The 52,578-nt window shown below is 62.3% G+C and carries 63 protein-coding genes and 6 tRNA genes (2 of these 69 running past the window's edge); 39 read left to right on the top strand and 30 right to left on the bottom strand.

Annotated features, from left to right (window positions below):
• Positions 1-971, top strand: the 3' portion of a protein-coding gene (locus WDLP6_RS31070; RefSeq protein ID WP_068673886.1) for a hypothetical protein. It extends 178 nt beyond the left edge of the window; 971 of the gene's 1,149 nt are visible here — the last part of the coding sequence; the start codon falls outside the window, past its left edge; it ends in the stop codon at positions 969-971.
• A 61-nt stretch (positions 972-1,032) separates the two neighbouring features.
• Here the strand turns inward: WDLP6_RS31070 and WDLP6_RS31065 are convergent, their stop codons facing one another.
• Positions 1,033-1,908, bottom strand: a complete 876-nt coding sequence (locus WDLP6_RS31065) for a hypothetical protein (protein WP_068673887.1) — start codon at positions 1,906-1,908, stop codon at positions 1,033-1,035.
• Positions 1,909-2,173: 265 nt separating this feature from the next.
• Here WDLP6_RS31065 and WDLP6_RS31060 point away from each other — a divergent pair, with 265 nt between their 5' ends.
• Complete coding sequence (locus WDLP6_RS31060) at positions 2,174-2,728, top strand: hypothetical protein (RefSeq protein WP_068673889.1); 555 nt, start codon at positions 2,174-2,176, stop codon at positions 2,726-2,728.
• Between the two features lie 193 nt (positions 2,729-2,921).
• Positions 2,922-3,266, top strand: a complete 345-nt coding sequence (locus WDLP6_RS31055; RefSeq protein WP_162571065.1) for a hypothetical protein — start codon at positions 2,922-2,924, stop codon at positions 3,264-3,266.
• A gap of 924 nt (positions 3,267-4,190) precedes the next feature.
• On the opposite strand, the gene WDLP6_RS31050 is transcribed toward WDLP6_RS31055, so the two are convergent.
• The 3 genes from WDLP6_RS31050 to WDLP6_RS31040 form a co-directional block, all read right to left on the bottom strand.
• Entirely contained in the window at positions 4,191-5,285 is a 1,095-nt protein-coding gene (locus tag WDLP6_RS31050; RefSeq protein WP_162571064.1) for a hypothetical protein, read from the bottom strand.
• Between the two features lie 707 nt (positions 5,286-5,992).
• A complete protein-coding gene (locus WDLP6_RS31045; protein WP_162571063.1) occupies positions 5,993-6,442 on the bottom strand; it encodes a helix-turn-helix domain-containing protein in 450 nt (149 codons plus the stop codon).
• Positions 6,426-7,451: a tyrosine-type recombinase/integrase gene (locus tag WDLP6_RS31040; RefSeq protein ID WP_162571062.1), complete on the bottom strand. Its 1,026-nt coding sequence runs from the start codon at positions 7,449-7,451 to the stop codon at positions 6,426-6,428. Before WDLP6_RS31040 ends, WDLP6_RS31045 begins: the two co-directional genes overlap by 17 nt.
• Positions 7,452-7,870: 419 nt before the next feature.
• Here WDLP6_RS31040 and WDLP6_RS31035 point away from each other — a divergent pair, with 419 nt between their 5' ends.
• Entirely contained in the window at positions 7,871-8,308 is a 438-nt protein-coding gene (locus WDLP6_RS31035; RefSeq protein ID WP_068673893.1) for a hypothetical protein, read from the top strand.
• A gap of 88 nt (positions 8,309-8,396) precedes the next feature.
• Complete coding sequence (locus tag WDLP6_RS31030; RefSeq protein WP_162571061.1) at positions 8,397-9,119, top strand: DUF262 domain-containing protein; 723 nt, start codon at positions 8,397-8,399, stop codon at positions 9,117-9,119.
• A 118-nt stretch (positions 9,120-9,237) separates the two neighbouring features.
• On the opposite strand, the gene WDLP6_RS31025 is transcribed toward WDLP6_RS31030, so the two are convergent.
• Positions 9,238-9,483, bottom strand: a complete 246-nt coding sequence (locus tag WDLP6_RS31025; RefSeq protein ID WP_068673897.1) for a hypothetical protein — start codon at positions 9,481-9,483, stop codon at positions 9,238-9,240.
• A gap of 112 nt (positions 9,484-9,595) precedes the next feature.
• Between WDLP6_RS31025 and WDLP6_RS31020 the strand changes: the two genes are divergently transcribed.
• Positions 9,596-9,985, top strand: a complete 390-nt coding sequence (locus WDLP6_RS31020; protein ID WP_162571060.1) for a hypothetical protein — start codon at positions 9,596-9,598, stop codon at positions 9,983-9,985.
• A gap of 57 nt (positions 9,986-10,042) precedes the next feature.
• Here the strand turns inward: WDLP6_RS31020 and WDLP6_RS31015 are convergent, their stop codons facing one another.
• Positions 10,043-10,933 (bottom strand): hypothetical protein, encoded by an 891-nt coding sequence (locus tag WDLP6_RS31015; RefSeq protein WP_162571059.1) that lies wholly within the window; start codon positions 10,931-10,933, stop codon positions 10,043-10,045.
• Between the two features lie 235 nt (positions 10,934-11,168).
• Between WDLP6_RS31015 and WDLP6_RS31010 the strand changes: the two genes are divergently transcribed.
• Together WDLP6_RS31010 and WDLP6_RS31005 are read left to right on the top strand one after the other, a co-directional pair.
• Entirely contained in the window at positions 11,169-11,558 is a 390-nt protein-coding gene (locus WDLP6_RS31010; protein ID WP_068673903.1) for a hypothetical protein, read from the top strand.
• Between the two features lie 143 nt (positions 11,559-11,701).
• The gene (locus tag WDLP6_RS31005; protein WP_162571058.1) at positions 11,702-12,058 is read left to right on the top strand and encodes a hypothetical protein; all 357 of its coding nucleotides are present in this window, start codon (positions 11,702-11,704) and stop codon (positions 12,056-12,058) included.
• A gap of 111 nt (positions 12,059-12,169) precedes the next feature.
• Here the strand turns inward: WDLP6_RS31005 and WDLP6_RS31000 are convergent, their stop codons facing one another.
• The 3 genes from WDLP6_RS31000 to WDLP6_RS30990 form a co-directional block, all read right to left on the bottom strand.
• Entirely contained in the window at positions 12,170-13,129 is a 960-nt protein-coding gene (locus tag WDLP6_RS31000; RefSeq protein ID WP_068673907.1) for a S49 family peptidase, read from the bottom strand.
• Positions 13,130-13,180: 51 nt separating this feature from the next.
• The gene (locus WDLP6_RS30995; RefSeq protein WP_068673909.1) at positions 13,181-13,573 is read right to left on the bottom strand and encodes a hypothetical protein; all 393 of its coding nucleotides are present in this window, start codon (positions 13,571-13,573) and stop codon (positions 13,181-13,183) included.
• 142 nt (positions 13,574-13,715) lie between these two features.
• Positions 13,716-14,123 carry a hypothetical protein gene (locus tag WDLP6_RS30990; protein WP_068673911.1) on the bottom strand — a complete coding sequence of 136 codons (408 nt, stop codon included), beginning with the start codon at positions 14,121-14,123 and terminating at the stop codon, positions 13,716-13,718.
• A 137-nt stretch (positions 14,124-14,260) separates the two neighbouring features.
• Here WDLP6_RS30990 and WDLP6_RS30985 point away from each other — a divergent pair, with 137 nt between their 5' ends.
• Positions 14,261-14,848: a ribonuclease HII gene (locus tag WDLP6_RS30985; RefSeq protein WP_068673913.1), complete on the top strand. Its 588-nt coding sequence runs from the start codon at positions 14,261-14,263 to the stop codon at positions 14,846-14,848.
• 294 nt (positions 14,849-15,142) lie between these two features.
• Here the strand turns inward: WDLP6_RS30985 and WDLP6_RS30980 are convergent, their stop codons facing one another.
• The 6 genes from WDLP6_RS30980 to WDLP6_RS30955 form a co-directional block, all read right to left on the bottom strand.
• Positions 15,143-15,688, bottom strand: coding sequence for an alpha-ketoglutarate-dependent dioxygenase AlkB (locus tag WDLP6_RS30980; RefSeq protein ID WP_068673915.1), 546 nt, complete (start codon positions 15,686-15,688; stop codon positions 15,143-15,145).
• Between the two features lie 70 nt (positions 15,689-15,758).
• Positions 15,759-16,319: a hypothetical protein gene (locus tag WDLP6_RS30975; protein WP_162571057.1), complete on the bottom strand. Its 561-nt coding sequence runs from the start codon at positions 16,317-16,319 to the stop codon at positions 15,759-15,761.
• Between the two features lie 213 nt (positions 16,320-16,532).
• A complete protein-coding gene (locus WDLP6_RS30970; protein ID WP_068673919.1) occupies positions 16,533-17,066 on the bottom strand; it encodes a macro domain-containing protein in 534 nt (177 codons plus the stop codon).
• Between the two features lie 58 nt (positions 17,067-17,124).
• Entirely contained in the window at positions 17,125-17,622 is a 498-nt protein-coding gene (locus tag WDLP6_RS30965; protein ID WP_068673922.1) for a regulatory protein RecX, read from the bottom strand.
• Between the two features lie 22 nt (positions 17,623-17,644).
• Positions 17,645-18,091: an NUDIX domain-containing protein gene (locus tag WDLP6_RS30960; protein ID WP_068673924.1), complete on the bottom strand. Its 447-nt coding sequence runs from the start codon at positions 18,089-18,091 to the stop codon at positions 17,645-17,647.
• A 12-nt stretch (positions 18,092-18,103) separates the two neighbouring features.
• Positions 18,104-18,778, bottom strand: coding sequence for an NUDIX hydrolase (locus tag WDLP6_RS30955; protein ID WP_162571056.1), 675 nt, complete (start codon positions 18,776-18,778; stop codon positions 18,104-18,106).
• A gap of 224 nt (positions 18,779-19,002) precedes the next feature.
• On the opposite strand from WDLP6_RS30955, the gene WDLP6_RS30950 reads away from it, so the two are divergent.
• The 5 genes from WDLP6_RS30950 (at position 19,003) to WDLP6_RS30930 (ending at position 22,779) form a co-directional block, all read left to right on the top strand.
• On the top strand, positions 19,003-19,875 hold the full coding sequence (locus WDLP6_RS30950) for a cysteine hydrolase (protein WP_162571055.1): 873 nt from the start codon (positions 19,003-19,005) through the stop codon (positions 19,873-19,875).
• Positions 19,876-19,937: 62 nt separating this feature from the next.
• Complete coding sequence (locus WDLP6_RS30945; protein ID WP_162571054.1) at positions 19,938-20,663, top strand: hypothetical protein; 726 nt, start codon at positions 19,938-19,940, stop codon at positions 20,661-20,663.
• Between the two features lie 40 nt (positions 20,664-20,703).
• The gene (locus WDLP6_RS30940; RefSeq protein ID WP_068673933.1) at positions 20,704-21,327 is read left to right on the top strand and encodes a hypothetical protein; all 624 of its coding nucleotides are present in this window, start codon (positions 20,704-20,706) and stop codon (positions 21,325-21,327) included.
• A gap of 57 nt (positions 21,328-21,384) precedes the next feature.
• Positions 21,385-21,873, top strand: coding sequence for a nucleoside 2-deoxyribosyltransferase domain-containing protein (locus WDLP6_RS30935; RefSeq protein ID WP_068673935.1), 489 nt, complete (start codon positions 21,385-21,387; stop codon positions 21,871-21,873).
• A gap of 48 nt (positions 21,874-21,921) precedes the next feature.
• On the top strand, positions 21,922-22,779 hold the full coding sequence (locus tag WDLP6_RS30930) for an NAD(+)/NADH kinase (RefSeq protein WP_068673936.1): 858 nt from the start codon (positions 21,922-21,924) through the stop codon (positions 22,777-22,779).
• Positions 22,780-22,845: 66 nt separating this feature from the next.
• On the opposite strand, the gene WDLP6_RS30925 is transcribed toward WDLP6_RS30930, so the two are convergent.
• Together WDLP6_RS30925 and WDLP6_RS30920 are read right to left on the bottom strand one after the other, a co-directional pair.
• Positions 22,846-23,295, bottom strand: a complete 450-nt coding sequence (locus WDLP6_RS30925; RefSeq protein ID WP_068673938.1) for a peptidyl-tRNA hydrolase — start codon at positions 23,293-23,295, stop codon at positions 22,846-22,848.
• Positions 23,295-23,594 carry a hypothetical protein gene (locus WDLP6_RS30920; RefSeq protein ID WP_068673940.1) on the bottom strand — a complete coding sequence of 100 codons (300 nt, stop codon included), beginning with the start codon at positions 23,592-23,594 and terminating at the stop codon, positions 23,295-23,297. The genes WDLP6_RS30925 and WDLP6_RS30920 overlap by 1 nt, the downstream gene beginning before the upstream one ends.
• A 148-nt stretch (positions 23,595-23,742) precedes the next feature.
• Here WDLP6_RS30920 and istA point away from each other — a divergent pair, with 148 nt between their 5' ends.
• Together istA and istB are read left to right on the top strand one after the other, a co-directional pair.
• On the top strand, positions 23,743-25,266 hold the full coding sequence (gene istA, locus WDLP6_RS30915; RefSeq protein ID WP_162571147.1) for an IS21 family transposase: 1,524 nt from the start codon (positions 23,743-23,745) through the stop codon (positions 25,264-25,266).
• Complete coding sequence (gene istB / locus WDLP6_RS30910) at positions 25,259-26,098, top strand: IS21-like element helper ATPase IstB (protein WP_162570835.1); 840 nt, start codon at positions 25,259-25,261, stop codon at positions 26,096-26,098. The genes istA and istB overlap by 8 nt, the downstream gene beginning before the upstream one ends.
• Here the strand turns inward: istB and WDLP6_RS30905 are convergent, their stop codons facing one another.
• Together WDLP6_RS30905 and WDLP6_RS30900 are read right to left on the bottom strand one after the other, a co-directional pair.
• Positions 26,099-26,890 (bottom strand): glutamate--tRNA ligase, encoded by a 792-nt coding sequence (locus tag WDLP6_RS30905; protein WP_162571053.1) that lies wholly within the window; start codon positions 26,888-26,890, stop codon positions 26,099-26,101.
• A 1,227-nt stretch (positions 26,891-28,117) separates the two neighbouring features.
• Positions 28,118-28,201 (bottom strand) — tRNA-OTHER (locus WDLP6_RS30900).
• Positions 28,202-28,351: 150 nt separating this feature from the next.
• Between WDLP6_RS30900 and WDLP6_RS30895 the strand changes: the two genes are divergently transcribed.
• Positions 28,352-29,595, top strand: a protein-coding gene (locus WDLP6_RS30895) for an IS3 family transposase (RefSeq protein ID WP_162571052.1) whose coding sequence is annotated in 2 segments (ribosomal slippage) — positions 28,352-28,649 and positions 28,649-29,595 — 1,245 coding nt in all. Because the reading frame shifts where the segments join, the coding sequence is not laid out codon by codon here.
• Positions 29,596-29,696: 101 nt separating this feature from the next.
• Here WDLP6_RS30895 and WDLP6_RS30890 read toward each other — a convergent pair.
• From WDLP6_RS30890 to WDLP6_RS30870, 5 genes are all read right to left on the bottom strand, one after another.
• Positions 29,697-29,770, bottom strand: a tRNA-Asp gene (locus WDLP6_RS30890).
• A 51-nt stretch (positions 29,771-29,821) separates the two neighbouring features.
• Positions 29,822-29,897: transfer RNA gene (locus WDLP6_RS30885), tRNA-Arg, on the bottom strand.
• 10 nt (positions 29,898-29,907) lie between these two features.
• Positions 29,908-29,984, bottom strand: a tRNA-Asp gene (locus tag WDLP6_RS30880).
• A gap of 9 nt (positions 29,985-29,993) precedes the next feature.
• Positions 29,994-30,069, bottom strand: a tRNA-Arg gene (locus WDLP6_RS30875).
• A 43-nt stretch (positions 30,070-30,112) separates the two neighbouring features.
• A tRNA-Glu gene (locus WDLP6_RS30870) sits at positions 30,113-30,189 on the bottom strand.
• 523 nt (positions 30,190-30,712) lie between these two features.
• Here WDLP6_RS30870 and WDLP6_RS30865 point away from each other — a divergent pair.
• Positions 30,713-31,108 carry a hypothetical protein gene (locus WDLP6_RS30865; protein WP_162571051.1) on the top strand — a complete coding sequence of 132 codons (396 nt, stop codon included), beginning with the start codon at positions 30,713-30,715 and terminating at the stop codon, positions 31,106-31,108.
• A 119-nt stretch (positions 31,109-31,227) separates the two neighbouring features.
• Here the strand turns inward: WDLP6_RS30865 and WDLP6_RS30860 are convergent, their stop codons facing one another.
• Positions 31,228-32,496, bottom strand: coding sequence for a site-specific DNA-methyltransferase (locus tag WDLP6_RS30860; protein WP_162571050.1), 1,269 nt, complete (start codon positions 32,494-32,496; stop codon positions 31,228-31,230).
• A 163-nt stretch (positions 32,497-32,659) separates the two neighbouring features.
• Between WDLP6_RS30860 and WDLP6_RS30855 the strand changes: the two genes are divergently transcribed.
• The gene (locus WDLP6_RS30855; protein WP_162571049.1) at positions 32,660-32,950 is read left to right on the top strand and encodes a hypothetical protein; all 291 of its coding nucleotides are present in this window, start codon (positions 32,660-32,662) and stop codon (positions 32,948-32,950) included.
• Between the two features lie 42 nt (positions 32,951-32,992).
• On the opposite strand, the gene WDLP6_RS30850 is transcribed toward WDLP6_RS30855, so the two are convergent.
• On the bottom strand, positions 32,993-33,457 hold the full coding sequence (locus WDLP6_RS30850) for a hypothetical protein (RefSeq protein WP_162571048.1): 465 nt from the start codon (positions 33,455-33,457) through the stop codon (positions 32,993-32,995).
• Between the two features lie 256 nt (positions 33,458-33,713).
• On the bottom strand, positions 33,714-34,721 hold the full coding sequence (locus WDLP6_RS30845; protein WP_162571047.1) for a hypothetical protein: 1,008 nt from the start codon (positions 34,719-34,721) through the stop codon (positions 33,714-33,716).
• Between the two features lie 318 nt (positions 34,722-35,039).
• Between WDLP6_RS30845 and WDLP6_RS30840 the strand changes: the two genes are divergently transcribed.
• The gene (locus WDLP6_RS30840) at positions 35,040-35,273 is read left to right on the top strand and encodes a hypothetical protein (protein WP_162571046.1); all 234 of its coding nucleotides are present in this window, start codon (positions 35,040-35,042) and stop codon (positions 35,271-35,273) included.
• Between the two features lie 178 nt (positions 35,274-35,451).
• Here WDLP6_RS30840 and WDLP6_RS30835 read toward each other — a convergent pair whose 3' ends face one another.
• Together WDLP6_RS30835 and WDLP6_RS30830 are read right to left on the bottom strand one after the other, a co-directional pair.
• Complete coding sequence (locus WDLP6_RS30835) at positions 35,452-35,730, bottom strand: hypothetical protein (RefSeq protein ID WP_162571045.1); 279 nt, start codon at positions 35,728-35,730, stop codon at positions 35,452-35,454.
• Positions 35,720-36,208 carry a hypothetical protein gene (locus WDLP6_RS30830; RefSeq protein ID WP_162571044.1) on the bottom strand — a complete coding sequence of 163 codons (489 nt, stop codon included), beginning with the start codon at positions 36,206-36,208 and terminating at the stop codon, positions 35,720-35,722. Before WDLP6_RS30830 ends, WDLP6_RS30835 begins: the two co-directional genes overlap by 11 nt.
• A 448-nt stretch (positions 36,209-36,656) precedes the next feature.
• Here WDLP6_RS30830 and WDLP6_RS30825 point away from each other — a divergent pair, with 448 nt between their 5' ends.
• From WDLP6_RS30825 to WDLP6_RS30770, 12 genes are all read left to right on the top strand, one after another.
• Positions 36,657-37,322, top strand: a complete 666-nt coding sequence (locus tag WDLP6_RS30825; protein ID WP_162571043.1) for an alpha/beta hydrolase — start codon at positions 36,657-36,659, stop codon at positions 37,320-37,322.
• Positions 37,323-37,391: 69 nt separating this feature from the next.
• Positions 37,392-37,793, top strand: coding sequence for a hypothetical protein (locus WDLP6_RS30820; protein WP_162571042.1), 402 nt, complete (start codon positions 37,392-37,394; stop codon positions 37,791-37,793).
• A gap of 133 nt (positions 37,794-37,926) precedes the next feature.
• Positions 37,927-38,568: a hypothetical protein gene (locus WDLP6_RS30815; RefSeq protein ID WP_162571041.1), complete on the top strand. Its 642-nt coding sequence runs from the start codon at positions 37,927-37,929 to the stop codon at positions 38,566-38,568.
• A gap of 147 nt (positions 38,569-38,715) precedes the next feature.
• Positions 38,716-39,054, top strand: a complete 339-nt coding sequence (locus WDLP6_RS30810) for a hypothetical protein (protein ID WP_162571040.1) — start codon at positions 38,716-38,718, stop codon at positions 39,052-39,054.
• Between the two features lie 132 nt (positions 39,055-39,186).
• Positions 39,187-40,101, top strand: a complete 915-nt coding sequence (locus WDLP6_RS30805) for a hypothetical protein (RefSeq protein ID WP_162571039.1) — start codon at positions 39,187-39,189, stop codon at positions 40,099-40,101.
• A 26-nt stretch (positions 40,102-40,127) separates the two neighbouring features.
• The gene (locus tag WDLP6_RS30800; protein WP_332106004.1) at positions 40,128-41,048 is read left to right on the top strand and encodes a protein phosphatase 2C domain-containing protein; all 921 of its coding nucleotides are present in this window, start codon (positions 40,128-40,130) and stop codon (positions 41,046-41,048) included.
• A complete protein-coding gene (locus WDLP6_RS30795) occupies positions 41,041-42,768 on the top strand; it encodes a hypothetical protein (RefSeq protein ID WP_162571037.1) in 1,728 nt (575 codons plus the stop codon). The genes WDLP6_RS30800 and WDLP6_RS30795 overlap by 8 nt, the downstream gene beginning before the upstream one ends.
• Positions 42,769-42,928: 160 nt before the next feature.
• On the top strand, positions 42,929-44,167 hold the full coding sequence (pncB, locus tag WDLP6_RS30790; protein ID WP_162571036.1) for a nicotinate phosphoribosyltransferase: 1,239 nt from the start codon (positions 42,929-42,931) through the stop codon (positions 44,165-44,167).
• Positions 44,168-44,178: 11 nt separating this feature from the next.
• Positions 44,179-44,397, top strand: a complete 219-nt coding sequence (locus tag WDLP6_RS30785) for a hypothetical protein (RefSeq protein WP_162571035.1) — start codon at positions 44,179-44,181, stop codon at positions 44,395-44,397.
• Between the two features lie 232 nt (positions 44,398-44,629).
• Entirely contained in the window at positions 44,630-45,130 is a 501-nt protein-coding gene (locus tag WDLP6_RS30780; protein WP_232076893.1) for an alpha-ketoglutarate-dependent dioxygenase AlkB family protein, read from the top strand.
• A gap of 246 nt (positions 45,131-45,376) precedes the next feature.
• Positions 45,377-45,877, top strand: a complete 501-nt coding sequence (locus WDLP6_RS30775) for a hypothetical protein (RefSeq protein WP_162571034.1) — start codon at positions 45,377-45,379, stop codon at positions 45,875-45,877.
• A gap of 5 nt (positions 45,878-45,882) precedes the next feature.
• Positions 45,883-46,740 (top strand): hypothetical protein, encoded by an 858-nt coding sequence (locus WDLP6_RS30770; RefSeq protein ID WP_162571033.1) that lies wholly within the window; start codon positions 45,883-45,885, stop codon positions 46,738-46,740.
• 419 nt (positions 46,741-47,159) lie between these two features.
• Here WDLP6_RS30770 and WDLP6_RS30765 read toward each other — a convergent pair whose 3' ends face one another.
• Complete coding sequence (locus tag WDLP6_RS30765) at positions 47,160-47,390, bottom strand: hypothetical protein (protein WP_162577705.1); 231 nt, start codon at positions 47,388-47,390, stop codon at positions 47,160-47,162.
• Positions 47,391-47,604: 214 nt separating this feature from the next.
• On the opposite strand from WDLP6_RS30765, the gene WDLP6_RS30760 reads away from it, so the two are divergent.
• The 7 genes from WDLP6_RS30760 to WDLP6_RS30730 form a co-directional block, all read left to right on the top strand.
• A complete protein-coding gene (locus tag WDLP6_RS30760; protein ID WP_162571032.1) occupies positions 47,605-48,336 on the top strand; it encodes a nucleotide-binding protein in 732 nt (243 codons plus the stop codon).
• Positions 48,333-48,884, top strand: a complete 552-nt coding sequence (locus WDLP6_RS35260) for a nucleoside triphosphate pyrophosphohydrolase family protein (protein ID WP_232076894.1) — start codon at positions 48,333-48,335, stop codon at positions 48,882-48,884. The genes WDLP6_RS30760 and WDLP6_RS35260 overlap by 4 nt, the downstream gene beginning before the upstream one ends.
• Before the next feature lie 58 nt (positions 48,885-48,942).
• On the top strand, positions 48,943-49,461 hold the full coding sequence (locus WDLP6_RS30750) for an NADAR family protein (protein WP_162571031.1): 519 nt from the start codon (positions 48,943-48,945) through the stop codon (positions 49,459-49,461).
• Positions 49,462-49,596: 135 nt separating this feature from the next.
• The gene (locus WDLP6_RS30745) at positions 49,597-51,306 is read left to right on the top strand and encodes an NAD+ synthase (protein ID WP_162571030.1); all 1,710 of its coding nucleotides are present in this window, start codon (positions 49,597-49,599) and stop codon (positions 51,304-51,306) included.
• The gene (locus WDLP6_RS30740; protein WP_162571029.1) at positions 51,306-51,824 is read left to right on the top strand and encodes a hypothetical protein; all 519 of its coding nucleotides are present in this window, start codon (positions 51,306-51,308) and stop codon (positions 51,822-51,824) included. Before WDLP6_RS30745 ends, WDLP6_RS30740 begins: the two co-directional genes overlap by 1 nt.
• A 44-nt stretch (positions 51,825-51,868) precedes the next feature.
• The gene (locus WDLP6_RS30735) at positions 51,869-52,381 is read left to right on the top strand and encodes a hypothetical protein (RefSeq protein ID WP_162571028.1); all 513 of its coding nucleotides are present in this window, start codon (positions 51,869-51,871) and stop codon (positions 52,379-52,381) included.
• Positions 52,382-52,505: 124 nt separating this feature from the next.
• Positions 52,506-52,578 carry the 5' end (the start) of a hypothetical protein gene (locus WDLP6_RS30730; protein WP_162571027.1) on the top strand. Its footprint extends 539 nt past the window's final position, so only the first 73 of its 612 coding nucleotides appear in the window; its start codon is at positions 52,506-52,508; its stop codon lies beyond the right edge, outside the window.

Below are 52,578 nucleotides of genomic sequence, written 5' to 3'. Positions count from 1 at the left end.
ACGCTCTCATGGGCATGCTGACCTGCGAGCCGGTCCCGCTGCGCGGCTTTCCGACGAGTGGTTGGCGCGCGTACGCCCTTTCGACGATTTTCGAGCGCCCCGCGGGAGCCGTGCTCTCGCTTGCCGCCAACCCGCGCGTCATCGCCAGGTCTATCGCCGCTTCGACCGGAATCCCCGTCGAGGACATCCGGGTCGTCGCGGGCCAGGTGGCGACCCAGGACGCGTACCTGATGCCTCCTGCCGATGTCTTTCGCTTCTGCCGCGAGCTGAAGACGGCGATGGAGGTGGAGTCCAATCTCGTAGGCGCCCTTGCGCGCCGGCAGCGGCTAGCCAACCGCCTGGCGCCGGTTCTGGCCCTGGATGCTGTCAATGGATGGCGTGCGCCGGAGGCGCACCCTGTGAACGACGAAGCGCTCTTCATGGTTCTCATTCGGGGCGATATCACGCCCGGAGAAAATGACTCCGATGCCGGCCGCCCGGCCCTGACGTTCAGCGCACGCTACGAGATGGACGGCGGTATCGCCGAGCCGCTCGAGATTCACCACACCGTGCTTGGCTTTGGCACCCCCTGGGAGGTCTTCCGAGCCTCACTGCACACTGCACAGGCATTCGGGCTATGTCGACTCATGGCTCAGGCAGCGGTCGACCACCGCTGTGACCCTGCGCAGCTGCAGGTCAGCCTGGCCTTCGTTGACCACCCGGACGGGGAGAGCATGACTGCACGGGCAGCCGTCATCCATCCAGAAAAAGGTCTCCTGACGGGCGTCATCGAACACGACCTGGCGGAGCCTGACCAGTACGCGGCCGCGGTGCGCCGGATGATGGGAAATCTGCGGTTTGGGGCCCTGTCGGTCTCCGACTCTGCCTTCGGCTGCGGAGAGGTCGACAAGGGCGGCACTTTCAGATTCCTGGTGCCCGGCAAGGGTTGGCAAGAAGCGCCGGAAACGTTCGTTGCCTTTCCGCCGGTCTGACATCCCCGCTGCCTGGCCCGCGGGTCAAAAAAGGTCCGCCACGGAGGCGGACCAGGAAAAATCAATCGACCGTCAAGCGGCAAACGTAGGCTTCTGCGGCATTCGTAGCGGCCGCGCGCTGGTACGGAAGGTGGTTCCTTCGAACCAAGACGTCCGAGCCTGGCTTGGCCAGCATGTATACCCCTTGGGGGATGTCGCTGTCGAAGAAGACTTGCTGGAGCATCACATGGCTTGGTGCCAGCTTGCGCCGGCGCAGGCCTGCCTCGATGGACCGGATGCGGTCTGCGAAGGGCGCCCCCTGCCCTGCCGCTGTGTCCTTCAGGCTGTAGCCGTCACAAATGACGAACGTGCCCGCTGCGTAGCAGCCGTCCAGGACATACTGGGGCAGCGCTGCCTCCAGCTCATCCAACACGTCCTTCGGAAGGAAGCCGGGCTTGCCGTCGTCGGCGCTCACCACGAGAGGGTTCCCGACCGTGGCGAGGGCCATGAGCCGCTCCCCTGCTGGCAATAGCTGGGCGCTTGTCCCCGATTCACCGCTCAGGAGGGCCTCGTCGATGTCCGGACCGCTGCCCAGCCAAGGAGCCGGTACCAGGTGCTCGGCTTCCATTGCGGTCATGACGGGGCTGACCACTGATGCGGGCGCCGTGCCGGAAATGATTGCGGCGCTGAAGTCGATGCCGGCGCCTGGTCGACCCGACCAGTCGGTGGTGTACTGCTTCTTTCGCTTCTCCTCGACGACCGCGTGGAACGCGGCTTCAGCGGCGCGCAGCGACACGGGGCCGGAAGCCTTGGTCTGAAGCGTCGTGGCATTGCCGCGGCGTCCGTTGAGACCGTAAACGCGGTAGCCGCCCGCCATTGCCTCGATGACGATGTGGTACTCCTTGTCGGAGGTTCCCTTGCTGAAGTAGAGCTTCAGCACCTTTGATGAGTAACTCATCCATTCTCCTGTGAAGTTGTCCTTCCGCGTATAGCCCGCGGTGATTGGCGGGCCCGAGTGGCCCCGAACCGAAGAGATATTGCGTTTTAGATTAGCCGTGCTAAAATGTAACAGGCTTGCATCTATATTGGATGTCGCCTCACCCACGAGAAAGTGCATAGGAATGATTCGTCGAGGTCTCTTTTGGCTGCAAGGCCGTCTTCCCACCCGTCACATTTCCCATCTCGGCCAACCCTACATGGAGAGGTCGTACATCGGAACGGCGATGGGGCTGCGCTTCTACCTGCACCGATTCGTTGCTTGCGACGCTGACGGCCTTCACGACCACCCGTTCCTGCGCAGCCTGTCGCTCATTCTGGCTGGCTGGTACTACGAGGACCGGTGGTCGGGCCGTGTCGTAAAGCGCTTTCTCAACTACATCGGGCCAGAGTGCTTCCATCGCGTGGTGCTCCCCCGAGAGGCACAGCACGATGTCTGGACCTTGTTCATCCATAGCGCTCGCGTGAAGCAGTGGGGCGCGTTGCGTCCGGCTTTCAAGGGCCGCCATGGTCCGGTGCTGCTTTACGAGCCGCAGTCGGAGCCCACCGACCCGGAGTTCTCCAACTGGCACCTGCGGGCGGCCACCGGTGCGCAACTGCGTGCGAATCCGGCGCTCAATATCAGCGGACCGGCGTTCTCCATCGAGCTGGGAAAGAATGCGTACGCCGTGGGCCTTGCCAAGTATCCGGAGTCCGCGCACCGGCATTCTCTGGACATTGACCAGGCTGGCTTGCCAGAAGACCCGAATCCTGGCCAGCGTGCTGCCGTCCAGATGGGCTGAGCTTGCCCATCAGCCGCCGACGGCCCGACGGGATATGCCGGGACTTTGCTTTGCACCTGTGTAGACCGTTCTGACCACCCTCCCCCTTGAGCTTCCAGGCGACCTCGAGCTGCCGCGGTGGTGCGAGGGCGCGCGACTGGCCTACAGCTTTGAAATTGGCCAGGAGACGTCATCGAACAACATGATTCGGGGGATGGCGCCCAAGGCCTACATGGCACTTCGCCGGTTGTGGACGGTGAAGGTCTTCAGCCGGGGCCTTGCCGACCGGAGGCCTGCCGCGCCGCTCGCGCAGGCTGCCTTGGTCGTGGTCCGTAGGTCAGCCGGCGAGCTCGATTGGGACAACGCCTATGGCGGGCTCAAGCCAATTCTCGATTGCCTGGTTGTCAAATCTTCCAAGAATCCGAGTGGCCTGGGGCTGGTGACCGACGACAGCCCCAAGCATATGCCCTACCCGCCTTGGGTCGTGCAGCGCAGTGCGCCGCGAGGGCGCGGGAACGTGCACTTCGCCATCTTCGGCCTGGCGCCTGTGGCCGCCTGAGGCTGTTTTTTTCGACTGGGAAGCTTGTTCCTTCAAATCCACGAACCCTTGACCTTTGCCACGAATGTCTTTCTCTTCTTTCTTTCTAAAACGCAGTGACTAGAAGCCTGTGGAGCTTGTGAATTAGGCAGGAGTCCTGTGGTCAAGGTCGTGGGCAACCCAAAGGGTTGTCCATGAGCTTGTCCATCAGGAAGCTGCCGGTCTCCGAAGGAGAAATTCACAAATCCATAGGCTGGGGATGGGGTCCGGGGAAGGGGTTTCGCCTTCACGGGTTGGCCGCTGGCAGTGCTTCCGAGCCTGCTTCCAAGCCGGCAGGTTTGCGCTAAGCAGGGGTGGGAAAAAGTTTCCGGAGAGCCTCGCTACACGGCGGACCATCAACTCCCCCATGTACTGCGATGTCTTGCATCGGAATCCCCACCATCAAGCCTCCTGCCTTCTTCATCGATAACCAGTCGGTCATCAAACTTCATCTGTTCTCAGCAATGAGTCAGGGGTACGTTGAGCGTGCCTACTGCCCGGACACCCTGCAGTCGGTCTACGCAAGCTTCGTGGACCACGCCATTGCGAAAGGGCTCTGGGAGGTCAAGGACCACAAGTTGCGCACTCTCTCCGAGGTTGAGTCCGAATCGTGGCTGGGAGAGTATGAGGACCTCGTGGGCCACATGTCCGATTTTGGGCGGCGGCAGACTGCTGCGGGTGAGGCCTTGGGAAAAGCTCTGCCCGGCTACAAAGCGGAGTTGGCTCAAGGGCAACGGCCATTGCCCGCGTCGACTCGTGAGCTAGCCAAGGGACTCATGAGCCACATGGCAGCTAGCGGAGGGATGGCGAATATCAATGAACTGCTCCCTTTCACTTCGGAATATGGCCCGTGCTTGAGCCCACGCATGACAGAAGAGCTGTACGACCTCCGCGCTGAACTGTCCGTCACGTCAGCTGCGTCATCTCGTCGGAGACGCGCGGACTGAACGCTTCCCAGTAGCGGATAACCGTCGGGATGGATATTCCCAGGGCCCGCGCAATGACTTTCGGATGGGTCAGCCTCCCTCTGAAGAGGGAGGCCATGGCCGTGGTGAACAGTTCGTGGGCGCTGACCCCTTCCTGGTTCAGGATGTAGCGCAGGCCTTCCGGCGTAAACGGTCGGCCAGGCAGTTGTCCTGGGAACAGGTAGTCATCAGGCGCCAGGAACTCGCCCCTTGCCTCTTCAATGGCGGCCAGGTAGTCCAGGAGCATCCGTGCGAGTGGCTCGGGCAGCGGAGTTGAAACCGGGCCGAACCTTGCGAACACGCGGCCATCTTCGTGGACCCTGAACACCTTCCTGCGCAGCCGACATACCTGCACGGCCTTGCGCGCATACAGCAGCATGAACAGGCACATCAGCGCGTTTCGGGGGTGCACGGATTCGTCATGGAGCCAGCGTTGAATCAGGGCGCGAGCCCGCGGCTCCGTGAGCAGGTGATGGTAGGGCAGCGCACCCTTGGGCGGTGACACGAGCTCCAGCTTCTGGAACAGCCTCTCGCGCCGGTTGAGGTATTGAATGAACGAGTGCAGAGCATTGCGTTGCCCAGGCAGTTTTGTCACAAAACGCTCAAGGGCGAGCCGGTCGATGGCATGAACCGAGGTCACGTCGTCATCCAGCGTCTCCAGAAACCGCTTTGCTGCGCGCAGCAGGAGCGTGACGGTACGGTCCGTGAACCGTTCGTGGTCACCGACCCAGCCGTGCTCACGCCAACGCTGTTGGCAGCGCATCAGGAACGCGAGGTAGCGACGCAGGATTTCCTGTTGCCAGCCGCTTTCCACTCGAGCGAGCAAGCGACTTCGCGTACTCATGCCGGAATGGGCGACTGACTGCTCTAAATCGACGCGAGCATTGGCATATCGCGCAGCCATCCAGCTGAAGGGGACCTTGTGCCGACGCAAACCCTCGGTTCCAAAAGTGTTGAGCAACGCGATGGAGGTTAGTTCGCCGGCAGAGGTACAAAGCTCTCCCACCGCCGCAAAGAACCTGGCGTAGCGTCTCAACTTGACCTTGGCGCGTCCGTTGAGGAGCTGTCCGGCGTAGGCCCCCGCGAACTCGAGGAAGCACGCGCGAGCCCAAGGTGCCGCAATCTGGCTGGCCAGGCTTGCTGCTTCCTCCTGGACGCCGCGGCGTCGGTAGCAGCGCTCACACTCGGTAGACGAATGTCGCCGGCCCTGCTCCCCGCACGACGGGCACTGGAACGGTTGGCCGCTTGCGCAATGGCGGCAAAGCGGGTGGCCTTTCGCATCGCGTGCAAAGACACGCCGGTGCTTTCGGCAACCTCGGCATGTCTGGCAGTCACCTCGGGCGCAACCTGCGCAGACCCGCTCCGTCAGGCCGATGGCTCGGTTGCTGCTGAAGTGACGGCTTTCGCGACCACAACGGCAGCAGGTCCTGGGTGGCTCGTAGAAGCGTCTGCAGTACGCGCAGACGTGGCCACCAGGGACTTCGAACGAGCGTCGAGAGACCGGTTTAGCGCAACGCAGGCAGCCAGGTCGCGCCGCGGCCCGGCAACTGCGGCACAGCGCCTCACCCTGCCCGAGGTACGTCCTAGTGGAGGCACCGCAACCGCTGCACGCCACGGCGATGAAGTCGCGCTGGTAGCACGCAAAGCAAACAGGTCCGTCGGGAAGGAAAGCCTGCGGCTCGTCTGTGAAGGTCTTGCACAGCGCGCAGGGCTCGCTCGATTTGGCCGAACTGGTGTTGCTGCTCATCCAAGTTCATCCTCGTCCAGGCGCAGCACCAACGAACTCATGTCGGGTCCGCAGACACCGTCGTCCGGCGCCGGCGCGATGGTGGCCGGCGGTTGCGTGCCGTCGGCCCCCGTCACCGGTGGCTCCCCTCCCTCCTGGCGCGGGGCCTCTGCGACGGAGGCCTTCGTCGGCGTGGCCTTGACCTGCCTTCTGCCGGTACGCGAAAGCCTGAGCAGCTCGTCGGCGCGGCAATCGAGCTCGACCATCAACGCCAGGATGAGCTCGGTGCTCAGGCGCTGCGGCAGCTGGGAGACGATACGGGCCAGCTGGCGGTGGGTGATGTCCACCTTTCGGGACTGCAGTCGCCGATGCAGCTCGGCGCTGCTACGGATGCCCCGCTCGGACATGACGGTATGCAGCCGCCACTGCAGCGCGGGGGCCTCCTGGACGTCAATCCGAGTCGCCATCGTCACGTTCCTTCAGGTTCCTCTTGATGACCTTGCTGAAGTCTTTCTGTACGAACTTGTCGGGGAAGTGGGTGTACCCCTGCGTCGTGGCTTGGTGGCGGTGACCGTGGCGAAGCCGCACGCTCTCGGATGACAAGCCCAGCATCGTGTTGTTGGACACCGAGGTATGCCGCAGGCAATGCATCACAAGCTCCTCGGACAGACCGGCCAGGCGCCGCATTCGCACAAAGGACCGGTAAAGCGCGCTGTAGCTCAGGCGCTTGCCTTGCTCAGAGAGGAACAAGGCCTTCTCCCCGTTGGCCGCGTTGCCCAGGAAGTCTGGGCGTACCTCGTCGAGGTACCACTGCAGGAGTCGGCTGAGGTCTGGGTTCAGGATGGGGACGCTGCGCCACACGCCCCCTTTGCCGTAGACCCTCACCAGGCCGAACCGTCCCATCTTCGGATGCTTGGGGTTGCGCTCAAAGGAGTCGATGTTCAGTCCCAAGACTTCGGCTGCGCGCAACCCGAGCTCGAGCACGGTGCAAAACACGACCTTGTCGCGTCGCAGCGCTTTCAGTGCCTTGGAGCGTTGCTGGTGAGCCAGACGAATCTCGAGGTCCATGCGTTCGATGAGGGCCTGCGTCTCGTCATCGGTGAATGACCGTCGGCTGCTGTCGGCCTCGAGCTCTCGTACACGCACGTGCACGATGCAGTTCTCGGGCGTTGCGACCTGCACGAGCTCCTGCCCAGTGACGTCGCGCACGCGTTGCCGTAGCCGCGGCTCCCTGCCCACGTAGTCGTAGAACAGGCGCACGCTGGACTGGTAGCGCCGCTGCGTGCCCGCGCTAACCCCACGCTGCTGAAACAGGCTGTCGCCCCACTGCTCGAAGTGGTGCGGCTGCGTATGGCCTGGCGGGCATTGGGCATGCCGCATGAAGTCAAAGATGATGCCTTCTTCCAGGGTGACGGTCCGCTCGCGATGGCGAAGGCTGCCTCGGTGGACGCGATAGGCCTCCAGGAGTTCATCCACGAGCTGCCGATGGGAGTCATTGGCCCAGGACAAGCGTTTTAGACGGGTCGGTTGCGCGTCTAAAGCATTACGGTTAGTATTCAAAGTACAACGAACTGTATTGTTGAGGGAGTGCTGCGCGATGAGGGTCTTGCAGCCGTCCCAGTATGACGTTTTAGGTCATGAAGTCGCAAGAGGTGACATGTGAAGCGGCGCTTCATGTGCGCCCATGACGTTGGATGTCGAAGATGGACATCTGTTGGCGCGGCATGCGCGCCTAAGTCATTGATGCAAAAAGGGAAATCCGCGCTTTAGCGACCCTGAAGGGTGCCCTGCGAACCCGATTGATTCGGGTGCCTATATGGTGCATAGGAAACATTTTTTGGTTGTTCGCCAGAGTTCGTCATCGAGCGCTGCGCGTCGTCCATCGAGGCACACATATGGAAATCGCAAACTTTATTGGGTCGCTGGTAACACTAGCCCTCGTCGTTGCTGCCGTCGGCGGTATGACAAAGGTACTGATTGTGTCTGTCTGGGAGCAAGGTCTCCTTGGCAAGCAAATCAGTGGCGCCGAAGCATTCCTAGCCATGTTGAAGGCTATGTTGAAGCTGTCACGCTTCTTCATGTCTCACATGCTGGCTACGGGATGTTCCGTAGCCATGTTATTTGCGTCCATTGTGATGGATGCGAATTTCACTGCTTCGTTGGGCTATTCAACGATTGCTTTTGCAATCGCTGTGCTCGCAACGCCTTCTGCGATGCGCGTTTTGAGGGCTTCTGCTCTCAGTTTCGTGCTTCGATTGAAGTTGCGCAGCAAACCGCTGCTTTTTTCTGAACCCCTGATTCATCATTCGCAAGCTTCCCGCTTGCACTCCTGATTCCAAACCTCGCTTAACGCGAGGTTTTTTTTGGCCTCCCGCGACCGTCAGCTATACGGCGCAGGACAACATCACAGGACTAGAACGAATGAACATTCAGCAAAATTCGGTGTTCCTCATCAACCTGCTGAAGGACCTAACCAACGCGCGGCTCTTGCCCGCCGGCTTCCAACGCCCCTACGTTTGGACAAGGGCCGATGTAATGGCGCTTTTGGAATCCATCCTGCGCGGCTACCCTATCGGCGCCTTCCTGCTCTGGTCCCCCTATGGCCGGGCCGACATCAGTCAAGCCGGCCGTACAAGGCTGGGCCCCGTGCACATGCTGCGCGGGAACTCCACGAGTTCGCTGCTACTGGACGGCCAGAACCGGCTTGCGACCCTCGCTTGGGTGGCCCGTGACGAGGCGAGCCCCCTTCCTGACGACCTGACGACTGCCGAACGAGCAGTGTGGGCCGACGGCAAGGCGCTGGTTGCCAACCTCCGGGAGAAGAAGTTGGAGTTCGTCGACCAGGCAGAGGCTGACTCGGGATTCCGGCTGCCGGCGCGAGCCCTGCTCAGCAGTCTGGTCGCAAGCCCGCTGATGCGCCGCCGCTGGACCAACGAGTGGGCTGGTTTCGAGGAAACCGTTCTCAACGATGGCCTGAAGTGGTTCGACGAAGCTTCTGGGGCATTCTCAGGAGCGCGCGTGGTGGTCACCGAGATGGAGTACGCCACTGCGCAGGAAGCAAAGGACGCGTTTTTGCATATCTGCAAGGTCGGCGTCCCCATGGCCGCAAGCGACTTCGATGCCGCGCTCTCTTGGGTTCCGTGATGGGCCCCGCGGGATGATTCATCCCCCCGCAGCTTGAGCTGCCGGGGGATTTCCTTTTTGGCTGAAAAAAATCCCCTGTAGACAAGGAGTCGACAGGGGATTGAAGAACGAGGCGCCTTTACGCCGCCTCGAGTGCAGCAGCGCTGACCGCGGCATAGTCCTGAGCGTCCATTGGGACGCCGAGTACCTGATAGTCCGGCGTCCGCAGACAGGCGACGACGAACGCTTCCAGGGCAACCCCGTGGAGTTTGCCGTCACGCACGCCTTTGCGCCGCATATCGGCAACAAGGTCGATGTCCGTGTGCCAGTACTTGCGGCCTTCGAAGAAGCGCCAGTTGCCGATGAACACGATTTTGTTGGGCATGGAGATGCTCGCTGAGTTGACCTGCTCGGTATAGGGCCGCCTTGCCGGCGTCTCTACAGGAAGTAGTACATCGGCACGTTGTGCCCCTCCTGTAATCAAAAAGGCAACATAAATGGCGCAATTTAACGTCGAATTCGACGCTACCGGCTTTACCCGCAACGCTACGGTCTCCGCAGGCCAGTTGAGTGACGCGTTCATCCAGGCGTTCAATGCCCGTCACGCGAAGGCTCGGACCTTCCCGAAAGGCGTGGCGACCCTGGTGCGCGGCCAGGTTTGCCCGGAGCGCTCTGGTAACCGAGCTGGAACCCGCTGCTTTGTCACCATCGTGTTGGCAGTCGAGGCCCCACATGAGGAGGCCGCGGAGAATTTCTATCCTCCAAGTGCTTTCCTGAAGCTCCTCTTCGATGTGCTGGGCGAGAACCAGGGCAACGAAGCCTCTCTCAGCCTGGAGCGAGGATGGGAAATCACCGCCATCGAATCGCTCGAAACCGAACTGGCCTAGCCATCATTCCGAACACTCCCCTTGAAGCAAGTGCTTTGAGGGGAGCTTTTTCGTGCTTCAGGCGGGGGTCGCCAGGTACTCGTCGCGTTTGACAGGAGTTGCTCGAGGACCACCCCTGCCCGAATGCTGCTCCCAGTACCCGAGGACCAACTCCATGATGGGTTCCACGTTCTTGCCGGAAAGCGCGTTTGCCTCTCGTCGATGCTTCAAGGCTTCGGCACACTTGAAGGCTGCTTCGAGCTCCTTGCGTCGTTCGAGCGGCACCTCCTTTGGATGCTGAATCGCAGCTGCAAAGGCCTGTACCTCCGGCGCCCGGCTTTCCTCCTTCGATGCGACGACCAGCAGTGCTGCCAGGGCGCCAGCAGGAAGCCCGCTGCGGCCCGCTCGAATTGAAATGGGGTCGAGCACCTGAATACCCTTGCGCAGCTCGTAGACGGCCTTACGGATGTCGCGGTCGCCGGCAGCCGCAGCGACAGCTGACACGGCCTGGCCTCGCACGAAGGCCGGGCTGGTGAGCTTGCCCAGAAGGCCTGAGCGACGTAACCCTTCCTCAAATGCATCCCGGCCCCGCTTGACGGCCGCGCGGCTATCGACGGCGTCATAGAGCTTCTCTGCATCCGTGATGCTCTCGCAATCGGCAACCCCCAGCCACACCTGGGCAGGAGCAACCTTCCCCTCGTGCAGGATGGCGGTGATGCGGGTGTACCCGTCAATCAGTCGAGTCTTTCCGTCAGCAGTCCGTGCTGCAAGAAAGTTGACGTGCAGGGGGTTGTCGGAACCTGTGATGTGTCGAGCTTCCTTAGCGCGGCGCAAGTGATGGCGCTGTACGCGAAGCACGGACTCCTTGTACATCCCGAGCACAACATCGAAAGGGACACGGACCCAATGCATGCGGTCCGCGGTGGGTGAATCAGGGCCAACGAAGGCGGGGAGTTTGGGAATGTCCATAAGTGCACCTTCGCGTTGGCTCAGTTTGAATCCAATTACGCGGGCTATCGCGACGTTCGGAGAATAGCCTTTCCAGTGCCTTTGCGCCAGATTGGGCGCACTAACGGAGGGGGAAGTGTTGCCGGCCAGCTTCATCTCGCCGCCCCAACCTTGCGGGAGCGAGCCTGCGGTTCGCGATGTGCTCGCCAAACTCATATGGCTACACCGAGCATCTAACCCAACAGGAGCGCTACCTTTGTCCAAGTACGAGACCACCCTCGTTGTTCACGCCAGCGCGACCGCAATCAACGCGTTCAAAGCCGAAGTCCTGCCTCTTCTAAAGGCGAGAGGGGTCGAGGTTCGGCGCGAGGAACCGACCGCCATGTGGCTGCACGAGACCAAGCCCTCGGAGAGCATCTTGTCGGACGTCTGTCATGGCCTCTCTCTTCTGCGCCCGGCTCTTTCGCTGTTCGTCAGCCTGGACCGTGGACCAGCGGGAGAGCAGCTTTGGTACGTGCGCGAAGGAGAAACGCTTGCGTATCGGCAATCCGGTGGCCACGAAGGCGCAGAGGCGGTCAACCGCGAGTACGGACCGGTCGGCTTTCTTCAGGCAGCCTTCGAGCAGTTCTGCCTTCGCTCGGACTAGCAGCTCTCCGATTCCTCCGTGAAACGCCCTCCCCCGAGGGCGTTTTGCCGTGTTGGCAGCGGCGGTGCCTAAGGGTTAGACCTCGCCGCCGGCCACTCGAGCTCGTATCTAGACGAGGCAGGTTAACTCAGTAAGGACGCTTCATGAACGCCATCGCTCTCCCGCACTCTTCGGTTCCCGCTGTCGAGTACTCGCATTTCGACCTGGTTCATTGGCTCAAGGTGAAGGCTGCGCGCGCTCAACGCAATGCCTTCTACCCGTCGCACCACTACGTGCCCGGCCATCCCCTGGTCGGCAAGCAGGTCATCGACAAGACGACCGGCCGCAAGTACGTCGTGGAGAATGTCCGGAAGGACTGGCTTCGAGGTTGGTTCCTCCGAGCCCAGCTTGTGGTCAACGGCAGCCACCGCGTCTGCCTCATCGACAACTTGTGCTGCCGCGACGCAGGGATTCTCAAGGAAATCGACCGCTTCAAGGCAGAATTCTCGACGGTTCACTAAGTCTCTTCTTCTGCGCCTCCCCAGGAGGCGCTTTTTTCTTGCCAGTCGTAGACCGGGTTGGGCCATGAGGAAAGGCGCCAATGGCGCCCTCCTTTGGACTCAGCAATGACCCTATCGGGGAAGGAGTTGCGGGCCTTCGACCTCTGGCTTGAGGAGCGCCGCAGCTTGCACGCTGACGCCCGAGATGAGGGACTCCAGCAGACCACGCGCCGGCGCGTACTCATGGATGTTCTTGGTGCCGAAGCTTGCCTGGGCCGCAGATTCGATATCTCCGAGGGTGTCAGCAAGGCCGAGTTGAACGGCCTCTTCGCCCGTCCAAACGGTTCCCGAGAACAAATTCGGTGTCTCCATGTGAAGTCGGGCACCCCGGCCGGCCTTGACCGCATCGATGAAGTGCTTGTGGATGGCCGACAGGAGCTCCGACTGCTTCGTCCTCTCGTCGTCCGTCTGGGGCCCGAACGGGTCCATCATGTTTTTTGACTCACCTGCGGTCACGACCCGGCGTTCCACGCCCAGCTTGTCCATCAGACCCTGGAAACCGAAGCCCTTGGTAATGACGCCGATGGAGCCAGCGATGGTGGAGCGGTTGACCACAATCTTGTCCGCTGCGACGGAGATGAAGTACGCGCCCGAGGTCATCATGTCCTCGGCGACCGCCACCACTTTCTTCTCCGGGTATTGCTTCTTGAGCTGCAGGATGCGGTCGTTGATGAGCGCCGACTGGACCGGCGTGCCTCCCGGGCTGTTGATGCGCAGGATGACGCCCTTGGCGTTCACGTCAGCGAAGGCCTTCTCCAGGAGGGGATTCAGCCGCTCGGCGCTGGCCGCCTTGCCTGGTCCGATTTCGCCTTCGATGCGAATCATGGCAGCGTATCCACCGGGAACGATGGGCTGGGCCGCGGACTTGAAGAAGCCGAAACCGAGCACGCCCAGATAGCTCAGGCCGAGGGTCGCGATGACCGCGTACTTCGCGTAGGTCAATCGGCGGGAGAGCCGTCGGTCCGCGAGGAGGTCGTCGAACATGCGACGCTCGAGCGTCTCTTTGCGGTCAGGAGTGTATTCAGTTGTCATCGCGGGTCTCGCTTGGGGTGGCACTGCCTGGGGGCGACCCGCTCGGGGTGGTCAGGGTCTTCCGTCAGGGTTGGACGGCTCGTATAGCGAAAGCACCGCCTGAAGCAGCCGATGGGCGTCCTCCTGCTCCACCTTCTGCGAAACCCAGCCGAGCAAGGTACCCACCAGCGCCTGCTCGAGGATTTCCTCCCTCCGGGCTGCAGTTGGAACTTGCAGGTAGCCCTCGCATTCCACAACGCGGGCAACGTCCTTTGCCAGCAGCGACTCGGCAATATCGCTCTTGAGGAGCCGTGCAGCATCGTCCGGCAGGCCGGCCTGAAGGATGAGAGTGACGGCCTGCGATTGGGCGCGGTGGATGACGTCCAGTGCCATGGCTTGTGCCAGCACGGAGAGCTTGCGGCGGCTGTCGTTGTAGGTTCGTTCCGTGAGGGCCGGGAATTCCATTGGGTGTGCTGCGTAGAGTCGTTTGCACATCTAGAGCATTCGTTTAGCCGGAAGTACTCTTTGGTGCTGGCTCTGCGTTCTTCGTTAGCCTGGCAGGCAGAAGAAAACGCCCCGGAAGGACCAAGGCGTTCGTTCAATCAGTTCAGCGGTCGTACACGGCTTGGATGACCCTGAAGAGCCCAGCCAGCTTTTCGACGTCCTTTCGGTTGTAAAGCCGGTTGCGGTGCCCACAGCTTGGGCAGACGAATTGACCTTCACCTCGATGCCAGGTGTCGCCGCCGCTGCAGCCATGCGGGCCCTCATACCAGTGCGTCTGGATGTAGGTCAGTTCGCCGATGGAGGTGACCGCACCGCAGCCTTGGCCGAAGTTGTTGCGCTCGCAAGCGACGGGCGTTTGTCGCAGCAGCCCGCTTCGGATTTTTCGCAGGCGGTCCATCTCCGCCTGTACGGCGGCAAGTTCAGCCTCATTTTCCGCCAGCGCTTGGTTGAGCGCGACTGAGCTTAGAGGGTCGGTCGCATTTGCATCGGTGGGCGCAAGAGAGATTGTCATGTCATTCCTTTCTGTTGGTCCTGCCCCGGTGTAGCGAAGCCGCCCGGGCCAGCGGCTAAACGACGGCGCCTATAGGGGGACGGACCAGAGACTTGGCGAATCCCTCGAAAAGCTCACAGGTCTCGAAATGGCGCCACATGAGCAATTCCCCCTTCAAGCTGGTTTGCGGTGTTGACGAAGCAGGCCGCGGCCCGCTCGCGGGGCCTGTCTATGCGGCTGCGGTCATCTTCCGCGACGTCTTGGTTCCAGGCCTCGACGATTCAAAGAAACTGAGTGCACGCCGACGCGAGGCTCTTCTGCCGCTCATCGAGGAGCATTGCTGGGTAGGCGTCGGGGTGGCCACCGCCGAGGAAATCGACAAAATCAACATCCTGCAGGCGACCTTCCTGGCCATGGAGCGCGCCGTTGCCGCCTTGCCCGTCCGTCCGGACCTGATTCGCGTTGACGGAAACCGGCTGCCACGCTTCGAGAACTTTGCAGCCAACCAGCTGGAGAGCCTGGTCGGCGGTGATGCCCTATGCCCGCAAATTTCCGCCGCGTCCATCGTTGCCAAGGTGCGCAGAGACCGGCATATGGTCGAGCTGGACGCGCGTTACCCCGGCTATGGCTTCTCCAAGCACTCCGGGTACGGCGTTGCCGCCCATATGGAAGCACTACGCACGCGCGGTCCCTGCCCCGAGCACCGGCAATCGTTTGCTCCGGTCCGGGCGGCCGCGCGTCGATAGGAAAGCCATCGCGCCCGACCAAGGAAAACTCCGTCGAGGTGGCGGGGTCCGGCGGGAATCAAGCGGCTGCTAACAGCTTGCGCTGACCCGGGAGCGCAGCGGGCCCACCACCGCGATTCACTCCCCGCCCTTAGGGATAGCGCCCTTAGCCTTTTGCTGTGTTTCGCACGGAGTCGTGCCGGCCTCAGTCCCCCGCCGGCCGCGCCTTTGCCTCCTTCGTTGGATGCACGCACGGCGGCAAAGAAAAAGCCCCGAGGCCAGCTGCGGCTTCGGGGCTCGTAGGGTCAGTTGTTGTCAGGCGACGTAGCCGCGGAACGTCAAGCTGATGCGCGTGCCGCAGGAGAAGCCGGCCTTTGGGATTTTGTGGTCCCACAGGTCTTGCATACCTGGGGCCATGAGACACAGGCTTCCATGCTGGAGCTTGAGCCGCTCGATGCTTTCCTTGTCGCCTCTGCGTCGAAACATGATGTCGCGCTCCGCGCCGACTGTGACGATGCCAATAGGGCGAGCGTCGTCCATTTCGCTGGAATTGTCGCCATGCCACCCAAGGTGGTCACGCTGGTCTTCGTATCCGTTCAAGAAGCAGACCTCGAACTTGGTGTTCGTGCGCTCCTCGAGAGCCGCCTTGATGTCAAGGACGACCGGATGCCAAGGCTGTGGCTGGTATTCGCGCTTGAACTCCTCCACCCCGTAGGCGTAGGGCACCGGATGCTCGTTGGAGTAGTACTCACGACGCGGCGTCGTGCCGCGGCGTTCCCAGGCGAGCTCGTTCCAAAGCGCGTTCAAGACGGCGTCGGGGTCTTTCAGAAATCCGGGGATGTACGTGATTGGCGCGTTCATGGCTCTTCTCTTTAGCGTAGGAGAAGCATTTTAGCACGACCGATACGTTTTAGGAAGCCCTCGACCTAAACTAAATGTCAGTGTTCTGGACCGACCCTGAACTGCCGAAGACCCTTCGCAGCGGCCGCACCCAGTACCCTCGCCTGGACATGAAAACGAGGCTCCAGGCCAGTGCAATTCCTGTTGTGCCCAACGCTTGCATCAAGATTTCGAGAGGGTCGGCCAGGAGCGTTCCAAGTCCGTAGGCAATCGCGGGAGTCAGGCCGGCGCCTGCGCAGAACGCAAGCGCCTGGAGCGCACTCTTGCCGGCATGTATCGACCAGCGGCCCCAAATCTCTTGCATCGCGGCTCGCTCGGCGGCAGACATGCTCGGGTGGCTCTGTGCCGCGAACCCAGCAGCGTCGAGGCGAATGCGAAGGCCTTTGAGCGCCGCTCGCAGCGTCAACGTGGCTGCCAGGGCGCCAGCCAGGGCGGGGCTGAACAGCCAACTTGCAGCGCCTGTCGCGTAGAAGAATGCCGCGCCGGTGAGCGGGAGGCTGGATGTCCGCGTCACCCCGTAGACGGGGGAGTCCAGGAATTTGAGGATTTGAGCGGTTCGGGCGCGAAGCGCCTGCGTGCTGCGCGCGGTCATGGGAAGCAGGCTAAAAGCCCCTCCCTGCGAAAGTCGAATCTCATCATCTGCTTCTTGCCTGTTTGGCGCCAATGATAGCTGTCGCCTCGTGTCCGAAACGCGCCTCGGTGCGTCCCAAATCCCGTCAATGCGCGACGAACATCACGCCCAACCCCATAAGAAAACCACCGCCCTTTGGAAAAGGAGCGGTGGTTGAAGTAGAGAACGGATTTCTTACTCGACGGTTGCGCCGGGGAGGAGCCACAGGTCGCTGTCGATGTTCTTCATCGAGCGTTCGATACGCTCGCGGACCTCGGGCCACTTGCCTCGGGCAAGGCCGCAGCCAATGAGGGGGTAGTTCACCGGCATCTTGGTTGCCGCGGCAATCATGTAGATGCGGGCAAACGCAGCTTCGATGGCCGGATAGTCGGCGAAGACGCGGGTGCTGGTGTCGTCGCTCGTGGCGTAGTCGTATTGCGTCATGGCGTTGACGACGATGACTCCCTCGGGGATGCTCTCGTCGAACTGGCTGATGTGCCTCATGAGCTCGGGCTGCTGCATGCGCAGCTTTGGATTGGCCACCGCGACGATGTCGCCGAGCTGCAGGCCGAACACCTCGAAGCGGTTCATGTAGGCGCGGTAGGCGAACGGGTAGCGGTTTCGAATGGCCTTGGCCATGCCGGAGCCCATCTTGCCGAAGCAGTTGCAGCCGTGGACGATGATTCCTTGCTGGGCCAGGAGGTCACCGGTGTTGAAGCGGATGGTCATGAAGGGTTCCTTTGTGTGTTGTCCTGCAGCCGTATAGGCAACTCGACCCCTCACCCCTTTAGACAGGCCGTCCATCCTCCTCTTCGGCGCGCCGCTGGGCCTCTGCGTGGAGGTGACGCATGGCGGCCTTGACCGCCCCACCAGAAAATCCCCGCGATGCCAGGTACCGGTAGGCCTTGGCCTTGAGGGCCTCGTCGAGGGGCTTTCCCTCGAAACGCTCCGCAACGCGTAGGGCGCGTGTCTCCTCGGGCTCGAGCTGCTCGAGCTGCTCAGCCGCGAGCTCTTTGGAGATGCCTTTGGCCGCAAGCTTCGCGGTCACGCTGCGGTTGCCCAGTCGGAGGGCGGAGGTGCGCGCGGCACCCGCGGCAAACCGCCCGTCATCCTGGAAGCCGTGACGCTGCATTTCACCCACCGCAGAGGTCGCCTCCTCGGCCGGGTACCCGCGGTTCGTGAGCTTGTCCTGAAGCTCCCTGGCCGAGTATTCCCGGCGGCTCAGGAGCCAGACGGCGTAGGACTTTGCAGAGCGCTTCGGTGGTTCGCGAGTGTGCTTGGGCATGAGCCTGTGTAGCGGCCGGGTTTCAGCGTTTTGGTCCGGCGATTGCCTCGAGGCCCGGCAACGTTCGGAGAAGCGCCGTCATCGAAAGCGCGCAGTACTTCGGTACTTCCGGCAGGTCCACCCACCTGTACTCGTCGACCTCAGGCGTCAAGACGCCGGTCCGGAAGTGAGGGAAATGGCTTGTGCACTGGCACCGGCCCAGGTCGCAATCGGCCTCCGCCAGCGTCGTTGTGAACAAATGGAGGTCCTTGCCGGACCTGTAGGCGAAAAGGCCCACTTCCCGAAGCGCTTCGGCCGCCAGCACCAGCCCTGTTTCCTCCAGGACCTCCCGGACCGCTGCCTCCCTGGGCGATTCACCGGGTTCGGCACCGCCCTTGGGGATGTCCCAGTGGCGCTGGCCCGTGGCATGGGCCACCAGGAGTTGGCCGGCCGCGTTCCGGATGAGCACGCCGCACGATGTGGTCTTCATCGCGTTGCCGCCTCAGGACAGCAGTGCCCGCTCGACGGTCGAAAGCTTGTGGCGGAACTTGCGCTTCAGGCGGTAGATTTGCGCGGGCCGCTGCGAGATGACCTCGGTCTTGGCGCCAGGAATCTCTTCCACCAGGTCGAGCTCGTCCACCTTTCGGCGAAAGCTCACCTTGTTCAGTGTCTTGCCCAGCACCGCTTCGTAAACCGACTGCAACTCAGGCAGCGTGAACTGCGGGCCGCACAGATGTGCCGGCAGCGATGAGTAGATGCTCTTGCTGCGCACGCGCTTGACGGCCGCCGCAACAATGTCATTGTGGTCAAAGGGCAGGTCTTTGACGGCGCTGACGGGCAACACCTGCATTCCCGCCTGGTCGGCGGCTTCCAAAACCTCCAGCGGCATCAGCGCGTAGTAGACGATGGAGACGGACCATCCGCGAGGGTCGCGCTCCGCGCCCGAGAATGTCGCCAACTGCTCGAGGTAGGGGCTCGTGACCCCGGTCTTGGCCTTGAGAACGCGCAGCGCCGCATCAAACGCTGTGTTGTCTTCGTCGGCATGGATATAGCCCCCGGGCAGGGCGTAGCTGCCGGCGAAGGGCTCTTTGTCCCGCTTGAAGAGCGCGACGTGGAGCTTGTGCTCCTTCAGGGTCAGTAGCACGACGTCGACCGTGCAGATGACAGTTTGAAACATGGGATTCCTCTTTAGAGGGAGCTTTGTGGGATAAGCCTGCGGGAAGGCCGTTAGTATCATTATAGAACTAACGACACTTTTTGGGCAAGGCCACGACAAGGCCCCTCCCCTTGCCTGTTCCGCACTCATTTTTTTTGCGCTGGGCGCCCTCGATTCCGCTGTTAGTTGCACGGAGAAACTAACGATGCTATACTGAGCACAACACAACGGCAAAGGAGCTCCGCATGAAGCACAACATCCACCTTCTCGTCATCGACCCGCAAAACGACTTCTGCGACCTGCCGTCCGCCTACCTGCCCGCGGACCCACTGAAGCCTGGCGAGGTCCTCCGGCCGCAACTCGCCGTCCCCGGCGCGCACGCTGACATGCTGAGACTGACCGAGCTCCTGAATCGCGGTCTGCGCGGCCTCTCGGATATCTCCGTCACGCTGGACTCCCATCACCGTGTGGGCATCGAGCGCCCGGCCATGTGGATGAAGGGTGACGGTTCGCCCGTTGACCCGTTCACCCAAATCACCGCCGCCCAGGTGCGAGCTGGCGCCTATCTGCCGCGCCACCCGAAGGCCACGGACCGCGTGCTGGCCTACCTGGACGCGCTCGAGGCGGGTGGCCGCTACGTCCACATGGTTTGGACGCCACACTGCGAAATCGGAACCTGGGGGCACAACGTGCACGCCGATGTGCGCGCCGCCTACGTCGCATGGGAGGAGGCGTTCCTCGGCATCGTAAACAAGGTGACCAAGGGCTCGAACCCCTGGACCGAGCACTACAGCGCGGTCATGGCCGAGGTTCCGGCGGCCGACGACCCCACCACGCAGCTCAATCGCGGCCTCATCGACATCCTGGCCCAGGCCGACATAGTGCTCATTGCCGGCGAGGCGGGCAGCCACTGCGTCAAGGCCACGACCGAGCACATTGCCGACAACTTCGGCGCCGACAGTCTCAGCAAGCTGGTGCTCCTGACCGACTGCATCTCGCCGGTAGGTGGGTTCGAAGCCCAGTACCAGTCGTTCCTGGCGGACATGACCGCTCGCGGCCTGCGTACGGCGACGTCGACCGACGTGCTGGGCGAACTCGTGGCCAACGGGCGCAAGTAACCTCTAAACCGCTTGGACCGGGCGGGTTGAGACAACCCGTCTCTAGACCAGAAAGGATTCCCATGAAACTCGTTGATGACACCATGACGCTCGGCAGCGTCTCCGGCTTTGCGTTCTCCGCCGTCCGTCCAGAGACGCTCGGCTCGACGGAGTACACCCTTGTGACCGTCGTGATGGACAAGACCGGCTCGGTTTCCTCGTTCGCGGACGAGTTGAACAAGCTCAAAGTCACGGTGGTCGGTGCTTGCAGAAAGAGCCCTCGTGCCGAGTTCCTCCTGCTGCGCGTCGTCGAATTCAATCGCAGCGTCGACGAGGTGCACGGGTTCCTGCCTCTGAATCAGGTGGATGTGGCCTCGTACGTGGCCCCAACCTGCGAGGGGCTGACCGCCTTGGCCGACGCCACCTTTGCCGCGGTAAGTGCAACCAACGCCTACGCCAAGACGCTGGCCCAGCAGGACTACCTGGTCAACGGCATCGTCTTCATCGGCACCGACGGCGTCGACAACGATAGTCGCATGCGGCCAGCGGACATCCAGAAGGAGATTGTGGGTGCGTTGAAGGGCGAGCACATCGAATCGCTGCGCACCGTCCTGATTGGCATCAACGCCGCCCAATACGCCCGCGAGCTCCAGGCCTTCCAGGTCGAAGCGGGCATCGACCAGTACGTCGACTTGGCGGATGCAACGCCACAACGCCTGGCCAAGCTCGCGGACTTTGTCAGCCGCTCCATCTCCGCGCAGTCCCAATCCCTTGGCACTGGCGGTCCCAGCCAAGCTCTCGTCTTCTGAGAACGCCCGGCCAGGCTTCGCTCAATCTAGCCTTTGCTTCATGCCTACCACCAACGTTCGCTGCCTTAGTCAAATCCTGGACTACCTGCAAATCCAGGACCTGCTGGACCTTATCGACGAACCTGCCCACACAGCCTGCAAGCACATCCTCGCGGACAACCGCAAGCTGTTCGAGACCACGCGCGGGTCGACGCACAACCATCAGGCCTGGGATGGGGGCTACCTGGACCATGTGGTCGATTCGATGAACTACGGTCGCCACCTGTATGCGCTGACCAAAGCGTTGGGTCGCCCGCTGCCGTTCTCGATTTCAGACGCATTGCTCATCCTGTACCTGCACGACCTCGAGAAGCCTTGGCGCATATTGGTGCACTCCGACGGCCAGGTTGTAAACCGCCAGGGCCTGGATACCAAAGCCGCGTTCAAGGCTTTTCGCGCGGCCAAGCTGCAGGAGTATGCGTTGGTACTGACACCTGCGCAGCTCAACGCGCTGACGTACGTGGAAGGCGAAATGCAGGACTACTCGAGCAACGGTCGTGTGATGAACGAGCTCGCGGCGTTCTGCCACATGGTGGACGTCTGGTCTGCGCGTATTGGTCATGCCTATCCGGTGGATGGCGATGAGTGGCATGGCGCGGGCCGCTTTCGTCAGTTCCCGGGGTGAGCAGCACCCCGTCCGCTTCACGGGCTAAAGCCCTCGAAATCCTACTTCTTTCTCCAAATGCACATCATCTTTGCACAGCAGCCCCTCGAAAAATCCATCTTCCTCGCGGGCCCCACGCCGCGCGATGCCGCCACGAAGTCCTGGCGCCCGCAAGCGCTGGAGATTCTTCGGGGTCTGGACTTCGACGGGAAGGTCTTCGTCCCCGAGACGGTTGGAGGCGGGCTTCCTCCCAACACGTATGACCCGCAGGTGCAGTGGGAATGGCAGGCCCTAAATCAGGCCACAGTGGTCGTGTTCTGGGTGCCCCGTGACGTCGCAACCCTGCCTGGCTTCACGACTAACACCGAATTCGGCTTGCTGGCGGCGTCGTCAAAGTTGCTGCTGGGCTTTCCTGGAGACGCGCAGAAGATGCGCTACCTTGACCGCCTGGCACAGCGCTACCACATCCCCGTACACGCCGACCTGGCCGAGCTGCTGGAGGCGGCGGTCGAGAAGACGAAGAACCCTTACCCCTTCAACGGGGCCGGCGCAGAGCTGGCCTTCTAGGTTTCCCCAAAGAACAAGTTTTCCGATTCCTGCACCGCAAAAACAACAATGACGACCCTGGCCCTCTTCAGCAAGCCCAACAACCCCCACGCATGGGGTGTTCTCAACGAAATCGTCTCCTGGGCGCAGCTCAAGGGCCTACGGGTTCTGGTGGGGCCCGACAAGGGCGGATGGGACGGCAAGAACTGGAGTTCTGAGCTCATCGAGTCGGCCAGGCAGGAGGCGGACATTGCCATTGCCATCGGCGGGGACGGCACCCTGCTCGGGGTGGCTCGCAACCTCTTCGGCTGGGGCAAACCCATTCTTGGCGTCAACCTTGGAACCCTCGGCTTCCTCACCGACGTTGCTGCCAAGGACATTGAACGGATGCTGGATGCTATCCAGGCCGGCGAGTACACGGTCGAGGACCGCATTCTTCTGGAGGCAGGGCTGGACGGCGAAGAGTCGAGGGGGCTTGCCTTCAACGACGTCGTGTTCACAAACGGCGGCTTCGGCCGGCTCGCTCAGTTCGACGTCTTCGTGGACGAGCAGCCCGTCTTCTCCCTGCGTGCGGACGGGCTCATCATCACGACGCCCACCGGCTCGACCGCCTACGCCCTGTCGGCCAACGGGCCCATCCTGCACCCCTCCTTGGCAGCCATCGCCCTGGTGCCACTGAACCCACATTCGTTGACCGCAAGGCCCATCTCGCTTCCGAGCTCGGTGAAGGTCGAAGTCGTTGTGCGAGGGACGGTGGAGTCGAGGGTGGTCTGCGACGGGCAGCCATACGGCGGGCCGCTCACGGACGGAACGCGGGTCCACGTCTCGCAGGGTGCGACCACCGTGAAGATGCTGCACCTGAAGGACTACAACCTGTTCAAGACGCTTCAGCAAAAGCTGAACTGGAGCTCGCCGCGCGAGCGTTGAGCGCCTGACCAGGAAAAGCGCCCCCAGCGTCGATGACGTGGGGGCGTTGGAATGAGACGCACGGGGCTAGCGCGCCAGCGTGAATCGCTTGGTGATGTTGGCGACCTCGTCCTTGTAGGCTGGGCCGATACCAACGGCAGTGATGATGGGCTTGCCGGTGAAGTGCGGCAGGAGAATATGGCCCCGGTCGATGATGAGCTCGCAGGGCAGGCCCGCGGCTTTCGCTTCCCGGTATGCGCGTATCAGCTGGCCGACGTTCTTGCCGTACATCACGAGCTTGGTTCCGTTGCCGCTGCCTCGGTACTGAGCGGTGATTTCCGGTCGCTCGAGCTTGGCGCGGTCATGGGCCAGGTCGAACGCGTGACCGCACTGTGCAGCCAGCTTGCCGGTCGGCATCTGGAGGTCCGCACGATAAAGCGCGTAGAGCGCCAGTGGCCGATGGTCCGCCGTGAAAGCTGCCATCGTGCGTGCCCGCTCGTCGAGCATGGCTTGGATGTCAGGGTCGAAGGCTGCCATCAATGGGCCCTCTGCCGCACCCACACCTCGGCGTCGCAGAACCCGACTGGCACGCGCTTGCCGGTGTCGGTGAATGCTGTCAAGGCCAGCGCTGGCGCGCGAAGCGGTTCGTTTTCCGACCAGGTCTTGGCGAGGAATTCGCCTTCGGCCAGCTCGAGGCCGGGCACGTTGACGCTCAGAGTCCCGTACGCCTCGCCTTGCCGGGATTGCACGATAAACGCGAGCGCTCCGTCCCGATAGCGTGTCTCCCTGACCTCGAGGTCTTGACCGTAGGCCTTGATTGTTCCGATGAGTTCCATGGTTTCCTAGTACGAAGTGGTCCTGCTTCGTATAGGTGTTGACGCCGACCGAAAACTGACCATCTAGAGGTCGAAGTGCCTACTGAAAATTGACCAGGGTGTTCCACTGACCTGCTGAAACTTTCAGCAGGGAAATTAGGTGATCACCATGGACATGATTGGCAAGGTCAGGCGCATGAAGCTGCGCGACCAACTCTCCCTGAGCGAGATTTCCAAGCGAACCGGCTTGGCCCGAAACACGGTCAAGAAATGGCTCAAGGCCCCCGGCCATGAGCCTCCGAAGTACGAGCGACGCGTCGTTGAGCGCAAGCTCACGGCGTTCGAGGGCACGCTGCACCAGGCGCTGGCGGCCGATGCGCACCGGCCCAAGCAAAGCCGGCGTTCTGCAAGGGCACTGTTCTCCCAGATCCAGGCGCAGGGTTACCGCGGTGGCTACAGCGCGGTCACGGACTTCATCCGGGCGTGGCGCACGCGCTCTGACAGCAGTCCGGCCAAGGCGTTCGTGCCCTTGAGCTTTGAGTTGGGCGAGGCGTTCCAGTTTGACTGGAGCGATGAGGCGATGGTGGTGGGCGGCGTGTTCTACAACGTGCAGGTCGCGCATTTGAAGCTGTGTGCCAGCCGAGCGTTCTGGCTGGTGGCGTATCCCAGCCAGGGGCACGAGATGCTGTTTGACGCGCACACGCGCTCGTTCCAGGCGCTTGGCGGGGTGGCGCGGCGGGGCATCTACGACAACATGAAGACCGCGGTGGACAAGGTCAAGCGGGGCAAGGGGCGCATCGTCAACGCGCGCTTTGCGGCCATGTGCAGCCACTACCTGTTCGACCCGGACTTCTGCAACGTGGCCTCGGGTTGGGAGAAAGGGGTGGTGGAGAAGAACGTGCAGGACAGCCGCCGGCGTATCTGGATCGAGGCGAGCACCCGGCGCTTCGGCTCATTCATCGAACTCAATGCCTGGCTGGCAGAGCGTTGCCGCTCGGTGTGGGCCGACACGTCGCACCCGATCCATCGACAGTTCACCGTGGGTGAGATGCTGGAGTTGGAGAGGGGCCACCTCATGTCCATGCCGACGCTCTTTGATGGTTATGTGGAGCGCCTGGCCCGGGTAAGCAGCACCTGCCTGGTGGTGGCCGCCCGCAACCGTTACTCGGTGCCGTGTGAATGGGCGGGTCACATCGTGAGCACCCGGGTGTATCCGGAGCGGGTGGAGGTGGCTGCCATGGATGCGGTGGTGGCCAGCCACGCCCGGCTCTCGGGCAGTGGACAGACCGTCTTTGACTGGCAGCACTACATCGACCTGGTGCAGCGCAAGCCGGGTGCGCTTCGCAATGGAACACCCTTCCTGGATCTGCCGCCTGCGCTGCTGCGGCTGCGGCAGTCTTTGTTGCGCCACGCCGGAGGTGACCGGGTCATGGCGCAGGTGCTGGCGGTGGTTCCGCAGGCGGGTTTGGAGGCGGTGCTGGTGGCTGTAGAGCTGGTGCTCGAAGGCATGGCCCCCAGCGGCAGCATCAGCGTGGAGCACGTTCGCAATGTGCTGGCGCGGTTGAACAACCCGGTGACCCCAATGCAGGCCGAGACCGCGCTGCAATTGACCTTGGCGCCCAAGGCCGACACAGCGCGGTACGACCGGCTGCGTCCCACCCACCTGGATGATCAGGAGGTGCGTCATGCGTGATACGACACGGGATGTTCACGCGCAGCTCAAGGCATTGAGGTTGAACGGCATGGCCGTGGCCTGGGCGGATCTGGTCGAGCAAGGTGGGGACTCGACGCTGGATGCCTCACGCTGGCTGGTGGAGCATCTGCTGCAAGCCGAAGATGCGGACCGGGCGATGCGCTCGATTGCGCACCAGATGAAGTCGGCCCGCTTCCCCATGCACCGCGACTTGGCCGGGTTCAACTTCGAGGTGTCGCAGGTGGACAAGGCGCTGATCCAGAAACTCTCAGACCTGTCCTTCACCGACGATGCGCAGAACGCTGTGCTGATCGGTGGGCCTGGCACGGGCAAGACGCACCTGGCCACCGCACTGGGCATTGCCGGGTTGAGCCGGCACGCCAAGCGGGTGCGGTTCTACTCCACGGTGGATCTGGTCAACGCGCTGGAGCAGGAGAAAGCCCAAGGTCGCGCAGGCCGCATTGCCATGAGTTTGGTGCGCATGGACCTGGTGGTTCTGGACGAACTGGGCTACTTGCCGTTCAGCCAGTCCGGTGGTGCCTTGCTGTTCCACCTGCTGTCCAAGCTCTACGAGCACACCAGCGTGATGATCACGACCAACCTGACCTTCGCGGAATGGTCCAGCGTGTTCGGGGACGCCAAGATGACCACCGCGCTGCTCGATCGGTTGACGCACCACTGCCACATCATCGAGACCGGAAACGAGTCCTACCGCTTCCGCCACAGCTCCAAGGAGGCCAAGGGCCGCATCAAGTCCAGGGAGCAGGAGCGCAAGACTTCAGCCAGTCAACCCTTGAATGAAGGGAGCGAGAAACCAGGAACGTCTCTATAGTTATCCACAGCTGACCTCCTGCGGAGGCAGCCTTAGCCCCTGGTCAAAATTCAACCGGCACAGCTGGTCAATATTCCATCGGCGCCAACAGCCCCAGCCCAGGCGGAGCAAAAAGTTGCACATGGCGTCTGCGCCGATGCCGTCTGCCTGGAAGTCGAGCAGCGACTTGGCGCCGTCCGACTTCGAGAGCTTCTTGCCGGTCTTGAGGTCGCAAAGCAACCCGATATGCGCGTACTGGGGCACGGCGGCGTCTAGCGCATCGTAGATGGCGACCTGCTTCATGGTGTTGCTCACGTGGTCGTTGCCGCGGATGACCAGGTTGATGTCAAAGTCGATGTCGTCGACGACGCTCGCGAAGTGGTACGTCGGCATGCCGTCCGATTTCAGCAGCACCATGTTCTTGATGAAGTCGAGGTCGAGCTTCGTGACCTTGACTGTGCCGAGCGCTCGGTCGTCGAACGATTGATGGACCAGGTCGTGCTGCAGAAAGACCGCGCCATCGCGGTGGACCGCCCTGCCCTTTGCGACCAGGTCGCCGGCGACCGTTTGGTAGCGGGCCTGCCGGTCGCTCTGCTTGAAGGTGAGGTCGTGGCCGAGCTTGAGGTAGTCCATAGCCTGGTAGATGACGTCAACGAACTGGTCCTGCGACTTGGCAGTGTTCGTGTCGTCAATGCGCAGGAGGAACTTGCCGCCAGAGGCGCGCGCGGCCAGCCAGTTGAAGTAAGCCGTGCGTGCGGTTCCGAGATGGAAGAATCCAGATGGGCTTGGGGCGATGCGTGTGTTGTAGACCATGGGTGCTCAGAGAAAGAGGTTCAGGACAAAGTGGCGTGCGCTGATACGCTAGGCTTAGAGCAAAGAGGCAGGGCTGGCCACGCGAACTGACGCGCGAATGCTCTTCGATGGCGTGCCTTCATAGACGCCCCATTCGGTTAGCCGACGCCGGAGCGACTCGAGGCTGATTCCAAACTCCTTTGCAACAGACTCGAGGGATTCGCCAGGCAGACGGCTGGCCCATCTGGCGCAAATGGCCGCCTGGGGATAGCGGGCTTCGAACACGCGGTTTGCCGCTAGCGTCAGCGCCACGCGATGCTCATGAGCCGCAGTCAGGCAGTGGGAGATTCTGGCTAGTCTTCGCTTGCCCATCAGTGGTGCAACGCGACTCATCAAGTCCTTTGCCGCATTGCCGTGTACTGCTGCGATGTAGCTTGCCTTCCACCCAACGCGCGTGGGCGCTTGGTAGCAAACGGTCGTTGAGACGAGGCGGGAGAACCGGGCAACGACGTCCTCGTCGGTCATTTTCAGTGAGACGCGTGTGCGCCCCTGGATGAAATCGAAGCTCCCCTCCCCTTCAAGTAGCCCAGCTGTCCATTCCAGCGAGACCTCCGACGGCTCGTCAAGGGCCGGGTAGCAAGCTTGAGTTGGTGGTGAACTTGACGCATCTGAGCATGAGTCATGCTGCGCGGCTCGACTGACCTTGCAACCCAGGATGTTCAACCGACGGGACACGGAGCTACGGCCAATGCCAACGGAGTTTGAGAACGCCCGAAGCGATACGCCCTCTCCTCGGCCTAACCAAGCCGCCAATAGAGCCGAATCCGAGATGCGGGCCGACGCCTGGCCAAGTCGCTTCCTATGCTGGCTGTTTTGAGCGACTGCGTCGAGGCACTCGTCGATACGGATGCGACGACGGACCCCCCTGTAGGGTTGAACGAGTTGCATGTAGTAAACCGCTCGCTTGCCGGTGACATGGACAGCGTAGGCCTGCTTGTGGTGCGCCGCCGCTTGAGAAACCGGATGCACCTTCGCGTTCATAAGCCCAGCTACCCTCTGCGCAACGTCAAAGTCTGTTGTTTGAAGGCTTATGGCAACGCGCTTGGAGTTTCGCAGGAACGAACCCTCCCCCTCAAGGTACCCCGCCAGCCACGCGATAGTCTTGAAGTCCGTTATCAGAAAGGGTGCTCGGCGGTGAGACATTGGCAGCTGGCTCGTCGGAGAGGTGGATTAACGAACTGAGTTTAGTGGCCCGTCCGGAGAGATTCGAACTCCCGATTGCAGCTCCAACTACGGCGTACTGGCTTCGAAGACCAGACCGGCTACGGACGGATTTCGAGGCGCTAGCCCCGAGAGATTTGGAGTCACGTACGGGATTCTGAGCTGGCCCCTTGAATGACAGGACACGGTCTATCGCTTATCTTTCAAGATAGGAGTAGGACTGTGAGTACGACTAGGAATACGGATACCGTTGAAGTGATCATGAGGGACCAGCGCCGTAGGCGCTGGTCCCTTGGAGAGAAGGCCGCACTGGTTCGCCAAAGCTACGAACCGGGCATGAGCGTGTCGCTGGTTGCACGCCAGGAAGGCGTTGCCGCCAGCTTGTTGTTCCAGTGGCGCAAGCTGGAGCGACAGGGAGCGTTGACGGCGGTCTCCGCTGGCGAGGCCGTGGTGCCGGCTTCTGAGCTCGCCGCCGCTCGTGCCGAGATTGCCAAGCTGCAGCGCGTGCTCGGCAAGAAGACGCTGGAGAACGAAATCCTCAAGGAAGCCGTGGAGTACGCCGCCGAAAAAAAGTGGATTGCGCGCTCGCCCTTGCTGAACGGGGACGGCCAGTGAAGGCTGTCTGCCAGGCCTTGGGGTTGGCGCGCTCGAATGTTCATCGCCTGCGGACCCGCCCAGAGAACTGGATCGACGCGCGCACACAGAGACCGGCGAAGCTCAGCGACGCCACGTTGCTCGACGAGATCAAGGCGCAGATCACCGAGTTGCCAACCTATGGCTACCGACGCGCCTGCGCACTGGTGAACCGGTATCGAGCCAACACCGGCGCTGCGCGCGTGAACGCCAAGCGCGTCTACCGCGTGATGGCGGGCCACGCGTTGCTGTTGCCGAAGGCACCCCGACGGCGCCAGTCCAGCCGGCCTCACGAGGGGAAAGTGGCGGTCGCGCACAGCAATGTGCGCTGGTGCTCGGACGGCTTCGAGATCAAGTGCGACTCGGGACAGACAGTCACCGCGACCTTCACCAAGGACTGCTGCGACCGCGAGATCCTTGCCTTCCGGGCTTGGGAGGGGAAGGGGCTGCCGGGCGAGCCGGTGCGTGAGATGCTCATCGAAGCCGTGGAAAAGCGCTTCGGCAACATCGATGGCATCCCCGGGACTCACACGCTGGAGTTCCTCTCGGACAACGGCGGCGCGTACATCGCGGCCGAGACCCGGAAGATTGCTCGACAGCTGGGCCTGAAGCCGGTGAACACGCCCGTGTGTAGCCCGCAGAGCAACGGCATGGCCGAGAGCTTCGTCAACACATTTAAGCGCGACTACGTCAGCCGCATGGACCTCGCCGACGCGAGAACGGTGATGGCGCAGATGGCCGCGGCCTTCGAGCACTTCAATGAGGTACACCCGCACTCGGCATTGAAGATGAGATCACCCAGGGAGTTCAGGCAGCATCGCGCTGCCCAACAGCGTCTTGCTCAGATCGAGCAGGCGCTACATTGCGAATAGCCCGTGTCCTGAAATACGGGGGCAAGATCAATTCCAACCCGTGTAATCACCTTGAGAAGGTGACGTCCTGAGCACTAGACGAACGTGACGTAAAAGCTTTGCAGAGCTGACGGGACTCGAACCCGCAACCTCCGACGTGACAGGCCGGTGCGCTAACCAGTTGCGCTACGGCTCTGCAAAACTTTCATATCTGACAAAACTGCCCTTGGCAGCGCTTTCGCGCCGCTGGCGCATCCGGTCTGAATTGAACAGACGACCTCCGGCTTCGGACGCCGGCGCTCTATCCCCTGAGCTACGGGTGCATCGAATGATTGGCGGACTAGATGGGGCTCGAACCCACGACCTACCGCTGGACAGGCGGTTGCTCTTCTCAGCTGAGCTACTAGTCCTTGCAAGCATGGCGCGCCATCCTGGAATCGAACCAGGAGTCTCCAGGTTCGCAACCTGGTGCTCTATCCATTGAGCCAATGGCGCAGTTGTTTAAGGCGCGTCGGCGTCACTCGACACGCGGCGAATTTGGTACTCCGTGCGGGATTTGAACCCGGCCTGCCCAGGGTGAAAGCCTGGTGACCTCAACCAGAAGTCGAACGGAGTAGGAAACCTTTAAGATTTCGACGGATATAGCTCCGCCTCGGTGTCTAAAACCGATGGTCCGCATTGCCAGGGGAAGCTTCCCGCGGCAAGGCAAAACCAAGCTCTCCGAGTCCTGTTGGACGCAGCTAGCGGGAATACAGAGGGAGGTGTCGTGAGACTTTGGCCGTCTGAGGGTCCGCCAGCTCACTGGCGGAGACGACCAGTGACTGCTTAGGAGCGCTCGTCGCGCTCCGCACGTTCATCACGACGCTCATCACGAGCGCAGTCGACCGTCCGGGAGACCCGGATGGAAGCGGCGGTGATGTTGAGGGCGTTCATGATGTTGCGGTCAGTCAGGTTTGAATGTGTGAGCATTATAGGTCGCGGAGTTTATACGCGCAAGCCTTTTTTAGAAAAATTCGTTCTGCGTGCGGGTGCCCGGCGTTAGAGGATTTTCGTGGGTGCGGCGTTCACTCCCTCCACTCTTTGACGGCGAGTACTGCTTCCGTCGTGACCCTCTAACCAACCTTTGAAAGGTACTCAAATGAAAACAGACTTGTATTCCACTCACCCCCTCCACTGGCAACAGTGTGACGCCTTCGAGTTTCGCGTGCACCATGTACTCCACGCTGAATGCCGGTACGAAGTCGGGCCAGGAGCGGCCCGCGACGTTATCGACGCGACCTTCTCGCTGTTGATTTCCTCGGCTGGAGCGGTAGCCCGCGCTGAGTTCGCGCGCGTCGTAGCTGCGAACGAGGCGCTACGATTCCCTGCGCCCTCTGCCGTGCCGGTGCAGGTCGAAGGCATCTTTAAGTTCGCCGGCGAGGACGGGAAATGGGGGCTGCTTGGTGCAAAGTGGACCATCTGGGTAGCGGAGGCATCTGTCGACTCGGAACTTCCGGCCGCGCTAGAGGACTGGCTACTGTTGCATCCCCGATGAGTAGATACGGTTCATCCTGGCGCGAGCCAGGAGTAGAGCGCCGGCGCAGGCCTGTCCGGAAAAAAAGGAGCCGCCGAACCTAGGTCCGGCGGCTTGAATGAAGTGAAGCTGTGCTCCGGCTACGCTGCCATCAGCTCCAGGTCGGCCTGAGCCTTCCTTGGTAGCAGCAGCGACTGCACGAAGCCTTCGGCCTGGCGGAACCGCGTGGCCCCGCCGAGCACGTACTCGACCATGCACTCTGTCGACAACCACCTGCGGCCAAGCCGTTCAGCAGCGTCCGCGGTTGTGAACGAACCGCCAAATGGGTCTGCCACCAGGTCGCCGGGCTCCGAGAGGAACTCGACCAGGAACGACGCAAGCTTCAGGGGCATGGGCGCTCCGTGCGCAGGCAAGCCGAGTGCTCGAGCATCCCGCTTGTAAGCAGTCTGAGCGGCACACCGGTGGCCGTACGTGAGGATGTTCCGCGGAATGCGGCCGGCGGTCTCGTTGCCGTAGCTGCCAGGCCGAATCGAATATGCACCATCGGAGTTGCTGGTATCGCGGGTCTCGCCGCCACGCTGGATGAGCCTCAGGTGCTCTTCAGTGTGGGCTTGCAGCACCCTACGGTTGTCCGACTTGACCCGGTGAGGGTCGTTTGTCAGCCAGTAAATTGGCTCGTACGCCACGTTGAGCTGCGTGCGCGCCTTGCTGGCATATTGGAACGGGCCTGGGGCCTTCGAAGGGTTCGACCAGATGAGCTCGTCCATCTTGTGGAGACCGAGCCGGTCATGCAGCGCCAGCACCAGCCGCTCGCGGTAGAGAGAGCGCGCCGGTGAGCCGGGCAGGAAGATGTCGTTGGAGATGTTCAGGCAGATGCTGCCGCCAGGCACCAGGTTGCGAACAACTGGCTCCAGCGTCTTGCAAATCCAGTCGACGTACTCGGGCTCCGTGGGATTGCCGTATTTTCGGGCGCTGGCCAGAGGATACGGCGGGCTCGTGATGACAAGCGTGATGGGCGAGTCGATGCTGGCGAAGACCGTTTCGCATGAGCCTAGGATGGCAATGCCCAGCTTCGTGGAGAAGCCGACCACCGAAACTGTGGGCTCGATGCGGTTCAGGTCCTTCGACGCAGGTCGCGTAAGGCGCCAAACGCCGCGCTCGCCCTCGACGTGCTCGAGGATGCCTGCCTGCTTCAGCGTTTGCTGGTACCAGCGGCACTTGCGCTTGAACACATTAAATGAAGCGCCTTCTTCGCCCGTGGCCTTGCGCAGGCTCACGGTGTCGTCAGGCAGTTCCATGCCGACGGCGACGGCCTTGTACAGGCTGTCGTTGTCCAGCGTACCTTCCTGCTCCTTGGAGTAGGCGTGCAGGACGCTCGAGAAGAGGTCCATTTGGTTGTTGGGGGTCATGAGGTTGCTTGTGGTTGTCCTGCTTGCGTGTAGCTAGCTCGACCCCGTGACCGCGATTTCTTCCGAGAACCCCGCCTGTCGGAGCGCTTCAACGAAGCACTTGGCAAGCTCGGGGTCGCTCACTAGAATCGCCGCCCCACTCCGGGGGCCTTTGAAAGTACACATGCAACACGACAACCCTACCCCCGACCCGAAAGACTCCCCGGTTTTCTACAGCGGCATCAAAGAAATCTGCAATAACCTGACTAGCGCGCAGATTCATGACGAGGAGGCGCAGCCGAGTTCGACAGATGCCGGCCGGCTCGCGGCTGACCTGGCCGCAAAAACCGGGGTGCCCCTGCCGGAGGTTTGGAAGGAAGTTTTCGAGATTTCTGGGGACGTAGCCGAGGAGAACGCCGCCGACCAGGACCTGGCTATCGACGGGCTGGGCCCGAACCCAGAGGAATTGCCCTGAACCGGCCGGCCGAGACGCCCCGGACTCCACTCGCGGGCTGAGCTAGTCCTGTGGCGGCGGCACCAGCCACAGCTTGGCGTCGGGCCCATCGGTGCGCTCAGCGGCCAGCCGCCCGGCGCTTTCCGTGCGGGCGACGCTCTCGGCCTCGTTCAGGCAGACGCTTTGGCCACGTCTCGGCCCATAGCGTGCCTCGAGCTGCTCGGTCGTTTGAAGGACCATTCGGCCGTACGGCACTTCCTGCTTCCATTGGTGGTAGGGGCAGCGCGGGTCGGTGCAGTAACCGGTTTTGCCCTCGAGCGGCTCCTCACAGTGGTGGCACCAGGTTGGCTCGTCAGATTCGTCGGTACCGGGCGCACTCGCGGCCATGAGGCTGTTCCAGGAGATGTGGCCTCTCGTCACTGCGACGGCTTCTTTTGCCATGCACAGCGCGAGTTCAATCCCCTGACGAGAGAAATACGACTTCAGCGCCAATGCCGCTTGGCCTGGCGATACAAAACGAGCGGGCATGCAAATGCTCCTTGCTAAAACAAAGGGGTTCTTGGATTCGGTGTCGTCCTCTGGTACACGCGAAGCCTTTGCTTTTGCAAGAAGTTCGGAGGTGCTTATGCCCCGAATTGCCTACCTGCTTTCACAGGTGAGGACGGCTCATCAGGGATGTCGTGCTCAAAGTATAAGAGGCATGAAGCCGCGTCGGCAATGCCTTCTCGCCAAGAAAAAGCCGCCGGACTGAGTCCGGCGGCGAATGGTTTAGGCTAGGTCGCCCTCAAGCTACGTTGTAGCGTGCTTGCAGCATTTCCTTGTGGCCCCTCGCTTCCTTGAGCGCGTTGGCCAAGAGCACCGCGAGCGGCTCATCCTTGTCAGGCAACTCGGCATCGGTGTCGAAGTCGCCAGACCGCTCGTCGAAGATTTGGTAGTTGCTGCTCATGTCGAGTTCATCGAGCATCTCCCAAGTCCGTACGTAGACGGCAAGCGTGTCATCCCGAAGGGTGACCACGAGCTCTGTGGCAAAACGATTGCTGAGCTTGAAGTTGTAGCTTAGCTGCACGTAGGGGCTACCTTTGTCTTCCTCGATGGCCCGTTCATCGCGGCCGTCCATCCGCTTGGCAGCCTTGAGCAGGCCGGTAGCGTCAACGGCTTTCTCGAGCCGGTCCTTGAGCACGACCAGGGCGTCCTCTTTGTCAGCCTTGAGCGCCGAAACTTCGGCCGACCACTGTTCAATATCCGCCAGAGAGGGTGACTCGCTGGCCTTCTCGCTGCGCTCTGGAGCCTGCGGGTTAGCGGGTTCCTTGGCGACATGCTCCTCCGGCAGCGTATCCGCGTCCAGTTCGAACCGCCCGCCTGCCAGCTTGCCGACGAGCGTCTTGGAGTTGACGAGCACCGAGTAGTACTCGTCGTATTGGTCGTAGGTCTCACCCTCATCGATGCGGCCGTCGTCTTCGAGAAGAGCACGCTGAAAGCGTTGAGCCGCGATTTGGCCGCTTGGTGCCCAGATGCTACGTTGCTCGTCGAATGTATCGCCTCCGAGCCGGCCGCAGACCACCCAGAGCTCATCGCCTGTGGCGCTAGCGAGCGGCTTGGAGGCCGCAGCACCTGGGCGCTGCTTGCCACCGCGCGGGGCTTCATTGGCTGCAAGGACGTTCCAGGAGGCGTAGCCCCTGGTAAGCGCCACGGCCTCTTGGGCTGTGCCCAGGTCGACCGGGATGCTCTTGCGACGGAAAAAGTTCTTCAGCACCACAGCGGCTTGGCTGGGCGTAGGTTGGGTAACGTTCACGTGAAATACTCCTTGCAATACGCGCGTTGGCGTGAATGCATGCTGTCCTCTTTACATACTCGCCTTTGCGCAAAGCAAAAAGTTCGTGTGTGTGTCCTGAATGCCCCGTTTCACCGTACCTGCGTTAGCAGGCGAGGACGGCGCGCTGGGGCTGCGCGTGCTCAGTATATGCAGCTAACCAGGAGAGCCCCGCCGGTAAGCTAGCGTGCCGGGGGTTGCTGGGCGCGCCGGCCCCTGTCCTCCCGAAGCTTGCCCGGAGCAGGGCTCGACGCGGCGGCGGTTGGCTATAGAAGACAGGAAAACTTCAGCAGATACCACATGACTACTTCAATTGTCTTTGTTGCCGTCAAAGGCGACCAGGAGGTCGATGTTGCACGAGTTGAACTTCAGCTCCTTCATCCAGACCTTGCCCAAGGGCTCGACCCTAATGAGTTCTCATCTTTTCTGCTCCTCCTCGTGCCTGAGGTGAAGCGCCGATGGTTAAGCACCCACGACAAGCTCATTCTTCGCATCTACCAGGGTGGCGAGCTGGCTTGGACCCAAGCCTGCTGACCCAGGGCGCGAAAATTCAGCGGCCGCTGCTCCCTCCCGGACAGCGGCCCTTCTTTCGGGGTTGGTGGCGGGGCCAAGCGCCCGATGCTCACTACCGGTGCCTGCGGCGCTGCGGGAACGCTCACCGAGCACAAGGCAAAGCCGGGCCCAAATAGGGCCCGGCTTGGAATGACGTTGGTTAGGAGGCTGCCTTGAGTCTCGCCAGCGCGGCGGAAACGAGAGGCAGGCCGGTGTCGAGAGCCTTGAGCTCTGCCTCCGTCGCGAGACGGCAGACCTCGTCTTCAAAGGACCAGCGCCAGTTGCTGGAGCAGTGCTGCCCGTCAAGGTGGGTAACCGTCCCGCTGGCGCCGAGGTTGTCCCTGACGACAAAGAAGTCGTCGCAGAACTCGATGACCTGGCCAGGCTGGAATGCGGGAGCGAGCTCCGGGCGGACGGGCCGTGGTTGCTCAGAAGGCATTCGATGCTCCGGTCAGAAAGTCGATGTAGCGGGCGCCGGCGCCATTCTGCTTGAAGCGCGCCAGCACCTTTCCATCGTTCAGCACGTCCTCGGCGTAACCACGCTTATCTGAGGCCGATACGGCCCAGTCGCCAGTGTGGAACGCCTGATGCCGGTAAACGGAGCTACCCGGCAGCGTTCCAGGTGCGGCCAGGTCGATTCGAACGATGCACTGGTCTTCGATTTGCAGCTCGGCCTCGCCATCGGCTGACGCGAGGAGCGGCAGCTTGCGCTTGCCCGCCGACCGTCCGATTTGCCCGATGACGTGGTCTTGCTCCGGCCAGGCGCGGCCTGTCTTGGTGTCGCCGAACCAGAGTCGGACGGCATATCGCGTCTTGAACGCTGCTTCGAGGGCAGCGCGCACCTCGACGCCCGTTTCGGGGTGAAACCAGAGGTTCTGGCCTTGTTGGTACTTCGAGAGGGATGCGTGTGTTGGCATGGGTTCCTTATCGACTGAGAAGAAGTAGTTCTTCTCGGTCTAGCCACCACTAGCCGGTGCCCTCCCCGCTTCGAGCTCGCCCCGCGGTCGTTCAGAGCACGTGGCTTCAGGGCGCTGGCCCCTCGGAGCGGGGCTTCTCGTCACTCCAGAATTCGGCTGTAATGCGTAGCCGGCCAAACTCCTAAAACCACTAGGCCGCCATCGTCTGTCCGCTTTTCCACAATGGAGGGGTTCATGGCACTGGCATCCTTGATGGCCGCGAAATCGCGTCAACTTTGGTCGGCCTCCATGGCCGTTGCAGTCCTGGCGGCGGCGCTCTCAGGCTGCGCGGGCCTGGCGGGGCCCCCCAAGCCAATGGTCTTGGACGTTTTCTTCGGAACGGACCGCAAAGCTGTTGAGGGCCCGGAGAGATTTGGAAAAGAGGGGGGGCCCAATCGTCCTGGGGGCCATGAAGGTGAGCGTCCCACCTAGCCCTATTCATCAGATGGGCCGTATCGAAAGGCCGTCCTCCTGGCAGAAGGAGAGCACCGAAAAGCACTTCGTAATTCTCGACCAGCGGGTGCTGACTTCCGCACAGTTCTACCAAGAGATGAACACTGCGCTTAGCCGGGCGCCAGGTGTGAAATCTGCCTTCCTTTTCATTCACGGGTTCAACGTTCCCTTCGTAGACGCGGCATACCGGACCGCACAAATCTCCGCCGACCTGGGCCTATCCTCGGTCCCCGTTTTTTACAGTTGGCCCTCCAATGGTTCCCTGCCCGCGTACACCTGGGACTTCACGGCCGCCTCGCAAACCATTCCCCGGCTGGTCGCAGTCGGTGCCCCCGTCAGCTTGTACGCCTCCCAGGCGGACAAAGCGCTGACGGCATCTATGGGTCTCTGGGGAGGAGTACGGGCGGGCTCCGCCGGCGCCGACCTCATCGTCCTGCCGGGCCTGGAGACGATGGACGCTTCAAACGTCAACACGGATTTCCTCGGCCACTCAGCGTACGGTGACTCGCGCATTCTCCTTGGCGACCTGGCAGCACTTTTTCGAGGGTTCGGAGCGAGCAGCCGGTTCGGCCTGACGAAGGTGCCGACGGCCACAGGCACCTACTGGGAATTCAAGAGGTAGCTCGAAGCGCCGCGCCACGGCCTCCCTCGCCTTCCGCTTGCTACACAGCGAAAGGACACAGAGGACACCATGCATGCTGAATTTCATCCGGGGAACATCTCCTCCGGGATGGCGCTAGCCGTCGAACATGCCGAAGCTGGTTTCCACTTCGAAGAGGGCGGCTGCTGGGCCATGGCGGTAGCGCTCTACGAGCGCTTCACCCTACTAGGCGCAGCTCCGGTACTCCGCTACCGTGCGGACGGCTTCACCCACGCTTGGGTGGAGGTCGATGGCGTCGGCTACGACCACCAAGGCAATCTGTTCTCGCTCCCCCTGGGCGCCACGGTCGCGTCGGCCGCCGAGATGGCGGACATCGCGGCGCGATTCGGCGTTTCGACCGAGGACTTCGAGGCGGACAAGGCCTGGGCGGACCAGGTCGTTGCCACAGCTAGCCGCCTTCTCGCCTGGCGCGTCACCTGTGACGCCAGCTAAGCGCACCCCTCCCTGCTTACAACTGGCGCCCCTCACCGGGCGCCATTTTCTTGCCTAAACCGCGCCGGCGGTCCGGCAAGCTCGGCGCCTCGCCCTTCGCTACACGCCTGTAGGTCAACTACGAAGGAACGAAATGCCTGAATTCAACAAGGCCCGGGGCGTCATCTGGGAACACTGGTACCTCGAGCTCGAGAAGCTCGCGGGCAAGCATGGCGTATCCGTCGCCGACGAGGACGCCTGGATGGGCCCCTACGAGGACGGGCAAACGCCCGAGCAAGCGCTCTACGAGGAGTATCCCGAGTTCAAGCCTGCCGACGCATCGCCCTGCGCCCAACACGAAAAACCATGTTTCGAGTGTCCATGGCGGCGCAACAGCGCTCCTGGCTGGCTCGGAGCCTCGGAGCCTGGCGAGTTTCTGGCACAAGCTGACTCGGGTATCCGGATGCCCTGCCACACGGCAGGCATCGACTACGAAAGCCCGAACTGGGAGGAGCAGGCGAAGACCTCAGCACAGTGCGCAGGTCACGCCATCTTTCTGGCGAACCGCTGCAAGCTGCCGGCGCCCGGTGCGCTGAAGCTTCCTGCGGACCACGAGGCGGTGTTCACCCGTCCTCATGAATTCGTGGCTCACCATGCCCGCATGGCGCCTGCGCAGCTCGAGGCCACGATGATTTTCGACCTCTATCGTGTCACTCGCGCAGCCAAGTCGAATGGCAGCGCGAAGCCCTCTGCTACCAAGGCCAGCAAAGCTCGCAAGGGCACCGCAACCGCCTAGATTCGCGCGCTCGCCGCGCTCAGCCCTCCGCTTAGACGGAGGGCTCTTTTTTTCTGCCAAAAGTCGCCACGCCGCCGTGCCGCCTAGGCCCAGCAGGGCTGGCTAAAGGCGGTGACTGCACTGCGCAACCGCACTTCCTTCACGCACATGACTCGCAAACTTGCCCCCTTCGGCCTCGCGGCCGCCCTCCTGCTGCTGCCGCTGGCAGCGACCGCAGCCGATGACGACCTCTTGGCTACGGCAGGAAAAATCGGTTACGGCCTTCGGGTTGCCGAAAAGTGCGGCATGCCCTCCGACGCGCTCGAGCGTCTCTCGGACGCACTGGCCGATGTGGTCGCCGCGGAGGCGGACCAGAGCGGTGCCGACCGCCTGGCGCTGGGTAAAGCGGTCCACGCTGCCGTGGACCGGGCCAACAACGAGTTCCCCGGGAAGCCTCCGCTCGAGGTCTGCACCAAGGTCATAGCAGACCTGGAATCGCTCACCTGACCATAGCCAGGGTCCACGCGCTTGGCCCTAAGGCGGGCTTGCGCGGCCCTCGCGCGGTTTCTACACGTCCCAGAGCATTTCTATCAACGGGCCCCGAGCCCAAGTACGACGCACTGCGTCAAAGGAACTTCCATGGGACGTGAACTCAAGCGAGTCGCACTGGACTTCAAGTGGCCGCTGGAAAAGGTCTGGAAGGGCTTCCTGAATCCGTTCAGCAAGCATGCCCGACCGTGCCGGCAATGCGGCGGGCGAGGCGAATCGCCGCAGCTCACCGAGCTGCATAACCAGTGGTACGGCTACTCGGCCTTTCGACCGGAGGACAGAGGCAGCAGGCCCTGGACGACCGAAGACGCGCCCATCATCGCGTTCGCGTCGAGGAACCTGGAGAGCGCACCCGGGTTCTACGGTCAAGGGCCCGTCGCACTGAATCGTGAGGCGCAACGGCTGTGCGACCTGTTCAATCAGCAGTGGAGCCACCACCTCAACGACGACGACGTCGCAGCTCTGCTGGAGGCTGACCGCCTCTGGGACTTCACTTCCACGTTCAGCCCCGGCGACGGTTGGGTGAAGAAAGAGCCGGCGGTCGTGCCCACTGCGGCGCAAGTCAACGCGTGGAGCATCGGAGGCATGGGGCACGACAGTATCAACTCCTGGGCTGTTATCAGAGCCGAATGCAAGCGGTTGGGCCACCCGATGTCGTGCAGCGCGTGTGAAGGCGAGTGTCAAATCTGGCGCACCAACCGGCTGAGGAAAAAGGCCGAGAAGTGGACTAAGGTGGAGCCTCCGGCAGGGTTGGGCTACCAGATTTGGGAGCACACCACCGAAGGCAGCCCCATTTCCCCGGTGTTCGCGACTGCCAAGGAACTCGCTGCCTGGATGGTCACGGAGTATCGGCATCGCCGTGATGAAGGCAATTTCACCTCGTGGATGAAGTTCATCGAGGGACCGGGATGGGTGCCGTCGGGGGTCATCGGGGGTGGCAGGCTCTTCCACGGAGCCAACATCGTGCGCGCTTTCGAAGAAGAGCAGGAACCTGCAATCGCGTAGCACAGCGTTAATTCGGGCCGCCAGGGATGAATCAATCCTTGGTGGCCTTTTCCTGCGGTTCGATAGTTGCACCAAGCAACGAACGAAGCTACACTGAGCATCGCAAGCAAAAGGGGTTGAGCATGCACACAGACCATGCCGTGTTGACAGGGAGCAGCCATACCGCAGCGGCGACGGCGTGCCAGGACTATTGCCTTGCGGGCTCGGCCGAAGGAGTCGCATGGGCAGTGGTCGCGGATGGGTGCTCTAGTGGAGGGGCCTCGGACCTCGGCGCCCGTGTCTGGGCGCTTGCCGCACGACGCGTCCTCATTCGCGCTGCGGGGGAGCTGCTGCCCGCCTACGAGCTGCAGCGCCGCGTGCTTGAGAGGGCGGAGCCCCTATTGGCCAACCTCAGCACAGAGGACGGCTTTTCGACGCTCGGCGTACTCCAAAGCGATGGTGCACTTGTGCGCTGCTGCCTGTTCGGGGACGGAGTCGTCATCGCCCGACACAGGGACGGAGGCCTATCCGTCTGGTCGGTCGAATACTCTGCGAATGCCCCGTTCTACCTTCAGTACCTCCGAGACCCTGCCCTGGAGACTGCCTACGACGAGCAATACAGGGACCAGCTGCGGAACTGCGTACGTACCAGGCTCGATGCCAACGGCGGCGTCCTGGGCAGCGACGTTTGTGCTCAGAGCTCGCAGGCGCCGGCTTGGGAGCTCACCCTGGACGTGAAGCGCCAGGACCTGGATGCCGTCTTTGTGTGCAGTGACGGGCTCGGCACGACCAAGGAAGGCCTTGAGGCAACGGCTGCCGCGGTGGCCGCAGTGAAGAACTCCACAGGGGAGTTCGTGCGTAGGCGGGTGGCCAAGCTTGCTCGAGACTGGCTGAAGGCGGGGGGCATGCCGACAGATGACCTCGCGGTCGCCGGCATCTGGCTTGACCGGGAGCCGGGCGATGAGTGAGCGCGTCACCGTCTACCCGGAAGGAGGCCGAAGCCTTGTGTTGACGGGAAACGACCACCTTGCCACCGGTGGCGAAGGTTCGGTCTACGTCAAGGGGGACACGGCGTACAAGGTCTACCTGGAGCCGGCCAAAGCAATCCGGGCGGGCATGGAGCGCAAGGTCGCCGCCCTGGCGGCCATCAAGCACCCCGGCATCGCCGCTCCGCAAGCCATCCTTCGAGACAAGAATGGACTTTTCATTGGGCTGTCGCTGCCGAAGGCGCCCGGAGAAGCCCTTTACAAGGCATTCACGAACAGCTGGAGGGACACCCATCAGTTTGGCCTTACCGAGACGGCGAAGGTTGTAGAGGCCATGCGAGGCATCACCATCGCCGCTCATGACCACCAGGCCTTGATGGTCGACGCCAACGAGATGAACTGGCTCGTCCACGGGTTGCTGCCAACGGCAATCGATGTGGACTCCTGGCAGCTGCCTGGCTTCCCTGCCACGGCAATCATGCCCTCCATCCGCGACTATTCCCAGAACGAGTTTTCCGAAGGCAGTGACTGGTTTGCCTGGGCCGTGGTCACGTTTCAGCTGTGGACCGGCATTCATCCCTACAAGGGTACCCACCCGGACTTCAGTCGCGGGGCGCTCGAGGAGCGTATGCGGTCGCGCGCGTCCCTCTTTGACAGCAAGGTTCGCCTACCGCCCGCAGCGAGGCTCGTGGCGGGCATCCCGCCCGCCTTGCGCGCTTGGTACGAACTCACCTTCGCTACCGGAGAGCGCTCGGAACCGCCGTCAACCTTTGCGAGCACGCTTGCGACACAGACCGCGCCGCGGCTGCGCGTCCGGCAGACGCTCGCAGGCTCCTTGAAGCTGGAGCGCCTTGGCCACGCTGGCGACAAGATTCTGGCCGCCTTCAACGGCTTTGTCGTCGCGCGTGGCCCCTCGGGCCTGGTGCTTTGGGATGCGCTCGCCAAGTCGCCCGTAGCTGATGTCACTGAAGGCGAGCTGCAAGAAGTCCTTCGGCACGAGGCCGCCATCGTCAGGACGGCTGGTTACCGGGTCGTGTTACGGCTCCGGCCAGGGGTGTCGCTTTCCTGTCGCGCGCTCGGCGGGCCGTCGGGCAGCAACCTCCCCTCGACCGCTCTACGAGTCTGGCAGTCCGGGAATCGCGTGTTCGCGCTTGCGCCTGGCGTGTCGAACGGTCTGGTCGAGGTTGACGCCGCTGAGCTGGGCGGGCGCCTGGTGCTGGCTGTGCGCCAGCAATGGCCGGCAGCCATCCTCTCGACATCGTTTTTCCGAGGAGGCTTCGTGCAAGACTGCCTGGGCATGCCTTTCGTGGGGGTGCTTGAAGGGGACGGCGTGCTGCAGGGGCCGGCCGAGGGCCTGAAGGGCTACAAGGTCGCCGAAGGGTTTGGCCTTGACCGGTCGAATGTCTGGCTTACGGCTGTCCGCCGCGTCGACGGTGAGACCGTCCGACTGTCCCTTGCGTTCAAGGCCGGGCGGTGGGCGGTTGAAGAGGTGGTGGTTGTTGCGACGCTGGGGGTTGACGCGGCGGCCAGCTCCTCGGGTGTCGGGGTGCTGCGCGAGGAGGACGCTCTCGTTGTTGCCAAAGGGGCGGCCCGCAAGCAGATTGACAGGAGTGGGTTGGCCGGCGAGCTGCGGCTCTTCTCGCTCGGCGCCGGTATAGGAGCTTTCGAGGACGGCGAGGTGATGAAGCTCAGCTTGAGCTAGTTCGGCAGGATGCATGTAGGCGTCACCTCGATGCACGCACAGCATGGTGAGGAAGAGAACGACAGGCGCGGCCTCGCCTCTTTCGTTAGTTGCGCGGCGCAACGAACGGTGCTATACTGCACGTACACCTTCCCGCGCGGCAATGCCGCCACCTCAAAAAATGACCGCTTTCACCGCAACCCAGGCCTCCGCAAGAGAGCCCTTCGTTCCTGTCATCCGCTCCCTGCTGGAAACCGACCTCTACAAGTTCTCGATGTTGCAGGCGATGCTCCATCGGCACCCTGGTGCACACGCGGAGTATGCGTTTGTCTGTCGAAACAAACCGCAGTTTCCGCTGGCAGAGCTCGAGGCGGAGGTGAACGAGCAGTTGGACGACCTGTGCACCCTGCGCTTCAGTGAAGACGAACTGACCTATCTGCGCGGCCTGCGGTACATCAAATCGGACTTTGTCGACTTCCTTGCGCTGTTCCACTTTCAGCGCAAGTTCATCAAGGTTTCCGTGAGCGGGGATGCCCTGAACATTGTCGCGACGGGACCTCAGGTTCACGTCATGATGTTTGAGATTTTCGTGCTCGCCATCGTCAACGAGCTTTACTTCCGCAATGTCGACCAAGCTCTCGCGCTAGAAGAAGGCCGCGCGCGCCTCGCCGAGAAGATTGCAATGCTCAAGGCCTTCGGCAAGGAGGCGCCACGGCGCTTTCCGTTCGACCTTTCCGATTTCGGCGTGCGCCGACGCTTCTCTGGTGCATGGCAGGACGAGGTGGTCGCCACCCTCGCGCGGGAGGTCCCGGAATACTTCAAGGGCACGTCCAACGTCTACCTGGCGCGCAAGCACGGCCTGGTGCCAATCGGCACGATGGCGCACGAATACCTTCAGTCCTACCAATCGTTTGGCGTGCGCCTGCGCGACTTCCAGAAGGCCGCCCTGGAGGATTGGGTGCAGGAGTACCGCGGTGACCTCGGGATTGCGCTCACGGACGTTGTTGGCATGGACGCGTTCCTGGCGGACTTCGACCTGTACTTCGCAAAACTGTTCGACGGTCTGCGCCACGACTCAGGTGACCCGAAGGTGTGGGGCGAAAAGGCCCTGGCCCACTACGCCAAGCTGCGCGTTGACGCAGGGACCAAGCGTCTGGTGTTCTCGGATGGCCTCGACATCCCGCGTTCGCTCGACCTCTATCGCCACTTTGCCGACCGCGTGCAGGTGGGCTTCGGTGTCGGTACGAACTTGACCAACGACATGGGCGTCCCTGCGCTGAACATCGTCATGAAGCTCATGAGCTGCAATGGTCAGCCTACTGCCAAGCTGTCCGATTCCGCGGGGAAGACGCTGTGCAAGGACGAGACCTTCCTGGCGTACCTCCGGCAGGTTTTCAACCACACGGCGCCCGCCGTCTGAAGGGGCACTGCATGGCGCACATTCTCAACAGGGGCGGTTTCGTCCGGGTTCGAGCGGACCACCCCGACGGTCGTCGGGCGGGCAAGGACGCAATGGTGATGTCCGTCGATGGCGAGGACCTTGGCCTCTACTTTGGCCTGGACCGCGCGAACCGGCCTCAGGACGTGTTCTGTTCCGGTACAGAGGCATGGAAGCTCGCGGAGCTGGACCTGGCCACAGCGGATGCGTAGCAGGCGCGGAGACGGCCTCGAGTAAACCACCTGCCTACACGAGGTTCAACCCTCAAAGGCCCAGGAACAGGCCTGCAACCTACTCTCTCAAATCGCGATTCCTCGACAACTTCGAGCTGGCCGTTCTGCTTGCGTTCGGCGCGGGCATGACGGTCATCGGCTTCGCTGCCACCGCCGTCGCGTAATCGGACCGAAGCCCGCCTCCTGGGGAAAGAGACCGCTGCAAGGACCTATGGACAACTCGTTCTTCTCAGATTTCATCGGCCCGTTCCCTGACGTGCTGTGGGAACCCGCCTTCCTCACTCCCGCACACCATGCGGAGCTGCTTGAGTTCTGCCTGGACGGGATTCAGTGGCAGACCAAGATGGCCAGCTGGGGCGGTCGCCTGGTGGAGTTCCCCCGCCAACTGGCTTGGTTCGGGGACGTGCCCTACGCTTACTCCGGCATCCTTCACCAACCGGTGGCGATGCCCGCCCCCTTGAAAGCCGTCCGTCAGCGCATAGAGGCCTACCTTTGCGACCATGGGGTGCCGACGGACCTGAATAGCGTCCTGCTGAACCGCTATCGAAGCGGGAATGACTCCATCGGCATGCACTCGGACGACGAGACCCAGTTGGGCCCGCAGCCCGTCATCGCCTCAATCTCTCTCGGGGATTCGCGAACCTTCGTCTTCGAGCACAGAAGACCGGCATGCGGCACAAGAACTCGCTCCCAGGGGGCTCGCTCTTGGTGATGAAGGGCGATTGTCAGAACGAATGGCGCCACGGCATCTTCAAGGAGCCTGGCGATTCGAGTCGGGTGAACCTTACGTTTCGCAGAACCTTTCGATAGCCGGAAAGGGCTTTGCCAGCAGGCAGCCGCCCTGCTCCGGTCGCTCGGCTGCTCACCGGTCTCACGCTAAGAGCCTAAAAAGGCTAAGCGACTGCACGCTTACGCTGTTTACCTGGTACATTCGGTTGCAATAGAAGGAGCTTCCAGAATGACCACCGTGACGATGCACCTGCAGAAGAAGCTGAAGTCCATGCGCATCCAAAGCGGCGATGCCCGCCGCGTATTCGACGCCCTACGGTCCTATGAAAACAAGATGGAAACGGTCACGGTTGAGCGGCTCGTCAAGCTGACTAAACTTGGACCCCGACGAATCCGAACGGTACTCAACGCTCTGGAAGGCCTGCAGATGGGCAAACTCGTTCTTGGCCGTCGCGGGATGAGCACGCGCTTCGTCTGGGACGAGGGATTCCGCAAGTTCGCGACCATCCTCCCGGCAGCTCAGCCGAACGAGCCGAAGGATGTCGACCCGGTGGCCGCCCTCATCATGAAGTCCGTGGGCAATGCCACGTCGACCGTGGTACATGAATGGGCCATCCAGCTGGACACGCGCCGTAAGGCGAGGATTCAGTTCCCGGAGACGGTCACCCGGGCAGACCTGGTCAAGATTCAGTCGTTCTGCGAGAAGTACAGCGCCCAGCTGCCGGCCTGACGCCGGTGTCGCGCGCCGCCGCCCCCTTGGTACCCTTGGCCTGTTTGCAGGACGGGGCCGAAATCTTCGTTGCGAGCGGAGGCTATGCGTTCGACCTCCCTGACGGCGAGCGCACCGAAGTCCCGCGGCTTGTTGTGCTGCTCAACCTCGATGCCGGAATGCAGCCAAGTGCCGCTGCGTTGGCTGGGCAATTGCAGGGTGTGACCGAGCACTGGGTGCGAGCGTCTGCCAAGGACCTGTTGCGAACCTTAAGCGAGCTGCTGTCCCAGTTCCGGCCATCAGGCCTGATTGTGGTAGCGCAGCTTCCGGCGCGGAGGATAAAGGAGGCCGAAGCGGTTGACGCCGCAGTGATGGCAATTCGTGCCAGCGGCCGTCATCAACTCGAGCTGGTGCTAGGCGTTGCGAGTGTGCCGTGGGAATGGGCAAGCCTGAAGACGGTGAAGGCGTTCGCGTGCGGGCCGGCAGGCAAGGTCGCTGATGCCGCTAGCGCCGTCTTTAAGGTAGCCTCGACAACGATGGCCGCGTCGGCGCTGCAGGAGCTCGATGGGGCGGCAATGGGTGAGTTCTTTGGGCCCGCGAACGCGCCCAGCAGCGTTGTTTCGGGTGCATGGAATGCAGACGTCGGCTTGGTTTGGCCAGGAGGGGCGACGCCTTGCCTGCAGAGTTCGGCCACGCTCATCGTCCCCTGCTGGTGCGACCCTCGACAGGCTGTTCACTCCGCGGCGTGGCCACGGGACACGGTGACAAGCCTGACTGCTGGGCACTTCACAGCTCGTGAGCCCCGGGAGGCTGTCGCCGTCTGCCGTCCGGTTGATGCTGCCGCCGTCCATCAGGACACGGACGGGTTTCTGGAGAACAAATGACTACAGCACGGAACCTCAATTTGCTGACCCGCGACCAGCGGCCGAGCGCGCCCAACCTATGGCCATCCCGGTCAACGCTGAACTTCACAGATGGCCGTGGCAGACCGCTGCATACGAGCACAAACCGCCGCTTCGACCTCTCTGACGGGTTAATGGCACATTGGCCGCGTGCCAGCCGCATCGTTTATCTGGGCGTGTCGACGAAGTCACCGTCTTGGGTGACTTGGACAGAGGAAGCACTGCGGGAGATTGAGCGGCACATCCGGTATGACCTCGGATTCGACGGCTACGGCGTCACCCTAACGAGGCTCACCCCGCAGAGGCGCCGAGCGCAGCCCTGCTCGACCGAATTTCGCTGGAAATTGCGGATTCGAAACCGCTAGCAGCGGGGCCTCCCGAGCGCGCGCTCGGGGCTGGCGTCAGTTCGCGGCTTCTGCCAGCGCCTTGCAAGACGGGGCGCAGACGAAGTGTGTCCGGCCCAGCAGCTGCTTGGATTGCAGCAGTGAGCGGTTGCGGTGAGTGCCGCACTTGAAGCACGACATGGTCGAACTTCCGAAGTTGCCGCCCACTGCAAAGGGCGAGCCGGGGGTTTTGTTGCGGTAGCGAAGCCCGCCGGAGTCGATGGAGGTCTGGGGTGCTGCTTTGGACATGGAGCTCTGTAGGTTCCGTCGATGTCCCAGCGCAGGGGAGTGACGGTTTCGAGAAGTGCGGATTTTAACCGAGGCCCAGTCGACGAGCGTAACGAAGGGGTAACGGGTAGTAGCGTCTCGGCTTAGGCCCCACCCCCCGGCTAAAACGTTCCCCTAAACGAGGAAGTGCTGTGGCCCATCAGAGGCCGTGGCGTCAACTTCCTCCGGAGAGCGCATGTACCCAATCGTGATGGTCGCAAATTTCAGCGGCAACGTCGGAAAAACAACTTTGACGCGCAACTTGCTTGTGCCACGGCTCAAGGACGTGCGGGTCTTTGCTGTGGAAGACGTCAACGCTGGATACAACCAGGGGGAGGCCGTGCAGCTCTCCGCCGAGCAGACGAGCGCAATCCTCGAGCAAGCCATCGAAGCGGCCATGTCCGCACCCGTCATCGTCGACGTGGGCGCTTCGAACGTGTCGAACTTCTTTGCTGCTCTGTCGAGCTACGACGGCATGCACGAGTTCATCGGCAAGGTGCTGGTGCCCACCGAGCCTTCGGAGAAGGTCCAGACGGACACCATCAGCACCCTGCACTTCCTTATCGAGAAACTTGGCTTCGACGAGGGGAAAATCATGCTGGTGCTGAACAAGGTGCCGCCGCGTCGCGGCTCAGAAGTGGTGTTCGGCAAGCTGGTCGAGGAGGCAGCCAACCTCGGCGTGATGGCATACGGCGAAATTCCGGAGAGCGACACGTTTCAGCTGGCCGCGTCGCTGGGCAAGACCATCGAGGAACTGGCCGCAATGGACCCGAAGCAGCTCCTGGCCGACTCGAAGGCGCTGGCGGCAGACGGCGGCGACCCGAAGGCCGGCGTGCGCAACGTGCTGGCGGCCGCGAGCGCCAAGAAGCTCAAGACGCAGCTGGACCTAATCTTCAGCAACCTCGGCATCGAGGCAGTCGACGCATGAGCGCGGCCCGGCAGTTCGCCGCTGCTCGTACGGTACTGGGCTCCATCGCCATCTGCGTGCTCCTGGTGCGTAGCGCGGCCTATCTGGGCGCTGAGCTCGAGCTGTGGATGGAGCATCTTGCAGTCATCGTGGGCTTGCTCTTCGGCCTTTGGGTGGTCAAAAGCTCGCGCGCTGCAGAACCGGCCCCGGCGCCGCCCCTGCCTGCTGAAGCGAAGCCGTGCACCGACATCGACGAGTACGCACAGTTCACCGTCGACCTCTGGATGAGCGGTGATGGCGACAAGCTGGACCTGCGCCAGCACACCGTCATGTCGCTCGGCCTGTCGGGTGAGACCGGTGAGGTCATGGAGCTGCTTAAAAAGTGGCTTCGCGACGGCAAGCTCGACCGCGCTCACTTGCGCAAGGAGCTGGGTGACGTGGCCTATTACTGGGCGCGGCTCTGCCGGGCGCATGGCTTCACGCCGTCCGAAGTGCTGGGAGAGAACCAGCACAAGATTCTCGGCCGCAAGGCGCGCGGAACGATGCACGGTAGTGGCGAAGACCGCTGAGGTCCTATAGGTCGCTGTCCTGTCGCTAGACCGGATAGGAAACCAACAGGACATCACAATGAAGCTTCTTCGCACCGAAATCGTCACCTTTTGGGGCGCGCAAAGCCCCCTTTCGAACTGGAACATAGGAAAGTTCACCAGCCGCGGCATCGACTTCAACTGCTCCGAGCAGCTGATGATGTACCGGAAGGCCGAACTGTTCGGGGATGCCACCAGCATGGCAGCCATCCTGGTAGAGCCGGACCCGCGCGAACAAAAGGCCTTGGGCCGGGCCGTGTCAGGCTTTGTCAAGCCGATTTGGGACGCCGCAAGCGAAGCGGTGCTTTTCGAGGGGCTCTTCGACAAGTTCACGCAGGTCGCGTCTGCGCATGGCGTGCTCATGGCGAGCGAGGAGAAGCTCATCATCGAAGCGAGCCCGACCGACCGGCTGTACGGCGTGGGTCTTGCGGCCTATGACCCCCGCATTCTTGACACCGAGACCTGGCGCGGCGCGAATCGCCTGGGATACCTCCTGATGCGTGTTCGCTCCGCCATCCGTTCGGCTCAGCGCGCAGCGCCGGCACCGACGCTCTTCTAGGCACCACCCGTCCGAAACTTCGAATCACCCACCGCATTTGCGGTGGGTTTTCTATAGCCGCCGTTAGTTGCACCGTGCAACGAACGATGCTATACTGTGCATGTTTCCCAGACAACACAGCTGCATAAAACCACAATGATTCGCATCACCTCCGCTCAGCTCAACCTCACCGTCGGCGACATCTTCGGCAACGTTGCCAAGATGGCCGAGGCGGCGGCTCAGGCCGCGGCCGCCAGTTCCGACCTGGTCGTCTTTCCGGAGCTCGCGCTTACCGGCTACTACCCCGGAGACCTGCTGGACGAGCCCGAGTTCCTGGACCGGGTCGAACTCGGCTTCGCCCAGTTGTTGACCGCGTCGAAGGCGCATCCGGAGCTCACCTGGGTATTCGGCCTTCCGCGCCGGCGCAGCGGCCCGGGGAAACAGCTGCACAACGCGCTTTCTGTCATCCGTGACGGCAAGGAATGCGGGATGTACGCTAAACAACTCTTGCCGACTTACGGTGTCTTCGACGAACGTCGCCATTTTGAGCCGGGCCCGGACCGTTCCTGCGTGGTCAACGTGCAAGGCACGAGAGTTGGCCTGCTCATCTGCGAGGACGGCTGGAACAACGATGGCTCCGACTACATCGTCAACCCTTTCAACCGCCTCCGTGATGCAGCACCGAACCTTATTGTTTCGCTGAACGCGAGCCCCTGCGACATCGGGAAACGTGAGGTGCGCCACCGCGTGTTCGGCCAGGCGAGCGCGGTGAACCAGCTCCCAATCTTCTACGTCAATCACATCGGCGGGCACGACCAACTGGTCTACGACGGCGGCTCGTTTGCTGTCGTCCCGACCCGCGAGGGATACACAGTGCAATACGAGGCGGCGCGTTTCATGGAAGAGGTGCGCACGCTGGGGTTCGACAACGGGCGCTTCTTCGCAACCGATGACAAGGAACTACCGGTCGTGTCCGTCGAAGGCCTGCCCACGATGGAGTTTTACCGCCAGCAAATCGTCCTGGGCTTGCGTGACTACGCTCGCCGTTGCGGGTTCAAACAAGTCGTGGTCGGCTCGTCGGGCGGCATTGACAGCGCGCTAACGCTCGCCCTGGCCGTTGAAGCACTCGGGCCAGAGAACGTGTCGGCCATCACGATGCCGTCAAAGTTCTCCAGTACGGGCTCTGTCAGCGACTCTGAGACGCTTTGCCGAAACTTGGGAATCCCACTGCTCACACACGCTATCAAGGACGTCGTCAGCGCCTTCGGCGCGGGCTTCGAGGCAGCCTTCGGGCAGCCGCTGAAGGGGCTTCCCCTGGAGAACCTCCAGGCCCGCGCCCGCGGGACCATCCTGATGGAGTACTCGAACGCGTTCGGTCACTTGCTGCTGACCACCGGCAACAAGAGCGAAATCTCGGTCGGCTACTGCACGCTTTATGGCGACACGAATGGCGGCCTCGGCCTCATCGGGGACCTCTACAAGACCGAGGTGTTCGAGCTGTGCCGCCACATCAACGCGACGGCCGAGCGCGAAATCATCCCTGTGGCCATCATCGAAAAGCCCCCGTCGGCGGAACTGGCGCCCGACCAGAAGGACACCGACAGCCTGCCCCCCTACGAAGTGCTGGACGACGTGCTTCGCATGCTCATCGAGGGCGGCCGCCTGGCTTCTGACGAAAAGGCCAACGCAATCCGCCGCGTCAGCGATTTGATGGAAACCGAGGAAGGCCGCGCGCTGGTTCTGCGGGTGCGAACGATGATTGCACGGAACGAATACAAGCGTCGTCAGGCACCTCCCATCATCCGTGTCCGGGCGCGCGCGTTCGGTAGCGGCCGTCAGATGCCCATTGCCGCCAAGGTGGTCTGATGCCCGACGCACCCAAAAAAGACTACAACGACCCTCAAAGCCACGGCTACTTGGCCGACCTGCTCGAAAGCCCGGGGAAGCTGGGCCTGGCGGACCATGTGGTGAAGTCATTCAGCGCCGGCCTTGACGGGCTGCTCGAGCTGCCGGTCGGCGAGGGCCGCAAGGCGGCTCTGTTTGCCTTCAACAGCGGCGTGAGCGCCGCCATACGCCGAGCTGAGCTCTACGGCGAGAACGTGCGCCTGAAGGAGCAGCTTAAGCTCGAGCGTCCGGAGCTCAGCGAGCTCAATGAACTCGCCAGGCAAGCCCGGGGCCAGATGGCGACTGTGGAGCGCAAGTTCAGGGAGGCCGCGAAGCTGGAGGAGGCGAAAGGCGTGGATATCTGGAAGACAAGCTGGTGCTGGTTCGAGCACGAGTTGGCCGTATCCGCGAATTACGTGAACCACATCTTTGGGCGGTTCGAGTCGAGCTTGGCCAGCCCCGCCGCTCCTGACTCGCCTTCTGACGCGCCCGCGTCCTGACCCCGCGGTTTTGCCTGCCCTGCTCCGCTGCCTTAAGGACCACGATGACTTCACAGAAGAACTACAACGACCCCCTCAGCCACCACTACCTCAGGGGCCTGCTCGAGTCGAACAGCGCAGACGGCTTGGCAGGCTCCGCCCTGGACATCTACAGGAAAGGCCTTGACGCCGTCCTGCAGCTTCCGGAGGGAGAGCACCGGGAAAATGGACTGCGCGCCTTGAACGCGGGGCTGGCGGCCGCCGCGAGAAGCAATACGGCTTGGAATCAGAACCGTGACTTGAAGGTTCAACTTGCCACGGAGCAGCCCGCTCTTTCGGAGTTCAACCAGGTGGCTGCCGGCATCCGCTACAGCCTAACGGAATTGCTCAAGAAGTTTCGGGCTGTCTACGGTCAGGAGGTGGCCAGAGGCGTCGACATGAGCAAGACGGCGTGGCCCTGGTTCGAGCACGAGCTCATCGTGACGGAAGGCGGCGCCGAGTACCGGATGCGCAGACTTCAGAAGCTGATTGACGCCGGCGAGCTGCCTCAAACGGTGCTTGAGACCCTTCCCCGTTGACCGCCGTTGGCGCAACGGTGCTGTAACGGCCGGGGCCGGTAGTTGCGCCAAAATTGCTACACGCCGCACAGACCTCAAATCCGGGCCCGCCGTTTCGCGCGCTCCACCAAACAAAAGGACATTCATGACACAGCTTGACGCCAACCTCCGATACAGCCTCATCGGGTTGAGCCAGAAGCAAAGCCACGTACTGGCTG

This window comes from Variovorax sp. PBL-E5 (genome assembly GCF_901827185.1).
Taxonomy (GTDB): domain Bacteria; phylum Pseudomonadota; class Gammaproteobacteria; order Burkholderiales; family Burkholderiaceae_C; genus Variovorax.
Note: the sequence above shows the minus strand (reverse complement) of the source record. Positions and strands in the feature narration are given on the sequence as shown.

Excerpts from the sequence above, each read along its gene's own strand:
- WDLP6_RS31065 (WP_068673887.1), bottom strand. The coding sequence starts at position 1,908 with ATGAGTTACTCATCAAAGGTGCTGAAGCTCTACTTCAGCAAGGGAACC.
- WDLP6_RS31060 (WP_068673889.1), top strand. The coding sequence starts at position 2,174 with ATGGGGCTGCGCTTCTACCTGCACCGATTCGTTGCTTGCGACGCTGAC.
- WDLP6_RS31055 (WP_162571065.1), top strand. The coding sequence starts at position 2,922 with ATGGCGCCCAAGGCCTACATGGCACTTCGCCGGTTGTGGACGGTGAAG.
- WDLP6_RS31045 (WP_162571063.1), bottom strand. The coding sequence starts at position 6,442 with ATGGCGACTCGGATTGACGTCCAGGAGGCCCCCGCGCTGCAGTGGCGG.
- WDLP6_RS31035 (WP_068673893.1), top strand. The coding sequence starts at position 7,871 with ATGGAAATCGCAAACTTTATTGGGTCGCTGGTAACACTAGCCCTCGTC.
- WDLP6_RS31030 (WP_162571061.1), top strand. The coding sequence starts at position 8,397 with ATGAACATTCAGCAAAATTCGGTGTTCCTCATCAACCTGCTGAAGGAC.
- WDLP6_RS31025 (WP_068673897.1), bottom strand. The coding sequence starts at position 9,483 with ATGCCCAACAAAATCGTGTTCATCGGCAACTGGCGCTTCTTCGAAGGC.
- WDLP6_RS31020 (WP_162571060.1), top strand. The coding sequence starts at position 9,596 with ATGGCGCAATTTAACGTCGAATTCGACGCTACCGGCTTTACCCGCAAC.
- WDLP6_RS31015 (WP_162571059.1), bottom strand. The coding sequence starts at position 10,933 with ATGGACATTCCCAAACTCCCCGCCTTCGTTGGCCCTGATTCACCCACC.
- WDLP6_RS31005 (WP_162571058.1), top strand. The coding sequence starts at position 11,702 with ATGAACGCCATCGCTCTCCCGCACTCTTCGGTTCCCGCTGTCGAGTAC.
- WDLP6_RS31000 (WP_068673907.1), bottom strand. The coding sequence starts at position 13,129 with ATGACAACTGAATACACTCCTGACCGCAAAGAGACGCTCGAGCGTCGC.
- WDLP6_RS30995 (WP_068673909.1), bottom strand. The coding sequence starts at position 13,573 with ATGGAATTCCCGGCCCTCACGGAACGAACCTACAACGACAGCCGCCGC.
- WDLP6_RS30990 (WP_068673911.1), bottom strand. The coding sequence starts at position 14,123 with ATGACAATCTCTCTTGCGCCCACCGATGCAAATGCGACCGACCCTCTA.
- WDLP6_RS30985 (WP_068673913.1), top strand. The coding sequence starts at position 14,261 with ATGAGCAATTCCCCCTTCAAGCTGGTTTGCGGTGTTGACGAAGCAGGC.
- WDLP6_RS30980 (WP_068673915.1), bottom strand. The coding sequence starts at position 15,688 with ATGAACGCGCCAATCACGTACATCCCCGGATTTCTGAAAGACCCCGAC.
- WDLP6_RS30975 (WP_162571057.1), bottom strand. The coding sequence starts at position 16,319 with ATGACCGCGCGCAGCACGCAGGCGCTTCGCGCCCGAACCGCTCAAATC.
- WDLP6_RS30970 (WP_068673919.1), bottom strand. The coding sequence starts at position 17,066 with ATGACCATCCGCTTCAACACCGGTGACCTCCTGGCCCAGCAAGGAATC.
- WDLP6_RS30965 (WP_068673922.1), bottom strand. The coding sequence starts at position 17,622 with ATGCCCAAGCACACTCGCGAACCACCGAAGCGCTCTGCAAAGTCCTAC.
- WDLP6_RS30960 (WP_068673924.1), bottom strand. The coding sequence starts at position 18,091 with ATGAAGACCACATCGTGCGGCGTGCTCATCCGGAACGCGGCCGGCCAA.
- WDLP6_RS30955 (WP_162571056.1), bottom strand. The coding sequence starts at position 18,778 with ATGTTTCAAACTGTCATCTGCACGGTCGACGTCGTGCTACTGACCCTG.
- WDLP6_RS30950 (WP_162571055.1), top strand. The coding sequence starts at position 19,003 with ATGAAGCACAACATCCACCTTCTCGTCATCGACCCGCAAAACGACTTC.
- WDLP6_RS30945 (WP_162571054.1), top strand. The coding sequence starts at position 19,938 with ATGAAACTCGTTGATGACACCATGACGCTCGGCAGCGTCTCCGGCTTT.
- WDLP6_RS30940 (WP_068673933.1), top strand. The coding sequence starts at position 20,704 with ATGCCTACCACCAACGTTCGCTGCCTTAGTCAAATCCTGGACTACCTG.
- WDLP6_RS30935 (WP_068673935.1), top strand. The coding sequence starts at position 21,385 with ATGCACATCATCTTTGCACAGCAGCCCCTCGAAAAATCCATCTTCCTC.
- WDLP6_RS30930 (WP_068673936.1), top strand. The coding sequence starts at position 21,922 with ATGACGACCCTGGCCCTCTTCAGCAAGCCCAACAACCCCCACGCATGG.
- WDLP6_RS30925 (WP_068673938.1), bottom strand. The coding sequence starts at position 23,295 with ATGGCAGCCTTCGACCCTGACATCCAAGCCATGCTCGACGAGCGGGCA.
- WDLP6_RS30920 (WP_068673940.1), bottom strand. The coding sequence starts at position 23,594 with ATGGAACTCATCGGAACAATCAAGGCCTACGGTCAAGACCTCGAGGTC.
- istA (WP_162571147.1), top strand. The coding sequence starts at position 23,743 with ATGGACATGATTGGCAAGGTCAGGCGCATGAAGCTGCGCGACCAACTC.
- istB (WP_162570835.1), top strand. The coding sequence starts at position 25,259 with ATGCGTGATACGACACGGGATGTTCACGCGCAGCTCAAGGCATTGAGG.
- WDLP6_RS30905 (WP_162571053.1), bottom strand. The coding sequence starts at position 26,890 with ATGGTCTACAACACACGCATCGCCCCAAGCCCATCTGGATTCTTCCAT.
- WDLP6_RS30865 (WP_162571051.1), top strand. The coding sequence starts at position 30,713 with ATGAAAACAGACTTGTATTCCACTCACCCCCTCCACTGGCAACAGTGT.
- WDLP6_RS30860 (WP_162571050.1), bottom strand. The coding sequence starts at position 32,496 with ATGACCCCCAACAACCAAATGGACCTCTTCTCGAGCGTCCTGCACGCC.
- WDLP6_RS30855 (WP_162571049.1), top strand. The coding sequence starts at position 32,660 with ATGCAACACGACAACCCTACCCCCGACCCGAAAGACTCCCCGGTTTTC.
- WDLP6_RS30850 (WP_162571048.1), bottom strand. The coding sequence starts at position 33,457 with ATGCCCGCTCGTTTTGTATCGCCAGGCCAAGCGGCATTGGCGCTGAAG.
- WDLP6_RS30840 (WP_162571046.1), top strand. The coding sequence starts at position 35,040 with ATGACTACTTCAATTGTCTTTGTTGCCGTCAAAGGCGACCAGGAGGTC.
- WDLP6_RS30835 (WP_162571045.1), bottom strand. The coding sequence starts at position 35,730 with ATGCCTTCTGAGCAACCACGGCCCGTCCGCCCGGAGCTCGCTCCCGCA.
- WDLP6_RS30830 (WP_162571044.1), bottom strand. The coding sequence starts at position 36,208 with ATGCCAACACACGCATCCCTCTCGAAGTACCAACAAGGCCAGAACCTC.
- WDLP6_RS30825 (WP_162571043.1), top strand. The coding sequence starts at position 36,657 with ATGAAGGTGAGCGTCCCACCTAGCCCTATTCATCAGATGGGCCGTATC.
- WDLP6_RS30820 (WP_162571042.1), top strand. The coding sequence starts at position 37,392 with ATGCATGCTGAATTTCATCCGGGGAACATCTCCTCCGGGATGGCGCTA.
- WDLP6_RS30815 (WP_162571041.1), top strand. The coding sequence starts at position 37,927 with ATGCCTGAATTCAACAAGGCCCGGGGCGTCATCTGGGAACACTGGTAC.
- WDLP6_RS30810 (WP_162571040.1), top strand. The coding sequence starts at position 38,716 with ATGACTCGCAAACTTGCCCCCTTCGGCCTCGCGGCCGCCCTCCTGCTG.
- WDLP6_RS30805 (WP_162571039.1), top strand. The coding sequence starts at position 39,187 with ATGGGACGTGAACTCAAGCGAGTCGCACTGGACTTCAAGTGGCCGCTG.
- WDLP6_RS30800 (WP_332106004.1), top strand. The coding sequence starts at position 40,128 with ATGAATCAATCCTTGGTGGCCTTTTCCTGCGGTTCGATAGTTGCACCA.
- WDLP6_RS30795 (WP_162571037.1), top strand. The coding sequence starts at position 41,041 with ATGAGTGAGCGCGTCACCGTCTACCCGGAAGGAGGCCGAAGCCTTGTG.
- pncB (WP_162571036.1), top strand. The coding sequence starts at position 42,929 with ATGACCGCTTTCACCGCAACCCAGGCCTCCGCAAGAGAGCCCTTCGTT.
- WDLP6_RS30785 (WP_162571035.1), top strand. The coding sequence starts at position 44,179 with ATGGCGCACATTCTCAACAGGGGCGGTTTCGTCCGGGTTCGAGCGGAC.
- WDLP6_RS30780 (WP_232076893.1), top strand. The coding sequence starts at position 44,630 with ATGGACAACTCGTTCTTCTCAGATTTCATCGGCCCGTTCCCTGACGTG.
- WDLP6_RS30775 (WP_162571034.1), top strand. The coding sequence starts at position 45,377 with ATGACCACCGTGACGATGCACCTGCAGAAGAAGCTGAAGTCCATGCGC.
- WDLP6_RS30765 (WP_162577705.1), bottom strand. The coding sequence starts at position 47,390 with ATGTCCAAAGCAGCACCCCAGACCTCCATCGACTCCGGCGGGCTTCGC.
- WDLP6_RS30760 (WP_162571032.1), top strand. The coding sequence starts at position 47,605 with ATGTACCCAATCGTGATGGTCGCAAATTTCAGCGGCAACGTCGGAAAA.
- WDLP6_RS35260 (WP_232076894.1), top strand. The coding sequence starts at position 48,333 with ATGAGCGCGGCCCGGCAGTTCGCCGCTGCTCGTACGGTACTGGGCTCC.
- WDLP6_RS30750 (WP_162571031.1), top strand. The coding sequence starts at position 48,943 with ATGAAGCTTCTTCGCACCGAAATCGTCACCTTTTGGGGCGCGCAAAGC.
- WDLP6_RS30745 (WP_162571030.1), top strand. The coding sequence starts at position 49,597 with ATGATTCGCATCACCTCCGCTCAGCTCAACCTCACCGTCGGCGACATC.
- WDLP6_RS30740 (WP_162571029.1), top strand. The coding sequence starts at position 51,306 with ATGCCCGACGCACCCAAAAAAGACTACAACGACCCTCAAAGCCACGGC.
- WDLP6_RS30735 (WP_162571028.1), top strand. The coding sequence starts at position 51,869 with ATGACTTCACAGAAGAACTACAACGACCCCCTCAGCCACCACTACCTC.